This is a genomic window from Agromyces sp. NPDC055520 (genome assembly GCF_053619715.1).
In genome coordinates, this window is record NZ_JBSHJY010000012.1 from 1 (window position 1) to 55,059 (window position 55,059).

At 70.1% G+C, this 55,059-nt stretch carries 57 protein-coding genes (1 of these 57 only partly in view); 19 read left to right on the top strand and 38 right to left on the bottom strand.

The features are described from left to right. Positions 1-73: 73 nt before the first annotated feature. From ACWGST_RS07335 to ACWGST_RS07345, 3 genes are all read right to left on the bottom strand, one after another. Entirely contained in the window at positions 74-973 is a 900-nt protein-coding gene (locus ACWGST_RS07335; RefSeq protein WP_452046008.1) for a glycine betaine ABC transporter substrate-binding protein, read from the bottom strand. A gap of 80 nt (positions 974-1,053) precedes the next feature. Next, positions 1,054-1,986, bottom strand: coding sequence for an ABC transporter permease (locus ACWGST_RS07340; protein WP_452046009.1), 933 nt, complete (start codon positions 1,984-1,986; stop codon positions 1,054-1,056). Then, positions 1,983-3,356 (bottom strand): quaternary amine ABC transporter ATP-binding protein, encoded by a 1,374-nt coding sequence (locus ACWGST_RS07345; RefSeq protein WP_452046010.1) that lies wholly within the window; start codon positions 3,354-3,356, stop codon positions 1,983-1,985. Before ACWGST_RS07345 ends, ACWGST_RS07340 begins: the two co-directional genes overlap by 4 nt. Positions 3,357-3,899: 543 nt before the next feature. Here ACWGST_RS07345 and ACWGST_RS07350 point away from each other — a divergent pair. The 10 genes from ACWGST_RS07350 to ACWGST_RS07395 all read left to right on the top strand — a co-directional run bounded on the left by ACWGST_RS07350 (position 3,900) and on the right by ACWGST_RS07395 (position 14,219). Further along, a complete protein-coding gene (locus ACWGST_RS07350; RefSeq protein ID WP_452046011.1) occupies positions 3,900-5,054 on the top strand; it encodes a polyprenyl synthetase family protein in 1,155 nt (384 codons plus the stop codon). Then, complete coding sequence (locus ACWGST_RS07355) at positions 5,051-6,346, top strand: inositol-3-phosphate synthase (RefSeq protein WP_452046012.1); 1,296 nt, start codon at positions 5,051-5,053, stop codon at positions 6,344-6,346. Before ACWGST_RS07350 ends, ACWGST_RS07355 begins: the two co-directional genes overlap by 4 nt. Further along, the gene (locus ACWGST_RS07360) at positions 6,343-7,272 is read left to right on the top strand and encodes an SCO3242 family prenyltransferase (protein WP_452046013.1); all 930 of its coding nucleotides are present in this window, start codon (positions 6,343-6,345) and stop codon (positions 7,270-7,272) included. The genes ACWGST_RS07355 and ACWGST_RS07360 overlap by 4 nt, the downstream gene beginning before the upstream one ends. Continuing rightward, positions 7,269-8,165 carry a sugar phosphate isomerase/epimerase family protein gene (locus tag ACWGST_RS07365; RefSeq protein WP_452046014.1) on the top strand — a complete coding sequence of 299 codons (897 nt, stop codon included), beginning with the start codon at positions 7,269-7,271 and terminating at the stop codon, positions 8,163-8,165. The genes ACWGST_RS07360 and ACWGST_RS07365 overlap by 4 nt, the downstream gene beginning before the upstream one ends. After that, positions 8,162-8,827 (top strand): EboA domain-containing protein, encoded by a 666-nt coding sequence (locus ACWGST_RS07370; RefSeq protein WP_452046015.1) that lies wholly within the window; start codon positions 8,162-8,164, stop codon positions 8,825-8,827. The genes ACWGST_RS07365 and ACWGST_RS07370 overlap by 4 nt, the downstream gene beginning before the upstream one ends. Before the next feature lie 2 nt (positions 8,828-8,829). Next, on the top strand, positions 8,830-9,708 hold the full coding sequence (locus ACWGST_RS07375; protein WP_452046016.1) for a TatD family hydrolase: 879 nt from the start codon (positions 8,830-8,832) through the stop codon (positions 9,706-9,708). Continuing rightward, positions 9,708-10,952 (top strand): metabolite traffic protein EboE, encoded by a 1,245-nt coding sequence (gene eboE / locus ACWGST_RS07380; RefSeq protein ID WP_452046017.1) that lies wholly within the window; start codon positions 9,708-9,710, stop codon positions 10,950-10,952. The genes ACWGST_RS07375 and eboE overlap by 1 nt, the downstream gene beginning before the upstream one ends. Beyond that, on the top strand, positions 10,949-12,367 hold the full coding sequence (locus ACWGST_RS07385) for an alkaline phosphatase family protein (RefSeq protein ID WP_452046018.1): 1,419 nt from the start codon (positions 10,949-10,951) through the stop codon (positions 12,365-12,367). Before eboE ends, ACWGST_RS07385 begins: the two co-directional genes overlap by 4 nt. 5 nt (positions 12,368-12,372) lie before the next feature. Continuing rightward, positions 12,373-12,909, top strand: coding sequence for an isopentenyl-diphosphate Delta-isomerase (idi, locus tag ACWGST_RS07390; RefSeq protein ID WP_452046075.1), 537 nt, complete (start codon positions 12,373-12,375; stop codon positions 12,907-12,909). Positions 12,910-12,989: 80 nt separating this feature from the next. Beyond that, the gene (locus ACWGST_RS07395) at positions 12,990-14,219 is read left to right on the top strand and encodes an ROK family protein (protein ID WP_452046019.1); all 1,230 of its coding nucleotides are present in this window, start codon (positions 12,990-12,992) and stop codon (positions 14,217-14,219) included. 228 nt (positions 14,220-14,447) lie between these two features. Here the strand turns inward: ACWGST_RS07395 and ACWGST_RS07400 are convergent, their stop codons facing one another. The 7 genes from ACWGST_RS07400 to ACWGST_RS07430 all read right to left on the bottom strand — a co-directional run bounded on the left by ACWGST_RS07400 (position 14,448) and on the right by ACWGST_RS07430 (position 22,816). Next, complete coding sequence (locus tag ACWGST_RS07400) at positions 14,448-17,216, bottom strand: PQQ-dependent sugar dehydrogenase (protein ID WP_452046020.1); 2,769 nt, start codon at positions 17,214-17,216, stop codon at positions 14,448-14,450. An 85-nt stretch (positions 17,217-17,301) separates the two neighbouring features. Beyond that, positions 17,302-18,459: a sugar phosphate isomerase/epimerase family protein gene (locus ACWGST_RS07405; RefSeq protein ID WP_452046021.1), complete on the bottom strand. Its 1,158-nt coding sequence runs from the start codon at positions 18,457-18,459 to the stop codon at positions 17,302-17,304. A gap of 174 nt (positions 18,460-18,633) precedes the next feature. Then, positions 18,634-19,044 carry a Fur family transcriptional regulator gene (locus ACWGST_RS07410; protein WP_452046022.1) on the bottom strand — a complete coding sequence of 137 codons (411 nt, stop codon included), beginning with the start codon at positions 19,042-19,044 and terminating at the stop codon, positions 18,634-18,636. Beyond that, the gene (locus tag ACWGST_RS07415; RefSeq protein WP_452046023.1) at positions 19,041-19,883 is read right to left on the bottom strand and encodes a metal ABC transporter permease; all 843 of its coding nucleotides are present in this window, start codon (positions 19,881-19,883) and stop codon (positions 19,041-19,043) included. Before ACWGST_RS07415 ends, ACWGST_RS07410 begins: the two co-directional genes overlap by 4 nt. Beyond that, a complete protein-coding gene (locus tag ACWGST_RS07420; RefSeq protein WP_452046024.1) occupies positions 19,883-20,827 on the bottom strand; it encodes a metal ABC transporter permease in 945 nt (314 codons plus the stop codon). The genes ACWGST_RS07415 and ACWGST_RS07420 overlap by 1 nt, the downstream gene beginning before the upstream one ends. 50 nt (positions 20,828-20,877) lie before the next feature. Then, complete coding sequence (locus tag ACWGST_RS07425) at positions 20,878-21,675, bottom strand: metal ABC transporter ATP-binding protein (protein WP_452046025.1); 798 nt, start codon at positions 21,673-21,675, stop codon at positions 20,878-20,880. 4 nt (positions 21,676-21,679) lie between these two features. Further along, positions 21,680-22,816, bottom strand: a complete 1,137-nt coding sequence (locus ACWGST_RS07430; protein ID WP_452046026.1) for a metal ABC transporter substrate-binding protein — start codon at positions 22,814-22,816, stop codon at positions 21,680-21,682. Between the two features lie 112 nt (positions 22,817-22,928). Between ACWGST_RS07430 and ACWGST_RS07435 the strand changes: the two genes are divergently transcribed. Beyond that, positions 22,929-23,414 (top strand): GNAT family N-acetyltransferase, encoded by a 486-nt coding sequence (locus tag ACWGST_RS07435; protein ID WP_452046027.1) that lies wholly within the window; start codon positions 22,929-22,931, stop codon positions 23,412-23,414. A 37-nt stretch (positions 23,415-23,451) separates the two neighbouring features. Here ACWGST_RS07435 and ACWGST_RS07440 read toward each other — a convergent pair whose 3' ends face one another. The 4 genes from ACWGST_RS07440 to ACWGST_RS07455 all read right to left on the bottom strand — a co-directional run bounded on the left by ACWGST_RS07440 (position 23,452) and on the right by ACWGST_RS07455 (position 28,411). Continuing rightward, positions 23,452-24,906, bottom strand: coding sequence for a dihydrolipoamide acetyltransferase family protein (locus tag ACWGST_RS07440; RefSeq protein WP_452046028.1), 1,455 nt, complete (start codon positions 24,904-24,906; stop codon positions 23,452-23,454). 142 nt (positions 24,907-25,048) lie between these two features. Continuing rightward, on the bottom strand, positions 25,049-26,080 hold the full coding sequence (locus tag ACWGST_RS07445) for an alpha-ketoacid dehydrogenase subunit beta (RefSeq protein ID WP_452046076.1): 1,032 nt from the start codon (positions 26,078-26,080) through the stop codon (positions 25,049-25,051). Between the two features lie 44 nt (positions 26,081-26,124). Then, a complete protein-coding gene (locus tag ACWGST_RS07450) occupies positions 26,125-27,267 on the bottom strand; it encodes a thiamine pyrophosphate-dependent dehydrogenase E1 component subunit alpha (protein ID WP_452046029.1) in 1,143 nt (380 codons plus the stop codon). A gap of 16 nt (positions 27,268-27,283) precedes the next feature. Then, entirely contained in the window at positions 27,284-28,411 is a 1,128-nt protein-coding gene (locus ACWGST_RS07455; RefSeq protein WP_452046030.1) for a histidinol-phosphate transaminase, read from the bottom strand. 55 nt (positions 28,412-28,466) lie between these two features. Here ACWGST_RS07455 and ACWGST_RS07460 point away from each other — a divergent pair, with 55 nt between their 5' ends. Next, entirely contained in the window at positions 28,467-28,853 is a 387-nt protein-coding gene (locus ACWGST_RS07460; protein WP_452046031.1) for a phage holin family protein, read from the top strand. Here ACWGST_RS07460 and ACWGST_RS07465 read toward each other — a convergent pair. Continuing rightward, positions 28,816-30,300: a hypothetical protein gene (locus tag ACWGST_RS07465; RefSeq protein ID WP_452046032.1), complete on the bottom strand. Its 1,485-nt coding sequence runs from the start codon at positions 30,298-30,300 to the stop codon at positions 28,816-28,818. The genes ACWGST_RS07460 and ACWGST_RS07465 overlap by 38 nt on opposite strands. Continuing rightward, entirely contained in the window at positions 30,285-30,659 is a 375-nt protein-coding gene (locus ACWGST_RS07470) for a hypothetical protein (RefSeq protein ID WP_452046033.1), read from the bottom strand. Before ACWGST_RS07470 ends, ACWGST_RS07465 begins: the two co-directional genes overlap by 16 nt. Before the next feature lie 187 nt (positions 30,660-30,846). Here ACWGST_RS07470 and ACWGST_RS07475 point away from each other — a divergent pair, with 187 nt between their 5' ends. Beyond that, entirely contained in the window at positions 30,847-31,371 is a 525-nt protein-coding gene (locus ACWGST_RS07475; protein WP_452046034.1) for a low molecular weight protein-tyrosine-phosphatase, read from the top strand. Further along, the gene (gene purB / locus ACWGST_RS07480; protein WP_452046035.1) at positions 31,368-32,750 is read left to right on the top strand and encodes an adenylosuccinate lyase; all 1,383 of its coding nucleotides are present in this window, start codon (positions 31,368-31,370) and stop codon (positions 32,748-32,750) included. The genes ACWGST_RS07475 and purB overlap by 4 nt, the downstream gene beginning before the upstream one ends. 167 nt (positions 32,751-32,917) lie before the next feature. On the opposite strand, the gene ACWGST_RS07485 is transcribed toward purB, so the two are convergent. From ACWGST_RS07485 to ACWGST_RS07500, 4 genes are read right to left on the bottom strand one after another with little or no spacing between them, the layout of a single operon-like run. Next, on the bottom strand, positions 32,918-33,208 hold the full coding sequence (locus ACWGST_RS07485) for a hypothetical protein (RefSeq protein WP_452046036.1): 291 nt from the start codon (positions 33,206-33,208) through the stop codon (positions 32,918-32,920). Beyond that, positions 33,205-33,792: a DUF308 domain-containing protein gene (locus tag ACWGST_RS07490; protein ID WP_452046037.1), complete on the bottom strand. Its 588-nt coding sequence runs from the start codon at positions 33,790-33,792 to the stop codon at positions 33,205-33,207. Before ACWGST_RS07490 ends, ACWGST_RS07485 begins: the two co-directional genes overlap by 4 nt. A gap of 57 nt (positions 33,793-33,849) precedes the next feature. Beyond that, positions 33,850-35,271 carry a Re/Si-specific NAD(P)(+) transhydrogenase subunit beta gene (pntB, locus tag ACWGST_RS07495; RefSeq protein WP_452046038.1) on the bottom strand — a complete coding sequence of 474 codons (1,422 nt, stop codon included), beginning with the start codon at positions 35,269-35,271 and terminating at the stop codon, positions 33,850-33,852. Then, the gene (locus ACWGST_RS07500; protein ID WP_452046039.1) at positions 35,264-36,868 is read right to left on the bottom strand and encodes a Re/Si-specific NAD(P)(+) transhydrogenase subunit alpha; all 1,605 of its coding nucleotides are present in this window, start codon (positions 36,866-36,868) and stop codon (positions 35,264-35,266) included. Before ACWGST_RS07500 ends, pntB begins: the two co-directional genes overlap by 8 nt. Positions 36,869-37,126: 258 nt before the next feature. Between ACWGST_RS07500 and ACWGST_RS07505 the strand changes: the two genes are divergently transcribed. Next, positions 37,127-37,843, top strand: coding sequence for an IclR family transcriptional regulator (locus ACWGST_RS07505; RefSeq protein WP_452046040.1), 717 nt, complete (start codon positions 37,127-37,129; stop codon positions 37,841-37,843). Positions 37,844-37,947: 104 nt separating this feature from the next. Here ACWGST_RS07505 and ACWGST_RS07510 read toward each other — a convergent pair whose 3' ends face one another. Then, positions 37,948-39,933 carry an FAD-binding monooxygenase gene (locus tag ACWGST_RS07510; protein ID WP_452046041.1) on the bottom strand — a complete coding sequence of 662 codons (1,986 nt, stop codon included), beginning with the start codon at positions 39,931-39,933 and terminating at the stop codon, positions 37,948-37,950. Positions 39,934-40,179: 246 nt separating this feature from the next. Here ACWGST_RS07510 and ACWGST_RS07515 point away from each other — a divergent pair, with 246 nt between their 5' ends. Then, a complete protein-coding gene (locus ACWGST_RS07515; protein ID WP_452046042.1) occupies positions 40,180-40,656 on the top strand; it encodes a hypothetical protein in 477 nt (158 codons plus the stop codon). A gap of 37 nt (positions 40,657-40,693) precedes the next feature. Here the strand turns inward: ACWGST_RS07515 and ACWGST_RS07520 are convergent, their stop codons facing one another. Continuing rightward, positions 40,694-41,617 carry a methyltransferase family protein gene (locus ACWGST_RS07520; RefSeq protein ID WP_452046043.1) on the bottom strand — a complete coding sequence of 308 codons (924 nt, stop codon included), beginning with the start codon at positions 41,615-41,617 and terminating at the stop codon, positions 40,694-40,696. A gap of 70 nt (positions 41,618-41,687) precedes the next feature. Here ACWGST_RS07520 and ACWGST_RS07525 point away from each other — a divergent pair, with 70 nt between their 5' ends. Then, positions 41,688-42,149, top strand: a complete 462-nt coding sequence (locus ACWGST_RS07525) for a hypothetical protein (protein WP_452046044.1) — start codon at positions 41,688-41,690, stop codon at positions 42,147-42,149. Here the strand turns inward: ACWGST_RS07525 and ACWGST_RS07530 are convergent. Together ACWGST_RS07530 and ACWGST_RS07535 are read right to left on the bottom strand one after the other, a co-directional pair. Next, positions 42,086-42,784, bottom strand: coding sequence for a DedA family protein (locus tag ACWGST_RS07530; RefSeq protein WP_452046045.1), 699 nt, complete (start codon positions 42,782-42,784; stop codon positions 42,086-42,088). The genes ACWGST_RS07525 and ACWGST_RS07530 overlap by 64 nt on opposite strands. 143 nt (positions 42,785-42,927) lie before the next feature. Continuing rightward, on the bottom strand, positions 42,928-43,542 hold the full coding sequence (locus ACWGST_RS07535; RefSeq protein ID WP_452046046.1) for a VOC family protein: 615 nt from the start codon (positions 43,540-43,542) through the stop codon (positions 42,928-42,930). 97 nt (positions 43,543-43,639) lie between these two features. Between ACWGST_RS07535 and ACWGST_RS07540 the strand changes: the two genes are divergently transcribed. Continuing rightward, positions 43,640-43,873, top strand: coding sequence for a hypothetical protein (locus ACWGST_RS07540; protein WP_452046047.1), 234 nt, complete (start codon positions 43,640-43,642; stop codon positions 43,871-43,873). A gap of 48 nt (positions 43,874-43,921) precedes the next feature. On the opposite strand, the gene ACWGST_RS07545 is transcribed toward ACWGST_RS07540, so the two are convergent. From ACWGST_RS07545 to ACWGST_RS07595, 11 genes are all read right to left on the bottom strand, one after another. After that, on the bottom strand, positions 43,922-44,359 hold the full coding sequence (locus ACWGST_RS07545; protein ID WP_452046048.1) for an SAM-dependent methyltransferase: 438 nt from the start codon (positions 44,357-44,359) through the stop codon (positions 43,922-43,924). Then, positions 44,356-45,714 carry a DJ-1/PfpI family protein gene (locus tag ACWGST_RS07550; RefSeq protein ID WP_452046049.1) on the bottom strand — a complete coding sequence of 453 codons (1,359 nt, stop codon included), beginning with the start codon at positions 45,712-45,714 and terminating at the stop codon, positions 44,356-44,358. Before ACWGST_RS07550 ends, ACWGST_RS07545 begins: the two co-directional genes overlap by 4 nt. Before the next feature lie 5 nt (positions 45,715-45,719). Then, positions 45,720-46,115 (bottom strand): hypothetical protein, encoded by a 396-nt coding sequence (locus ACWGST_RS07555; protein WP_452046050.1) that lies wholly within the window; start codon positions 46,113-46,115, stop codon positions 45,720-45,722. A gap of 126 nt (positions 46,116-46,241) precedes the next feature. Further along, the gene (locus ACWGST_RS07560) at positions 46,242-46,880 is read right to left on the bottom strand and encodes a response regulator (RefSeq protein ID WP_452046051.1); all 639 of its coding nucleotides are present in this window, start codon (positions 46,878-46,880) and stop codon (positions 46,242-46,244) included. Next, entirely contained in the window at positions 46,877-47,971 is a 1,095-nt protein-coding gene (locus ACWGST_RS07565) for a sensor histidine kinase (RefSeq protein WP_452046052.1), read from the bottom strand. The genes ACWGST_RS07560 and ACWGST_RS07565 overlap by 4 nt, the downstream gene beginning before the upstream one ends. 58 nt (positions 47,972-48,029) lie before the next feature. Beyond that, positions 48,030-48,197 carry a hypothetical protein gene (locus ACWGST_RS07570; protein WP_452046053.1) on the bottom strand — a complete coding sequence of 56 codons (168 nt, stop codon included), beginning with the start codon at positions 48,195-48,197 and terminating at the stop codon, positions 48,030-48,032. 98 nt (positions 48,198-48,295) lie between these two features. Beyond that, positions 48,296-49,060, bottom strand: coding sequence for an ABC transporter permease (locus ACWGST_RS07575; protein WP_452046054.1), 765 nt, complete (start codon positions 49,058-49,060; stop codon positions 48,296-48,298). Continuing rightward, positions 49,057-49,947 carry an ABC transporter ATP-binding protein gene (locus ACWGST_RS07580; protein WP_452046055.1) on the bottom strand — a complete coding sequence of 297 codons (891 nt, stop codon included), beginning with the start codon at positions 49,945-49,947 and terminating at the stop codon, positions 49,057-49,059. The genes ACWGST_RS07575 and ACWGST_RS07580 overlap by 4 nt, the downstream gene beginning before the upstream one ends. Beyond that, on the bottom strand, positions 49,944-50,321 hold the full coding sequence (locus ACWGST_RS07585; RefSeq protein WP_452046077.1) for a DUF1048 domain-containing protein: 378 nt from the start codon (positions 50,319-50,321) through the stop codon (positions 49,944-49,946). Before ACWGST_RS07585 ends, ACWGST_RS07580 begins: the two co-directional genes overlap by 4 nt. 2 nt (positions 50,322-50,323) lie before the next feature. Then, a complete protein-coding gene (locus tag ACWGST_RS07590; RefSeq protein ID WP_452046056.1) occupies positions 50,324-50,719 on the bottom strand; it encodes a PadR family transcriptional regulator in 396 nt (131 codons plus the stop codon). Between the two features lie 309 nt (positions 50,720-51,028). Then, entirely contained in the window at positions 51,029-51,400 is a 372-nt protein-coding gene (locus ACWGST_RS07595) for a hypothetical protein (RefSeq protein ID WP_452046057.1), read from the bottom strand. A gap of 158 nt (positions 51,401-51,558) precedes the next feature. Here ACWGST_RS07595 and ACWGST_RS07600 point away from each other — a divergent pair, with 158 nt between their 5' ends. Beyond that, entirely contained in the window at positions 51,559-51,918 is a 360-nt protein-coding gene (locus ACWGST_RS07600) for an MmcQ/YjbR family DNA-binding protein (RefSeq protein WP_452046058.1), read from the top strand. A gap of 475 nt (positions 51,919-52,393) precedes the next feature. On the opposite strand, the gene ACWGST_RS07605 is transcribed toward ACWGST_RS07600, so the two are convergent. The 3 genes in view from ACWGST_RS07605 to ACWGST_RS07615 are tightly spaced (each overlapping or abutting the next) and all read right to left on the bottom strand, a layout consistent with a single transcriptional unit that may run on beyond the window. After that, a complete protein-coding gene (locus tag ACWGST_RS07605; protein ID WP_452046059.1) occupies positions 52,394-53,443 on the bottom strand; it encodes a LacI family DNA-binding transcriptional regulator in 1,050 nt (349 codons plus the stop codon). Then, the gene (locus tag ACWGST_RS07610; protein WP_452046060.1) at positions 53,440-54,831 is read right to left on the bottom strand and encodes a glycoside hydrolase family 13 protein; all 1,392 of its coding nucleotides are present in this window, start codon (positions 54,829-54,831) and stop codon (positions 53,440-53,442) included. The genes ACWGST_RS07605 and ACWGST_RS07610 overlap by 4 nt, the downstream gene beginning before the upstream one ends. After that, positions 54,831-55,059 carry the end of a carbohydrate ABC transporter permease gene (locus ACWGST_RS07615; RefSeq protein ID WP_452046061.1) on the bottom strand. Its footprint extends 593 nt past the window's final position, so the window shows 229 of its 822 coding nt (coding positions 594-822); its start codon lies off the right edge, out of view; it ends in the stop codon at positions 54,831-54,833. Before ACWGST_RS07615 ends, ACWGST_RS07610 begins: the two co-directional genes overlap by 1 nt.

Here is a 55,059-nt window from a genome sequence, read left to right on the forward strand (position 1 = left end):
CGACGCGCCGAGCCGGCGAAGGGCGGGCGACGGATGCCGCGGCATCCGTCACCCGCCCGTTCGCGGTGCCGTGCTACTTCGTGAGCGAGTCCACGTACGCCTGGTTGTCGGCGATCCACTGCTCGACGATCGGCGCGTAGTCGTCGGAGCCGCCCGCGTTGAACATCGCGTTCTCGAGCGAGAAGAGCAGCTCGGAGTCCATCGTGAAGTCCTCCAGCCAGCCCGCGAGGGTCGGGTGGGTCTCGGCGAAGCTCTTGCCGCCGAAGGAGTGGATGCCCTCGGCGGCGCCGAGCGCGCCCTCGGGGTCTTCGAGGTCCTTGATGGGGAACGCGTCGTAGGCCCAGTGCGGGCGCCAGAGCGTGACGGCGACGTTCTCGCCGTTGTCGGTCGCGGCGGTCAGCTCGGCGAGCATCGCGGGCGTCGAACTCGTCAGGTACTCCATCTTCTCGAGGCCGTACGCGGGGATGACCTCGTCGGTCGTGACCCGGTTCAGGCCTGAGCCCGGCTCGATGCCCACGAGACGGTTGCCGAACAGCTCGGCGTTCGCGGCGAGCTCGTCGAGCGAGTCGATCGGCGCATCCTCGTTCACGGCGATCGTGAGCTTGGCGTCGTCGTTCCACGAGCCGAGGTCGACGAGGTCGTCGCCGTACTGGTCGATGTAGTCGGCGTGCGTGATCGGCAGCCACGTGTCGAGGGTCACGTCGTAGTCGTCGGTCGTGAGACCCGAGTAGACCGGAGCCGGGTCGGCGTACTCGAGCTCGACGTCGTAGCCCTGCTCGGTGAGCACGGCCTTCCAGAGCTCGCTCGCGGCGATGCCCTCGTCCCAGCCGTTGAACACGGCGATCGTGACCTGCTTCTGGTCGCCGTTCTCGAGGGTCTCGGCCCCTGCCTCGGCGCCGGCGGCGCAGCCGCTGAGCGCCAGGGCGGCGACCGCTCCGATGGCGAGTGCTCCCGTGAGCGTGTGCTTCTTCATGTGTTCCTTTCCTCCCGTGTGCTGTGTCACGGGTGTTGGGGAGCGCCGCGCGAGACCGCGCGGCGAACATTCGCCGCGGTTCAGGCGGTGGTGGATGCCGCGGGCAGGCGTTCGGCCTCGGGGCCGACCGGCCCCGGGGCATCCGTCGACTGCGGCTGTGCGCGCCGGCTGCCGCGCTGTCGCGGCGTGCGCGCCGTGCCGAATGCGCCGGTGACCCGGTCGAGGATGATCGCGAGGATCACGACCGACAGGCCCGCCTCGAAGCCGAGCCCCACGTCGATGCGGGTCAGCGACTGCACGACCTGGCCGCCGAGCCCGCCGGCGCCGACCATGCCGGCGATGACGACCATCGAGAGCGAGAGCATGATGACCTGGTTGACGCCGGCCATGATGCTCGGCATCGCGAGCGGCAGTTGGATCTGGCGGAGGATGCGCCACGGCGAGGAGCCGAAGGCGTGGCCGGCCTCGACGACCTCCTTGTCGACGCCGCGGATGCCGAGCTCGGTGAGCCGCACGCCGGGGGCCATCGCGAAGATGATCGTCGCGACGATGCCGGGCACGACGCCGACGCGGAAGAGGATGAGCGCGGGGATCAGGTAGACCATCGCCGGCATCGTCTGCATGAAGTCGAGGATCGGCCGGATGACCTTCGACGCCACGTCGGAGCGGGCGGCGAGCACGCCGAGCGGAATGGCCACGACGACCGCGATCGCACTCGCGACGAGCACGAGGGCGAGCGTCGACATGGCGTTGCCCCACTGGTCGACGCCGACGATCACGAGCAGGCCGAGCGCGGTGCCGACCGCGAGCTTCCAGCCCTTCGCGAGCCACGCGATCGCGGCGAGCACCACGACGACGACCCAGAACGGCGGCGTCTGCAGGGCGAAGTCGACGAGGTCGTAGAAGCCGGCGAAGAGCGTGCGCACGACGGTGAAGAATCCGCCGAAGACGTCGGTGATGAAGCGGATGACGGCGTCGGCCCAGTCGCCGAGCGGAAGACGGACGTCGTTCATGCGGGGCTCCTCTCCCCCGCGGCATCCGCCCGCATCGCATCCGCCCGCATCGCGTCCGCCGCGTCGGCGGTCGCCGTGTCGGCCCGCGCGGTGCGATGCAGGGTCGCGGTGATGACGTCGATCGGCACGGTCGCCGGCGTCTCGATGACGGCGTGCTCGCCCGTGTTCGACGAGACGTTGCCGAGGGCGGCGAGCAGGGTCACGCGCGGCACGGCGCCGAGGAGGCGCCCCTGCTCGTCGACGACGGCGAGCGGGAGCTGGCTCTCGACGGCGCTCTCGAAGAGCTCCGAGAGGTGCTCGTCGACGCCGACGACGGGGTGGTCGTCGCTGATCGCCGCCTCGAGCGAGCGTTCGCCGCGCTGCACGAGACGCAGCACATCGCGGTCGTGCACGACGCCGAGCAGGCGCCGGCCGCCGCCGACCACGAAGACCATCGAGGTCTGCAGGTCGCGCATCGAGCGCAGCGCGGCGCGCGGGCCCGCCGAAGCGGTGACGACGGCGCGCGGCGCCTCCATGACGTTGCCCGCGGTGAGCACGCGCGAACGGTCGACGTCCTGCACGAACTGGGCGACGTAGTCGTCGGCGGGGTCGGTGAGGATCTCCTCCGCGGTGCCGATCTGCACGATGCGGCCGTCGCGCATGACCGCGATGCGATCGCCGAGGAACATCGCCTCGTTGAGGTCGTGGGTGATGAAGACGATCGTCTTGCCGAGCTCGTGCTGCAGTTCGACGAGCTGCTCCTGCATCTCCTTGCGGATGAGCGGGTCGAGGGCCGAGAACGCCTCGTCCATGAGCAGGATGTCGGTGTCGGACGCGAGCGCCCGGGCGAGACCGACGCGCTGCTGCATGCCGCCCGAGAGCTCGTCGGGCATCTTGTCGCCCCAACCGCCGAGGCCCACGCGCTCGAGGATGCGTTCGGCGCGCTCACGCCGTTCGGCGGCCGGAACCCCCTGGATCTCGAGCCCGTAGGCCGCGTTCTCGAGCACACTGCGATGCGGCAGCAGCGCGAAGTGCTGGAAGACCATCGAGATGTGGCGACGACGCACCTCGCGGAGCCGCTTCGGCGACATGCCCGTGATCGTCTCCCCCATCACCGTGACGGTGCCGTCGGTCGGTTCGAGCAGGCCGTTGAGCGTGCGGATGAGCGTCGACTTGCCCGAGCCCGACAACCCCATGACGACGAAGATCTCGCCGCTGCGCACCTCGAAGTCGACGTCGATCACGGCGGCGGTGCCGAGCGGGGCGAGTTCGGCGCGGTCGGCGCCGTTGCGCAGTCGTTCGAGCGCTTCGCGCGGCTTCCGCCCGAAGAACTTGGTGAGGCTGCGAACCGCGAGCGCCGGTTCGGTCGCTCGTGCTGGAGTTTCGGTCATGGGCGGGCTCCCGGAGCGCACGCCGAACACCGCGCACGTACGACGGGCGCGGTCGGGAATCGGGCAGTGCTGACTCGTGGGTCACGGCCGGGTTGACGGCGATTCGGATGCCTCGACTCAAGCCCCGGTCTGGTGCTGCGACCTCGGGCGAAACAGGCTTCCGTGCATCCGGCCATCGGGGCCGGGTGCCACGCCGCCGAACCATACGATTTCGCATGCCGATTTCAGCATGTGAAAGCGCGGACTGGGCGATTCGGTCTTGCAGGACCTCGTCCACCGTATCGAGGTGTTGGATACATCCCAAATCGCCCTGCGTGAAATACCCGCTGATCAGGCATCGAAGGTTGCCGCGGTACCGCGCCGCTCGCCGGTGCGCGCGCGTTCGCAGCGCGGGCGCTCACCAGTTATATCGAAATCGAATCATAAGACTGAAGTGTTGCGGACTACTTACGTCGAGGATAACGTGGCTTTTATCGCACGACGCGACAGAAGATACCGCTGTTTGCGTCGTCGCCACCAAGTCATCGTCGACGAAGGAGCACCATGAAGCCTGCAGCGGCGGCATCGTTGCTCACGGATGCGCAACTGCCGACAGAAGCACCGCTCGTCGACGACGCCGATTCGGCCGACTCCCAGGGGTCGCTGCAGTCGATGGTCGAGGCCTTCGCCGTGCACTCGCCCGCAGCCGCCTCGGCGCTCTGGCAGCGCGTTCGAGCCAGGTGCGCCGACATCGGGCCCGCGGTGACACGACTCATCGACGACGCCGAGGCCTCCGACGGCGGCAAGCACATGCGACCCCGTCTCGTCGCCGCGGCGTACCTCGGCATGGGCGGCGTCGATCGCGAGTTGCTCGCCGAGGTGGCCGGCGCGCAGCAGTTGCTGCACCTCGGCCTGTGCATGCACGACGACATCATCGACGGCGATCGCATGCGTCACGGCACGCCGAACCTGATCGGCCGATCCCACGAGGCCGCACTCGCGGCCGGGGCCGAGGGTGCCGCCGCAGAACGACAGGCCATGGCCGCGGGGCTGCTCGCCGGCGACCTCGCCCTGAACGCGGCGTTGCGCGCGCTGCTCGACGCACCGGCGCCGCTCGCGGTACGGCACCGCCTCGCCGTCGAGGCGACCACCGAGCTCGAGCGCACGATCGCAGGCGAACTGCTCGACGTGCAGTCCGAGACGATCGCACCCGACCGCGCCCTGCCGCTGCACGTGGCCGAACTGAAGACGGCCGCGTACAGCGTGGTGCTGCCGCTGCGTCTCGGCGCGATCGCCGCCGGGTGCGCGCACGAGCAGGTGCTGGGCGGCCTCACCCGGGTCGGCGTCGCACTCGGCATCGCCTACCAGCTCGCCGACGACGACCTGGGCCTGTTCGGCACCGAGGCCGCCACCGGCAAACCCGGGCTCTCGGACGTGCGGCAGGGCAAGCGCACCGAGCACATCCGAGTCGCATACTCCCGCGCGGGGTACGCCGACCGCGCGACGCTCAAGGCCGTGCTCGGGCTGGCCGGCGCGACCGACGACGACGTCGAGCTCGTGCGCGAGATCGTCACGCGCACGGGCGCACGAGAGACGGTCACGCGCACGATCGACGAACACATGAGCCGCGGCATCCGTCTCGCAGACACCACGCTGCCCGAGCCGCTGGCGACCTACCTGACCGACCTCGCACGATCGATGCGGGGGCGACAGCGATGAACGACACCGAAAGCAACAGGAGGAACGACGTGACCATGCTCGAGACACCACGAACCGAGGCGCCGACCACCGAGCGCCCGAACGACGAGCGACTGGGCCTCTGGCTCATCGGCGCCCGCGGCTCGATCGGCACGACCGTCGCCGTCGGCCGGCACGTCATCGCGAACGGGCTCGCGTCGACGACGGGCTGCACGACCACGGGCGAGGAGTTCGCCGGCGTGCCGCTGGCGGGCTTCTCCGACATCGTGCTCGGGGGGCACGACATCAGCATCACCCCGCTCACCGAGCGCGCACAACAGCTCGCCGAGTCGGGCATGATCTCACCGCGCCTCGTGGCGGCGGCGCAGGCGGGTCTCGAGCAGGCCGATGCCGAGATCAGGTTCGGCTACGACGCCTCGACGCATCACGGCCCGATGTCGGCTGCGGTGCAGCGCCTCGCCTCGGACATCACCGACTTCCGCGACCGCAACGGCCTGCGCACCGTCGTGGTCATCGACATCGCGTCGACCGAAGCGCTGCCCGCAGACCGTCCGGAGTTCCACGACCCCGCACTGCTCACCGCGATGCTCGCCGACCCCGATGCGGCGCCGCTTCCCGCGAGCGTCGTCGCCGCCCTCGCAGCGGTCGAGGCCGGCAGCCCGTACGCGTGCTTCACACCGTCGGCCGGGCTCGCGCTGCCCGCGGTCACGGCGCTCGCCGACGAGCGCGGCATCGTCTTCGCCGGGCAAGACGGCAAGACCGGTGAGACGCTGCTTCGCACCGCGATCGCACCGATGTTCGTCGCGCGCGGCATGCACGTGCACTCGTGGGCCGGGGCGAACCTGCTCGGCGGCGGCGACGGCGCCACGCTCGCCGACCCCGAGGCGGTGCGCAGCAAGATCGTCTCGAAGACGCGGGGCCTCCACAGCCTCGTCGGCGAGCACGTCGTCGCGCCGCTGCACATCGACAACGTGCCCGACCTCGGCGACATCAAGACCGCATGGGATCACATCTCGGCCGAGGGGTTCCTGGGGTCGCGCATCACCGTGCAGACGATCTGGAGCGCCTACGACTCGATGCTCGCCGCGCCGCTCATCCTCGACATCGCGCGCCTGCTCGGCCTCGCCGAACAAGCGGGCCTCCGGGGTGTCCTGCCCGAACTCGGCTTCTTCTTCAAAGACCCGTGGGGCAGCGACGAGCACGACTTCTCGCACCAGGCGGCAGCCCTGTACGCCTGGGCGCACGCCACCGGCGACCGCGTGGGCGTCGCCGCCCGTGCCGCTGCCGCGGTGTCGGAGGCGGTCGGGCGTTGACCACCGCCGGCGACGTCTTCGAGCTCGTGCGCGCGCCCGCCGCGCTCACGGTGCTCGGCGACACCATCGCCGGCGGTCACGCCGGCGGCGCGCGCTTCACCGCGCGGCAGTGGATGCTGCCGCTCGCGTCGGTGCTGCTCTACAGCGGCGGCATGGCCCTGAACGACTACGCCGATCGCGAGCTCGACGCCGTCGAGCGACCCGAACGGCCGATCCCGTCGGGGCGGGTCTCGCCGCGGCGGGCGCTCGGCATCGCAGGCACCTGCCTGGCGCTCGGCGTCGGGCTCGCGGCGGCCGGCGGCGGCCGGCGCGGTCTCGGCGTCGCGACACCGCTCGTGGGCGCCATCGTGCTCTACAACACCGTCGCGAAAGACACCGCGGCCGGCCCGGTGTCGATGGCGGCGTGCCGCGGGCTCGACGTGCTGCTGGGCGCCCGCGACGTGCGCGCGGCGCTGCCCGCCGCCGCGACGATGGCGCTGCACACGGCGGGCGTCACGGCGCAGTCGCGGGGCGAGGTGAACGGCGGCACGAAGGCCACCGCACGGGCCGCGATCGTCGTGACGGGTGCGACCGCGGCAGCGGCGCTGGTCGGCGGGCCGGCGCGCGCCGCGCAATCAGTGCGGGCGACGCAGGCCAGGCAGCCGGCGCAGGCGACGCGAGCGATGCGCGTGCTCGCGGGTGCGGGCGCCGTCGCGGCCACCGTCGCCTACCTCGCCACAGCGCTGCCCGCGCAGCTGAAGGGCCTCGACGACCCCTCTGCGACGAACGCGCGCACGGCGACCCGCGACGGCATCGGCGCCATGGTGCCGCTGCAGGCCGCGCTCACGGCCCGCGCTGGAGCCGTCGGCCCCGCCGCCCTGCTCGGCGGCGTCGACGCCGCCCGCCGCGCGCTCTCGGCACGGCGAGCACGGGGTGACATGACATGATCGCCGCCGACCCCGCGACCGCTCGCCGCACGGCGACGACGCACGCCCTGCCCGGTGCGGGCTTCACGCTCGGCTACGGCACCAACGGCTTCGCCGACCACTCGCTCGACCGAACGCTCGAGGTGCTCGAGGCCGAGGGCTACGGGGCGATCGCGCTCACGCTGGGGTACCCGCATCTCGACCCCTTCGCCGACGACGCGATCGAACAGGCCGCTCGCCTGCGCGAGCGCCTCGACGACCTCGGTTGGCGGGTCGTCGTCGAGACCGGCACCCGCTACCTGCTCGACCCCTTCGTCAAGCACCGCCCGACCCTCGTCGACGCCGAGGCCGAACCGCGACTGCGATTCCTGCGGCGAGCCGTCGATCTCGCCGTCGTGCTGCGCGCCGAGTGCGTCTCGCTGTGGTCGGGTGTCGTACCTGACCGGATGCCCCGGGGCGAGGCCTGGTCGCTGCTGGTCGCGCGCATGCGCGACCTCGTCGCCGTCGCCGACGAGAAGAGCGTCGTGCTCGGCTTCGAACCCGAGCCGGGCATGCTCGTCGAGACGGTCGACGACGCGCTGCGCCTGCGCGACGAGCTCGGCGGCCCCGAGGCGCTCGGTATCACGGTCGACCTCGGCCACTGCGTCGCCGTCGAACCCGACGGGGTCGTGGGCGCGTTGCGCGCCGCCGGCGAACTGCTCGTCAACGTGCAGGTCGACGACATGATGCCCGGGGTGCACGAGCACCTCGAGCTCGGCCACGGACGACTCGACCTGCCGGCAGCGCTGCGCACCCTGCACGAGATCGGATACCGCGGAGTGGCCGCGGTCGAACTGCCCCGCCACTCGCACGACGCGCCGGGCGCCGCCGCACGCAGCATGCGTGCGCTGCGCGCGGCTTGGGAGGAACGATGACGCACCCCTGGACCGAGACCGCCGTGAGCGAGATCACCGCCGATCCGCCGCGCATCGCGGTGCTGTTCCCCTCGGCCGGGCGTGCCGTGGGGCGCGAGCCGGTCGATCCCGACGGTGACCCGCTCGGGTTGCGGCACGGCACGGCCGACGACCTGGCCCGCGAGCGGATGGTGACGGCGCTGCTCGCTGCGGTGCCCGCCGCGATGCCGGCCGATGCCGCGGCCGCCATCATCGGCGAGCTCTACCGGTACGGCGACGACGCCGAGCGACGCGGCGTGCTGCGCGGGCTGAACGCAGTCGTCGACGATCGGGCGGGCGCGGGGCACGAGGCATCCGTCGTCGACACCGGCCTCGAGCTGGTGGCCGACGCGCTGCGCACCAACGACACGCGAGTCGTCGCCGCCGCGCTCGGCGCATTCGCCGGCGCGCACCTCGACGACCACGCGTGGCGGCACGGGGTGCTGAAGGCCCTCTTCATGGGCATCCCCGTCGACGTCGTCGCGCGGCTCGACGAGCGCTCCGACGACGAGCTCGCCCGCATGGCCGCCGGGCTCATCGCCGAACGCCGGGCCGCGGGCCGCGACATCGGCGACGACATGCGACGGGTCGCGGCCGGCCCGGCCGCCACCACGACCACCTCCACCTCGACGCCGAAAGCCTGACCATGCGAATCTTCGACCCCCACATCCACATGAGCGCACGCACCACCGACGACTACCGCGCGATGTACGAATCCGGCGTGCGCGCGGTGGTCGAGCCCTCGTTCTGGCTCGGCCAGCCCCGCACCAACGTGGGCAGCTTCGTCGACTACTTCGACGGGCTGATCGGCTGGGAGCGGTTCAGGGCCGCCCAGTACGGCATCCGTCATCACTGCACGATCGGCCTGAACCCGAAGGAGGCCAACGACGCCCGCTGCCGCGAGGTACTGGACGTGCTGCCGCGCTACCTCGCCAAAGACGGCGTCGTCGCGGTCGGCGAACTCGGCTACGACTCGATGACCCCCGAGGAGGACGAGGTGTTCGCCGCGCAGCTCGCCCTCGCCGTCTCGTTCGAGCTGCCCGCGATGGTGCACACGCCGCACCGCGACAAGGCCTCGGGCACGATGCGCACGCTCGACGTCGTGCGCGAGTCGGGCATCGCGCCCGAGCACGTCGTGGTCGACCACCTCAACGAGACCACGGTCGCCGCGGTCGCCGACAGCGGCTGCTGGATGGGGTTCTCGATCTACCCCGACACCAAGATGGACGAGCAGCGCATGGTCGCGATCCTGCAGCAGTTCGGCACCGAGCGCGTGCTCGTGAACTCGGCTGCCGACTGGGGCAACTCCGACCCGTTGAAGACGAGCAAGACCGCCCGGGCGATGCTCGACGCCGGGTTCTCCGACGATGACGTCGACGTCGTGCTCTGGCGCAACCCCGTGGCGTTCTACGGACAGAGCGGCCGGCTGCACCTCGACCCCGTGCCGGGCTTCGCCGAGCACGAGCCGCCCGCCGCGGGCGTCACGTTCGAGGGCAACTCGGTGCTGCGCGGGGCACGGGTCTGATGCAGCTCTCGTACTGCACCAACGTGCACCCGGCCGAAGACCTCGAGGGCGTGCTCGAACAGCTCGACGCGTTCGCCGGCCCGGTGCGTCGGGCGGCCGGGCTCGACGAGCTCGGCGTGGGGCTCTGGCTGCCCGCCGACCTCGCGGCACAGCTCGCGGCGAGCGCCGACGATCGCGCACGGTTGCGCGAGCGCCTCGACGCGAACGGGCTCGTGCTGCGCACGATCAACGCGTTCCCGTACCGCGCGTTCCACGCCGACGTCGTGAAGCACGACGTCTACCTGCCCGACTGGGCCGACCCGCGTCGAGCGCGCTACACCCTCGACTGCGCCGCCGTGCTCGCCGATCTGCTGCCCGAGGGCGCGGCCGGCAGCATCTCGACCCTGCCGCTCGCGTGGCGCGAACCGTGGACGGCCGACGACGACCGCCGGGCGACCGAGGCGTTGGCGGATGTCTCGTGGTCGCTGCGCGCCCTGCGCGAGGCCACCGGTCGCACGGTGCGAGTGGCGATCGAGCCCGAGCCCGGCTGCGTGCTCGACACGGTCGCCGACGTCGTCGACTGGCTCGCGCCGCGCATCGGGGCGTCGGGTATCGCGGCGTCGGGCGAGGCAGCGTCGGACGCGGCAGCGTCGGGCGATCTCGGCGACGCGCGCGCGATCGACCCCGAGTTCGTGGGCGTCTGCCTCGACACCTGCCACCTCGCCGTCTCGTTCGCCGACCCGGTCGCTGCCGTGCGGCAGATCGGCGCCGCGGGCCTTCGGGTCGTGAAGGTGCAGGCGTCGGCGGCGCTGCACGTCGACGACCCGGCAGACCCCGCGAGCCGCGCGGCGGTGGCGGCGTTCGTCGAGGCGCGCTACCTGCACCAGACCAGGGTGCTTCGGCCCGACGGCTCGGTGGCTGCGGCCGACGACCTGCCCGAGGCGCTCGCCTCGCTGCCGACCGACGGCCCGTGGCGAGTGCACTTCCACGTGCCGCTGCACCTCGCGCCGCGCGCACCGATCACCGCGACGACCAACGTGCTCACTGCGGCCCTCGACGCCGTGCGCGAGCTGCCGCACGGCGACGAGGCACACCTCGACGTCGAGACCTACACGTGGTCGGTGCTGCCCGACCCCGTCGACGACCTCGTGGCCGGCATCGCGGGCGAAGTCCGGTGGGCGGCCGAGCACCTGCTCGGCGGCGTGCACGCCGGCCACGCGGCATCCACTCGCAGCGAATCTCTCGACGCGAAGGCGGCACGATGACCTCCACTCTCCTGCTCGACGTCGTGGGGCTGACCCCGCGCACCCTCGCGCACATGCCGCGCCTGCAGTCGCTCGCCGCGTCGGGCGCCAGGGCTCGGCTCGGCACGGTGCTGCCGGCCGTCACCTGCAGCGTGCAGTCGACCATGCTCACGGGCCTGCCTCCCGCCCGGCACGGCATCGTCGGCAACGGGTGGTACTTCCGCGACCAGGGCGAGGTGCACCTCTGGCGTCAGCACAACGCGCTCGTGCAGGGCGAGAAGGTGTGGGAGACCGCGCGCCGTGCGCAGCCCGGCTTCACGGCGGCGAACATCGGCTGGTGGTACGCGATGGGCGCGAGCACCGACATCACCGTGACCCCTCGCCCGATCTACCACGCCGACGGCCGCAAGTCGCCCGACGCCTACATGCGCCCGCCCGCGCTGCACGACGAGCTCGTCGGTGCGCTCGGCGAGTTCCCGCTCTTCCAGTACTGGGGGCCGACCGCCTCGATCACCTCGAGCCGCTGGATCGTCGAGGCGACGCGCAAGGTCATGCGCGAGCACCGCTCGGACCTCGTGATGGCCTACCTGCCGCACCTCGACTACGACCTGCAGCGGTTCGGGCCCGACTCCCCCGCCGCCGATCGGGCCGCCGCCGAGCTCGACGCCGCGATCGCCCCCCTGCTCGACGATGCCGCGGCCGCCGGGGTCACCGTGATCGCCGTCTCGGAATACGGCATCGAGGCCGCGAATCGGCCGGTCGACGTCAACCGCGCACTGCGCCGCGAAGGGCTGCTCGAGGTGTACACGCAGGCCGGGCGCGAACAGCTCGACCCGTGGACCTCGCGCGCGTTCGCCGTCGCCGACCACCAGATCGCGCACGTCTACGTGGCCGACCCCGCAGACCTGCGGCGCACCCGCGAGCTGCTCGAAGCGCTGCCCGGCGTCGACGAGGTGCTCGACCGCGAGCAGCAGGCCCGCTACGGCATCGACCACGAGCGCTCGGGCGAGCTCGTCGTCATCGCCGAACCCGGCGCCTGGTTCACCTATTACTACTGGCTCGACGACGATCGCGCCCCAGAGTTCGCACGCGGCGTCGAGATCCACAGGAAGCCGGGGTACGACCCGGCCGAGCTCTTCCTCGACCCCGCCGATCGCTTCGCGAAGGCGCGGGCGGGCTTCGGGCTGCTGAAGAAGAAGGTGGGGCTGCGCTACGCGATGAACGTCGTGCCGCTCGACCCGAAATGGGTTCGCGGCACGCACGGGCGCCTGCCCGACTCGGTCGACGACTCCCCGCTGCTGCTGTGCTCCGACCCCGAGCTCGCGTTCTGGCAGGCCGCCGGCGACACCGTGCCGGCGGCGCACGTGCGCGACCTCGTGCTGCAGGCCGCCGGCGTCTCGGCGCCCCCGGTCGACGAGGCGGTGCACGCACCGTGAGCGCGCTGGTCGCCGACGAGCGGGTCGTGCTGCTCGACCCCGACGGGAGCCCCATCGGCTCGATGCCGAAAGAAGAGGTGCATTCCGAGCGCACCCCGCTGCACCTCGCGTTCTCGTGCTACGTGTTCGATGCAGACGGGCGGATGCTGCTGACCCGCCGCTCACTCGGCAAGCGCACCTGGCCCGGGGTGTGGACGAACGCGTGCTGCGGCCACCCCTCCCCCGGTGAATCGCTCGAGGATGCCGTGCGACGGCGCCTGCGGCGCGAGCTCGGCGTCGCGGTCGAGTCGCTGCGGCTCGTGTTGCCCGAGTTCCGCTATCGCGCCGTGGCGCCCGACGGCATCGTCGAGAACGAGGTGTGCCCCGTGTACTTCGCCGAGCTGCGCGGCGACCCGCTGCCCGCCCCCGACGAGGTCATGGACTGGCGATGGGCCCGGGTCGAGGAGTTCCTCGATGCGGCCCAGGCTGTGCCGTTCATGCTGAGCCCCTGGAGTGTTCTGCAGGCCGGTGAGCTGCGCGACGCCGGGCTGCTGCACCGGTAGCCGTTTTGACAACCGATTGGGGGGTGTCCAGACGACCGAAGAGCCACCCCTTTCACCGAACACCGTGGAACAATAGGTTGATGACCGACATAAGTCACGCACGGGTCGACGGCCACGTCACCGCACTCGGCTCCTCCGTGGCGAGCGATCTCTTCCAGATCCTGCGCGACGGCCGCCCCCGCACCCGCACGGAGCTGTCGGCGATCACCGGTCTCGCCCGCTCGACGGTTGCGCAGCGCATCGACGCCCTCATGAAACTCGGTCTCGTCGGCCACGTCGGCGATGCGGTCTCGACGGGCGGCCGGCCGTCGTCGCAGTTCGCGATCGCCTCGAGCGGCCGGGTCGTGCTCGGCGTCGACGTCGGCGCATCGCATGTGCGCCTCGCCGTGAGCGATCTCACGGGTCGGCTGCAGGCGGAGTGCAACGAGCTCATCCCCGTCGCCGACGGCCCCGAGGCCGTGCTGGGCCGGGCGTCGACGGCGGGGCGCGAACTGCTCGCGCAGCTCGGCCGAACCCCCGGCGACGTGCTCGCCATCGGCATCGGCCTGCCCGGCCCCGTCGAGTACAGCACCGGCCGGCCGATCAACCCCCCGATCATGCCCGGCTGGGATCACTTCGACGTGCCCGGCTGGTTCCGCGCCGACGGGTGGGAGGTGCCGGTGCTCGTCGACAACGACGTCAACATCATGGCCCTCGGCGAGCGCGAGCTGTCGTGGCCCGACGTCGACCACCTCATGTTCGTCAAAGTGGCGACCGGCATCGGTTCCGGCGTCATCTCCGGCGGCATCCTGCAGCGCGGCGCACAGGGCACCGCCGGCGACATCGGCCACGTCTACGTGGCACGCGGTGCCGACGTGCCGTGCAAGTGCGGCAATCGCGGCTGCCTCGAGGCCCTCGCCTCCGGCCCGGCCGTCGCTCGCGCGCTTCGGGCGGCGGGCATCGACGCCGAAACCGGTCAGGACGTGGTCGAACTCGTCAAGCGCGGCAACATCGACGCGATCCAGGCCGTGCGGCAGGCCGGTCGCGACATCGGCGAGGTGCTCAACATCTGCGTGAGCCTCATGAACCCCTCGGTCATCGTCATCGGCGGCTCGGCCGCACAGGTGGGCGAGCATCTCATCGCCGGCGTTCGCGAGGTCGTGTACACCCGGTCGATGCCCCTGGCCACCGAGCACCTGCAGATCACGCAGTCGAAGGCCGGGGCCGACGCCGCGGTGCTCGGCGCATGCATGCTCGCGATCCACCACTCGCTCTCGCCCGCCAACATCGAAGAGATGGTCGTCGGGGCGCCGAGCCTCGCCAAGGTCTGACGCGGCGTACCCGATCGCCCCCGATCGGGGGCAGCTGCACCCCATCGGTGCCGCGTAGAATTCATGGGCTGGTCCTTCTTGGAAGAGGGGTGCCGCACTGTTCTGGGTCGCGCGTTACGGCAGCGGCCCGGAACGCGGCACGCCCAGGGAGGCGGCACGCCCCGGGACGCGACACGCCCCGGACCCCCGCGAGCGATGCTCACGGAAGCCCGGGGCGGTGCGAGAGCGCTACCCGAGGTCGGCGATCACCGCCTCGATGGCCGTGACGACGAGCGCGCGGGCGTCGACGTCGCGGATGACGCTCTTCGCGAGCGCCGACGCCGACTCGAGGTCGCGCACGGCCCCGGCGACGTCATCGGCCGCGAGCTTGGCGATCGCTCGATCGAGGTTCACCTGCACCGAGGTGCGGGCGCCGTTGGTCGTATCGCCGGCCGCGACGAGGGCGTCGAGCAGTGCGCTCACGTCGCTCGCGCTCGTCGTGAAGGCGAGCTGGTCGAGGTCGACTCCACCCGTCGAGGTGACGAAGAGCCGGTCGGTGCCGCTCGGCGCGCGCAGCAACGGGGTCGCGGCGTGCTGCCACTCCGACCCGTTGCTCGCGATGTCGATCGTGGCGAACGGCTCGGCGTCGACGCTGCCCCAGCGCAGGGCGAGCGTGCCCGTGCCGATCGCGCGCGCCTCGACGCCCGTGATGCCGATCAGGTTCACGGGGTCGTAGGCGAGCCAGTCGCCTTCGTCGAACGACGTGACCTTGCGGAACCCGTGCGCCGACTCGTCGTCGACGACGGTCGTCTCGCCGCCCTTGGCGTCGGCGTGCTCGGCCTGCATCTCGCGCGGGTTGAGCAGCGTCACATCGTCGCTCGTGAGAGCGGGTGCCGTGGCACTGCCGCCGTCGGTGTAGGCGGCGCCGATCAGGGCGTAGATGTTCTCGGTCTCGCCGTGGCCGGCCTCCTCCTGCATCTCGATCTCAGCGGTGCACCCCGTTCCCGTGAACAGCGGGTGGGCGTGGGTGTTGTCGTGGCCCAGCGCATAGCTCCAGAGCACTCGCGAGCAGTCGATCACGGTGTCTTCGGGGTCGGTGACCTTCACCTCGAAGGCGATGGTGTCGCCCCAGTCGGCGAACGAGCCGTCTTCGGGCGTCACGATCTCGATGGTCGGCGCGGTGTTGCCGACCGTGATCACGACCGAGGCGAGGCTGACCCGGCCACTCGTGTCGGTGACGCGCACGCGAGCCGTGAACTGACCGTCTGCCGTGTAGGTGCGGCTCACCTCGGCCGCGCCCTCGGTGAACGTGCCGCTTCCGTCGAGATCCCACGCGTAGCTGAGCGCGAGACCGTCGGGGTGGGTGCTGCCTGCGGCCGAGAAGTCGACCTCGAGCGGGCCCTGGCCCGACGTGACCGACGCGTCGAGCTGCACGCGCGGGCCCTTGGTGCCCTCGACGTAGTCGACCCGGTAGAGGCCGGCGTCGGGGTTCGGGCGGAAGAACCCGTCACCGTAGTCGAGCACGTAGAGCGAGCCGTCGGGGCCGAACTCGAAGTCGATCACGTTGTCCCACGGGGGCATGCCCGCCGCGTTGAGCGCGGAGTTCGGCAGGAAGTCCTCGATCTTCGTGACGGGGCCGTCGGGGTCGTCCTGGCTGAACGCGAAGACGCGGTCGCGCGAGAACTCGGCCATGAACGCCTTGCCGTCCCAGTACTCGGGGAACTTGGTGGTCGCCGGGTTCTCGGCGTCGTAGCGGTAGGTCGGGCCGCCCATGGGCGCCTGGCCGCCGGAGCCGAACTCGGGCCACGGCTGGTGCGTGGGCTGGTCGCCGTACCAGATCTGCGGCGCCGTGGCGGCGGGCAGCTGCTCGAGGCCGGTGTTGTGCCGCGAGGTGTTGAGCGGGCCGGCCGCGCAGTCGAACCAGTCGCCCTGGGTCAGGGTCTCGTAGTCCCAGTCGTTGTAGTTCGCGTTGGGTCCGTGGCAGTACGGCCAGCCGCCGTTGATCGCCTTCGTCGTGCTCTGCCACTCCACGTAGCCCATCGGGCCGCGCAGATCGCTCGCGGTGCCCGCGTCGGGGCCGTAGTCGCCCCACGTGACCGCGTTCGTCACGGGGTCGAAGTCGATGCGGAACGGGTTCCGCACGCCCATGACGAAGATCTCGGGGCGCGTCTTCTCGGTGCCCGGGGCGAACAGGTTGCCTTCGGGGATCGTGTACGAACCGTCATCCTGCACGTCGATTCTCAGGATCTTGCCGCGCAAGTCGTTCGAGTTGCCGGCACCGCGCCGCGAATCGAGGCCCGGGTTGAAGCCGACCCGGTCGTTGTTCGGCGCGTAGCCGTTGGCGCCCGGCGTGCTCGCCGGCGTGTTGTCGCCCGTGGCGAGCAGCACGTTGCCGTCGTTGTCGAAGGCGACGTCGCCCGCGACGTGGCAGCACTGGCCGCGCTGCGTCTCGACTTTGATGATGACCTGTTCGCTCGCGAGATCGAGTGAGCTCGTCTCGGCGTTCCAGGTGAAGCGGCTGAGCTGGTTGTAGCCCTTCCACTGATCCCAGTACGACGCGTCGGCACCCGCGGGCAGTGTGTTCGGCGCCGAACCCGTCGGCGTCGTCGCCGGGTACGGGGCCGTCATCGTGCGCGGTGCGTAGTAGAGGTAGACCCAGCCGTTCGCTTCGAACGCCGGGTCGAGCGCGATCGTCTGCAGCCCGTCTTCGGAGTTGGCGTAGACATCGATCGTGTTCACGACGGTCGTCGTGCCCTGGCTCGGGTCGGTCAGGCGCACCTGGCCGTTGCGGGTCGTGTGCAGCACGCGTGAGTCGGGCAGCACGGCGAGGTCGATCGGTTCACCGACATCCCGCGTCAGGGTCACGCGTTCGTAGTTGGCCCAGGTGGTCGCGGCGACCTCGTCGCCGTGATCCTGCCCATCGTGGGCAGTTGCGGCACCGGCGCTCAGACTGAGCGAGGTTGCCGCGAGGAGTCCGCTGAGCACGAGTGCGCCCACGCGAAATCGCGGTGTTGACATGACTGTCTCCTTGGAAGAGGGGTGCATGAGAGAAATGGATGCCCCGGGGCCGGTGTTACGGCACCGACCCCGGGGGGTGCGGGGGCTAGCCCCGAAGTGCGGCGATGTTGCGGTACGAGACCTGTGCGAAGTCGAGCGACTGGCCGGGGTTCGCTGCGCCGCCGGGCGCCGTGTCCTGCTCCCACATCGAGTTGTGGTACCCCTTCGCGCCGATGCGCTGGAAGAAGGTCGTGTAGTCGATGTCGCCGAGTCCGAACGGCGCCATCACGTAGCCGTTGGCCTGCGAATCGTCTCGCTTGCCGTCTTTCGTGTGGAACAGCGGGAACCGGGTCGTCTGCGCCGCCACGACTGCGGCCGGGTCGAAGATGGCCTCGACCGTGCTGCCGTCGGGCGCCGTGAACGAGCGGTGCTTGTGCTGTGCGACGTGCGCCCAGTAGATGTCCATCTCGAGGTAGACGTAGTTGGGGTCGGTGTTCGCCAGGAAGTACTCGAGGCGGCGGATGCCGCTCGACCGGGTCGGTCGGCCCTGCGCATCGAGCGGCCCGCTGTCGAGCAGGAAGCTGTAGGCGATGTCGTGATTGTGCGTGTACAGCTTCAGGCCGTGGCCCGCTGCGCGCTCACCGAGGATGTTCCACCGCTCGGCGGCGGCCTCCCAATCGGCGACATAGGCGCTGCCGGTCGGGTCACCGCCCGTGCCGATGTGGCCGAACCCCAGGATGTTGGCGATCTCGCACTGGGCGTCGAAGGCGGCGAGGGTCGAGTCGGTGATCGACCCCGGGATGGAGCCGTGGTTGCCCTCGGCCTCGAGCCCGTTGTCGTCGAGCCACGTGCGCAGCAGCTGGGCGCCGGCGACGTTGTTGACGTTGCCGCCCTCGGCGTTCTGGTGCTGCCCGTAGCCCGCGAACTCGATCTGCTTGTAGCCGATGCGCGAGAGCTCTTCGAAGACCTTGCGGAAGCCGGATGCGTACGTCGTGCTGCTCGGGTCGCGCGAGATGGCGTCGCGCACGGTGTAGAGGATGATGCCCCGCTTGCCGGGCGGGACGAGCACGCCGTTGGCACCGGGTGCCATGCGCGCAGCGGTGGCGGTGGCCGCGTGGGCCGGGCCGGCCTTGCCGAAGGCTGCGGCGCCGAGCGCGGCCGCGGCCGCCATGCCGGTCGTCGCCGCCAGCAGCTGGCGCCTGGAGAGGCCGAGGCCCCGTCCCAGTTGAGGATCGTCGCTGCGATCGATGAGATCGTCGTTCATGATGCTCCTTTGCACGTGAAGAGTGGTGGCCCGTTTCGCGGACTCTCACGTGGAGGTCGCGGCACCACCTGCTCGCCTTGTCCGAACGCTACGGCACCCAGGCACAAGGGTCAAGCAAAAGCCGTCGGCGGCGCGTGTAACTTTTGTTCACCCACCGTCATAAGTGGCGGATGGCTACTCCCCCGCGACCCCCGCGGCCTGCAACCGCGTGCAGTTCTCGCACAGGCCGAACACGTCGACGACGTGCGCCGCGCCGGTGAAGCCGTGCTCGGCCGCGACCGCCCTCGCCCACGCCTCGACCTCGACGGCGGCGATCTCGACGGTCAGCCCGCAGTTGCGGCAGATGAGGTGGTGGTGGTGGCCCGTCGTGCTGCAGGCGCGGTACAGCGCCTCGCCGTCGGGAGACTGCAGCGAGTCGGCCTCGCCGCTCGTCGCGAGGTCGCCGAGCGCGCGGTACACGGTCGCCAGCCCGATGGGCGAGCCACTCGCGTGCAGTGTCGAGTGCAGCGCCTGTGCGCTGATGAACCCCTCAGTGCCGTCGAGGGCCTCGCGAACGGCCTCTCGCTGCCAAGTATTGCGCTTCATGCGACCCGTGCATCCTCCGCGGTCTCCACGGGTATGGAGACTCGATTCAACGGTAGCGTCCGCAGCTTGGAGACTCCCAATGCGAGCAGAAAGAACGCGGTGGCCGCGAGGGCGATGGCCGGGCCGGCCGCGATCTCGAGGCTGCGGGAGGCGATGACGCCCAGCACGCCCGAGGCCGCGCCGATCACGGGTGCCGCGAACAGCAGGCCGCGGAACGAGCGCACGATCAGCCTCGCCCCGGCCGCGGGCGCCGCGATGAGCGCGATCGCGAGGATCGCGCCGACGGCCGGCAGCGAACTCACGACCGAGGCGGCCGTGAGGCCGAGCACGAGCAGCTCGATCGGCCACTCGCGGTACCCCGCGGCACGGAATCCGCGCGGATCGAACGTCGAGAACGCGATCTCCTTGCCGAAGAGCGAGATGCCGACAACCGCGATCGCCGCGACACATGTCGCGAGCAGAATGTCTTCGTCGCTGACCGTGAGGATCGAGCCCATCAACAGTGACTCGGCTCGCACCGGCAGCCCGGGAATGAGCGCCTGCAGCAGCGCGCCGGCGGCGAATCCGCCGGTCAGCACGATGCCGGCCGCGACCTGCGCACCCTGGCGGCGCACCCGCGCGATGCCGGCCATGACGCCGACGAGCACGACGGACGCCACGGCCGCACCGGCCGGCACGCTCACACCGAGGGCGGCCGCCGCCACGGCGCCGGGGTAAGTGCCGTGGGTCAGCGCCTGGGCGAAGAAGGTGCGTCGCCGCACGACGACGAGGCTGCCGACGAGCCCCGCGCCGGCGCCGATGACGATCGCGGCGAGGAGCGCTCGCTCGAAGTACCCCATCAGTGCCGCTCCCCCACGTCGCTCGCCTGCGGAGCGGCGAGCGGCAGCCGAGGCGGTCTCTCCAGGCGCACTCGACGGTTCGCCCGAGTGCTCGCCCGACCCCACCTGATCGCCGAGCTCAGCAGCAGCACGACGGCGTACCCGATCACGAAGACAGCCACGACCGTGCTGCCCGCAGGCACGTCGACGCCCGCGCCGACCGACACCGCGAAGCCGAGGGCCAGCCCGAGCCACGCCGCCACCGCGCCGAATGCGGCGGCCACGGGGAACAGCCACCAGAGTCGCGCCGTCACGAGCCGCGCGACCGCGCCGGGCACGATGAGCACGGCGAGCACGAGCAGCGTGCCCACGGTGCTCGCCGCGGCCACGACCACGAGCGCGATCGCCGAGTTCAGCACGAGGTCGAGCGCGAGCGCCGAGTCGCCCGCGGCGCGGCTGCCCTTCGCGTCGAACGCGCGGTACAGCTGCTGCTTCAGGGTGAGCAGCACCATGCCGAGCGCGATCACGCTCACGACGACGAGCGGCAGCACCTCGTCGGGCGGGATCGTCAGCACCCGACCGAACAGCAGCGCCTCGAGCTCGCCCGCGTAGTCGTCACTGCGCGAGACGACGATGACGCCGATGCTGAAGGTCGCCGTCAGCACGATCGCGATCGCCGCATCGGAGGTGATGCCGGCACGGTCGAGCCAGGTCAGCGCGAGCGCCCCCGCGAGGGCGGCCACCGCCGCACCCGGCAGCAGCCCTGCGCTGCCGCCGACCGCGAGGCCGATCGCGAGACCCGGGAAGACCGCGTGGGTGAGCCCATCGCTGATGAACTCGAGCCCTCGCAGATTCACGAGCACGCCGACGACCCCCGCGACGATCGCGAGCACGAGCATCACGAGCAGCGCCCGACCCATGAAGGGGATCGCGAACGCGCCGAAGAGCGCGTCGGTCAGCGACATCCGTCACCGCCCACCCGTCGTGCAGGCTCTGTATATGTCTGCGTCGGCATTCAATGGCCCTCGTGCCCGGGCACGACGAGGGTGTGCTCGTCGATCTCGACCTCGACGCCCTCGAAGCACTCCTGCACATTGCCGAGCGTGAGCACCTCGTCGACCGGGCCGCTCGCGAGCTGGGTGCCGTTGAGGAGCACGACCGAGTCGCAGACCTGCCGGGCGAGATCGAGGTCGTGCGTCGAGACGATCACGGCGACGCCACGCGATTTGAGAGTACGGAGGGTCTCGACGAGTGCGTCGCGGTTGGCCTGGTCGAGGCCGTTGAACGGTTCATCGAGCAGCAGCAGGCGAGGATCGGCGGCGAGGGCGCGGGCGAGGAGGCCCCGCTGCCGCTGCCCGCCCGAGAGTTCGCCGAACGGTCGCTTCGCGAGCGCGTCGAGTCCCACCGTCTCGATCGCGTCGCGCACTGCCGCGCGGTCGGCACGCCCCGGCCAGCGGAAGAGGCCGAGGCCGCGATAGCGCCCCTGCATCACCACTTGCTCGAGGCTGATCGGGAAGTCGGGGTCGAGGTCGGCGGACTGCGGGAGGAATCCGATCATGCCGCCTGCGGCATGTGACGGGCGCGTACCGCCCGCGCCGCTGCTGTCGCCGCCGCCGCCGAACTCGATCGTGCCCGCCGTGCGAGGCACGAGCCCGAGCACGCCCTTGAGCAGCGTCGACTTGCCCGCGCCGTTCGGCCCGATGAGCGCGACGGCCTCGCCCGGCATGACCTCGAGGTCGAGCCCGCCGACACCTGAGCCGCCGGGGTGCGTGAACGCCGCGCCGTGGAGGCGCAGCACGGGGGAGTCGCTCATGGTGTCATCCTCGCAGCGCATCGGGCAGTTCGCTCGGCGTGACGCCCCACGATTCGAGGATCAACCGCGCGTTGTGCACCTGGCTGCCGAGGTAGGTCGCGCCGTCGCTGCCCTCGACGCCGAGCGAGTCGCCGTAGAGCGCGTCGGGGCCCGAGTACACCGTGACGCCTGCTTCGGCGGCGATGGTCTCGGCGGCCTTCGGCGAGATGGACGCCTCGGAGAACACCGCCGTCGCACCGGTGGCGCGGATGCGGTCGACGAGGTCGTCGATCTCTGCTGCACTCGGCTCGGCGTTGTCGTCGAAGCTCGGGATGACGCTGCCGACGAAGGTGATGTCGTAGGCGTCGATGAAGTAGGTGAACGCGTCGTGGTTCGTCACGAGCAGCCGTTCGGCGACGGGCACCGTCTCGACGTTCTCGGCGATCCACCGGTCGAGGGCGTCGAGCTTCGCCACGTACTCGGTCTCGTGCTGCGCGATGCGCTCGTCGTCGAGGCCCGCCACCGCACCGAGGCCGACCGCGATGTTGCGCGTCATCTCGGCGGCGAGCTCGGGGTCGGTCCAGATGTGAGGGTTGCCGTCGTGGCCGTCGGCCTCCGAGCCGCCCTCGGTGTCAGAGCCGGTCGAGTGGCCGTCGTCGCCGTGCTCGTCGTCGTTGTGCTCATCGGCGCTGTGTTCGTCGTCGCTGTGCTCGGCGTCGCCGTGCGCATCGTCGCCGTGCTCGTGGGTGCCGTGCAGTTCGATGCCCGTGCTCGCGTCGATCAGCACGCCGTCGAACCCCGACGCCTGCACGGCGTCGTCGACCCAGCTCTCGAGGCCACCCCCATTGACGACGAGCGCGTCGGCCTGCGCGAGCGCGAGCAGCTGCGCGGCAGAGGGGTCGAAGCTGTGGGCACTCTGGCCCGGCGAGAGCAGCTGCGTGACCTCGACGTCGTCGCCCACGAGTTCGCGCGTGAAGTCGCCCACCTGGGTCGTCGTCGCGACGATCTTCGGTGCGTCACTCGAGGCACTGGATGCCGGGGGCGCCGAGCACCCCGCGAGTGCGAGTGCCGCCGCGGCGAGCACGCCCGCGGCTCGCGTCACCCGCGCGGTCGCGCCGATCATCGAGGACGGGCGAGTGGCGGCACGGGTCGGAACTGGCATGGGTCAACGCTACGTCTTATTGATAATGATTGTCAACATCGTTCACCGGATGTTCGGCTGATCCTGTGGAGAGTTCTGGCGAGTGTCGTACCGACGTGCAAGAGTGAAGTACGTGGACACGACGACAGCCCCCCTCACGTTGCATCCGTTCACCGTCGCCGATGCCGAACGCGTGCTCTCGGGCGAGGTCGACCCCCATGACGAATGGGAGGGCGCCTACGCCTTCACCGACGAGCCCGAGTTGCTCGCCGAGTACGTGCGCACCGTGCAGCAGAACGGCGACCCGGCCCCCTTCGGGCCCTATCTCGTGCGGCGCGGTTCGAACGGCTCGGCCATCGGGGGAGTGAACCTCTTCGGTCCGCCCGGCGACGACGGCGCCGTCGAGTTCGCGTTCGGGCTCGTGCCCGCGGTGCGCGGCCAGGGCCTCTCGACGCACACCGTCGCGGCCGTCGTCGAACTCGCGCGCAACGCCGGCGTGGTCATCCTCCGCGCCGAGACCGAGGTGCCGAACCTGCCGGCCCGCCGGTCGCTCGAGGGTGTCGGATTCGCTCAGTCGTCGCGCACGACCGAGTCGATCACGTACGAGCTGCACCTGTAACCGGGCGAGCCGGTCACAGGTGGCGCAAGCCCAGCGCCTACTCGAGCAGCAGCGCCGGCTCCTCGATGATCGACGCGACGTCGGCGAGGAAGCGCGAGGCCACGTCGCCGTCGACCACACGGTGGTCGAACGACGCGCCGATCGTCGTGACGTACCGCGGCCGCACCTCGCCGTCGACGACCCACGGCTTCTGCTTGATCGTGCCGAGGGCGACGATCGCGACCTCGCCGGGGTTCAGGATCGGCGTGCCGGTGTCCATGCCGAAGACGCCGATGTTCGTGATCGTGATCGTGCCGCCCTGCATCTCGGCGGGCTGCGTCTTGCCCTCGCGCGCGGTCAGCGTGAGCTGCTCGAGCGCCGTCGCGAGCTCGACCATGGTCATCGCCTGCGCCTCTTTGACGTTCGGCACGATGAGTCCGCGCGGGGTCGCCGCGGCGATGCCGAGGTTCACGTAATTCTTGACGACGATCTCGGAATCGGTCCACTGGGCGTTCACCGTCGGGTTGCGTCGCACCGCCCAGATCATCGCCTTGGCCATGATGAGCAGCGGCGAGATGCGCACGCCCGCGTAGTCGGGTGAGGCCTTCAACCGTTTCAGGTACTCCATCGTGCGGGTCGCGTCGACATCGACGAACACGCTCACATGCGGCGCCTGGAATGCACTCTGCACCATGGCGCTCGCGATCGCCTTGCGCACGCCCTTGACGGGGATGCGCTCTTCGCGACCCGCCGGCAGCTCGGGCGTCTGGATGTTGCGGAAGACGCTCGCCTGGCTCGCCTCGCGGATCACGTCGTCGCGCGTGACGTCGCCGATCGGGCCGGTGGCGGCGACGCGCGACAGGTCGACGCCGAGGTCCTTCGCGAGTTTGCGAATCGGCGGCTTCGCAATGACCGGCACCTGTGCAGGCGGTCGTGACGGGGCTGCGGATGCTGCGGCGCCCGGCGTCGCGGCGGCCGCGGCGGTGTTCGTGGCCGACGGGGCCGGGGGAGCGGCGACTTGCGGGGCGAGGTGCCCATGCGCGCCGTCGCGAGCGGGGTGGCGACGACGACGGGTCGCGGCGGGACCCGAGCTGCCGTGCCCGACGAGCACGGCGCCGCTGCCCTCGGCCGCCTCTGCAGCCGCTGCGACCGGCGCGCGTCCGTAGATGGGCGCCGACTCGGCGACCGGCGCGCCGACGCCGGCGGGCCCCGCGACGTCACTCGCGGTGACCCCGGCCGGCCCGGCGGGCGCGTCGGAGTCGGGCTCCGCGACATCCGTCTGGATCACCAGGATCGGCGTGCCGACGTCGACGGTGCTGCCCTCGTCGACGAGCAGTGCCGAGACGACGCCCTCGAAGGCGCTCGGCAGCTCGACGAGCGATTTCGCCGTCTCGATCTCGACGAAGACCTGGTCGAGGCTGATGCGATCGCCGGGCGCGACGCGCCACTGCACGATCTCGGCCTCGGTCAGACCCTCGCCGACATCGGGGAGTGGGAATCGGATCTCGCTCATATCTGTGCCTTCTTCTCGTCGCCGAGTGTTAACGATCCGCGCAGCGGCTGGCGCCCTACCCACATCACTGGCCGCGCACCGTTAATAACACTCGGCGACGGAGTCGTGGCGAGGACGGGCATGGCGCGGGCGGTCGGCATGGTCAGTACGCCAGGGCACGGTCGACGGCCTCGAGCACCCGGTCGGGGCTCGGCAAGTACTCGGTCTCGACCGCGGCCGGGGGGAACGGTGTGTCGAAGCCCGAGACCCGCAGCACCGGCGCCTCGAGCGAGTAGAACGCCCGCTCGGCGACCGTCGCGGCGATCTCCGATCCGACGGAGACGTTGCCGTACGCCTCTTGCGCGACCACGAGCCGGCCCGTGCGGTGCACCGAGTCGAGCAGTGGCCCGTAGTCGATGGGGGAGAGCGAGCGCAGGTCCACGACCTCGATGCTCGTGCCCTCTTCGGCCGCGACGTCGGCGGCCTGCAGCAGCGTCGCGATCATCGCGCCGTGGCCGACGACGGTGACATCGGTGCCCTCGCGCATGACTCGGCTGGCGTGCAACGGCAAGCCCGAGTGATCGAGGTCGACGGGGCCCTTGGGCCAGTACCGGCTCTTCGGCTCGAAGAAGAGCACGGGGTCGTCCGAGCGGATCGCCTCTTGGATCATCCAGTACGCGTCATGCGGGTTCGACGGGCTCACCACTCGCAGACCCGGGGTGTGCGCGAAGTACGCCTCGGGGCTCTCTTGGTGGTGCTCGATCGAACCGATGTGCCCGCCGTAGGGCACGCGGATCACGACGGGCATCGAGAGACTGCCCGAGTGCCGCAGCGTCTGGCGTGCGAGCTGCGTCGTGATCTGGTTGAACGCCGGGAAGATGAAGCCGTCGAACTGGATCTCGATGACCGGGCGGTACCCGCGCATCGCGAGCCCGATCGCGGTGCCGACGATGCCCGACTCGGCGAGCGGAGTGTCGAGCACGCGCTTCTCGCCGAACTCGGCCGAAAGGCCCTCGGTCACGCGGAAGACGCCGCCGAGCGGCCCGATGTCTTCGCCCATGAGCAGGACCTTCTCGTCGGCGCGCAGCGCCTCGCGAAGGCCGGCGTTGATGGCCTTCGCCATCGAGAGCGTCTGCACGCCGCGCACCGGCGCGTCGCCCGTCGAGGGCGCGTCGCCCGAGGCATCCGTCGTCATCTGGGTCTCCGGTTTCTCGGCACTGTCTGCGACCGTGCGCGCGCTCATGCCGCGCCCCCTGCCGGGTTCTCGAACGAGCTCTCGAAGCCCTGGAGCCACGCGGACTGCTCGACCATGAGCGGGTGCGGTTCGCTGTAGACGTGCTCGAAGATCACCTCGCGCGTCGGCGCCGGCAGTTCGAGGGCGCGTCGCCGCAGGTCGGCGGCGATGTCGTCGGCCTCGGTGTCGACGTCGGCGAAGAACGAAGCGGATGCCCCGCGGCCCTCGAGCCACGTGCGGTACCGCGTGATCGGGTCACGCTGCCGCCAGTACGCCACCTCGTCGTCGGTGCGGTACTTCGTGGGGTCGTCGGCGGTGGTGTGGGCGCCCATGCGATAGGTGAGGGCCTCGATGAGGCTCGGGCCGACGCCGGCGCGCGCCTCTTCGAGCGACTGCCGGGTGACGGCGTAGCTCGCGAGCACGTCGTTGCCGTCGACGCGCACTCCCGGGATTCCGAAGCCACCGCCGCGCAATGCCAAGGGGCTGCGCGACTGCCGGGCGACCGGCACCGAGATCGCCCACTGGTTGTTCTGGATGAAGAAGACCTGCGGTGTCTGGTAGCTCGAGGCGAAGACGAGCGCTTCGTTCGCGTCGCCCTCTGAAGTGGAGCCGTCGCCGTAGTACACGAGCACCGCGGCATCCGTCTCTGGATCGCCCGTCGCGGTCGCGCCGTCGAACTGCAGGCCCATCGCGTACCCCGTGGCGTGCAGGGTCTGCGCGGCGAGCACGAGCGTGTAGAGGTGGAAGTTGCCGTTCTCCTCGGGGTTCCAGCCGCCGAGGGTGGCGCCGCGCAGCAGTGCGAAGACGCAGGCGAGGTCGAGGCCGCGGATCATGCCGACGACGTGCTCGCGGTACGACGGGAACAGATGGTCTTGCGGGCGGGCCGCGTGCGCCGAACCCACCTGCGCCGCCTCCTGCCCGTGACTCGGCACCCATAGTGCGAGCTGGCCCTGCCGCTGCAGGTTGGCACCGGCGATGTCGACGCGGCGCGAGACCGCCATGTCGCGGTAGAAACGCTCGAGTTCGGCGTCGCTCAATGCCTCGACGAGAGGGAGGTACGCCTCGGCTTCGGGGGAGGGGCGGAGTTCGCCCTCAGGGGTCAGGAGCTGGACCGTCGGTGCGGTGAACTCTCTTTCGCGGGCTGCCACCGTTCCACGCTACTCGCTACTCGGGGTGCCCTTCTTGTGAACGCGGCACAAGCTCACCCAAAATCGTGAGGAGGATCTCCACAGATTCTTCTTCGCCGATCGAGATGCGAATGCCCTCGGGCGCGAAGGCGCGCGTCACGAGTCCGGCCTCGAACAGGGCGTCGGCGACGGCCGTCGTCGCCGTGCCGGCGGGCAGCCAGATGAAGTTGCCCTGCGCCTGCGGAATCGGCCAGCCCTGTGCGACGAGCCCCTCGCGCACCCGGTCGCGTCGCTCGGCGATCACCGCGACGCGCTCGAGCAGTTCGGCCTCTGCGGCGGCCTCGAGCGACGCGATCGCCGCGGCCGACGACGCACCCGTGACGCTCAGCGGAATGATCGTGGCGCGCGCTGCATCGAGGATCTCGACCGGTCCGATCGCGTAGCCGACCCGCAGCCCGGCGAGGCCGTAGGCCTTCGAGAAGGTGCGCAGCACCACGAGGTTGGGGTGGCGGCCGAGCAGGGCGCGGCCGTCGACGGGGGAGCCCTCGGCACCGGATGCCTCGTGGTCGACGAATTCGATGTACGCCTCGTCGAGCAGCACGAGAAGATCCGACGGCACCTTCGCCATGAAGTCGTCGAACTCCTCGGCCGTCACGACGACCCCGGTCGGGTTGTTCGGCGAGCAGACGATGACGACGCGCGTGCGGTCGGTGATCGCGGCGGCCATGGCGTCGAGATCGTGACCGTGGTCGGCCCGGTTCGGCACCTGCACGCTCGTCGCGCCCGAGACGGTGACGAGTCCCGGGTAGGCCTCGAACGAGCGCCACGAGTAGACGACCTCGTCGCCGGGCGCGGCTGCGGCCTGGATGAGCGCCGCGAGCAGGGCGACCGAACCGCCGCCGATGAGCACCTCGTCGGCCGTCACCCCGAACCGCTCGGCGAGCCGTTCGCGCAACGCGAGCGCCGTGGCATCGGGATAGCGGTTGAGCTGGAGCGTGGTCGCGGCGACGGCCTCGACGACCGAGGGCAGCGGGTCGAAGGGGTTCTCGTTGCTCGAGAGCTTGAAGCCGTCGGCGGGCGCCGGGCGGCCCTGGCGGTACGGCGGAAGGGCGGCGATCTCGGGGCGCAGGCGTACGCGCGCCCCCGTGGGCTCCGGTGCGGTCACGAATTCCACCGTACCCCTTCGCCCGTCTGGTGCAGGAGTCTGCCAAGGTGGAGGCATGCGGTTCATCGTCAAGGTCATCGTCATCGCACTCGCCCTCTGGCTGACCACGCTCATCGTCTCGGGCGTCAACGTCGTGCCCTACGAAGACACCGAGCTCGCGACCGTGCTCACCTACCTGCTCGTCGCGCTGATCTTCGGGCTCGTGAACGCGATCATCGGCACCTTCATCAGGATCGTCGCCTTTCCGCTCTACGTGCTGACCCTCGGCCTCATCTCGTTCATCGTCAACGGCCTGCTGCTGTTGCTCGTCGACTGGATCAGCGACCTCATGGGCTTCGGCCTCGTGATCGAGAGCTTCTGGTGGGGCGTGCTCGGCGCGCTCGTGCTCGGACTCATCAGCTGGCTCATCGGCCTCGTGCTGCGCCCGTCGTCGAAGGTCTGACGTCGCGGGTCGCCACCCACTCGCTCATCTCGCCCGTGGCGCCCGTGCTGCCGCCGGTGAATTCGGCGACCGTCTCGCGGAACTCGACGAGCCGCTGCTCCTCCGAGGCGTCGATGAGCGCTGCCGTCTCCTGGTAGCGCACGAGCAGGTGGGCGGGCAGCACGTCGTCGTACTCGCCACCCGCTTCGAGCACGCTTCGAGAGACGGTGAGGCGATCGGGTGATGGATGTCCCCACCCGCCGGTCGCCGGCACCAGATCCTCCTCGTGCTCGACCGAGAGCAGCGGCACGCCCTCACGCAGCTCGGCCGAGGCGACGGGTCCGCCGAGGTTGACCGCCGCGACCACGTTGAGCTCGGGGTCGCCCGCGAGGGTCGCCGCGACGATGCCGCCGCCCGAGTGCCCGATCGGGATGAGCGGGTCCCCGGGCTGCATGCCCGCCTCGGCGAGCGCCTGGCGCACGGCGCGTTCGACCGCAGCGGAGTCGGCGCCCGCCACTCGCTGCTCGTCGATCGGCGAGTCGTCGGCGATGCCGTACAGGTTGCTCGTCATGTCGTTCGTCTGGGCGCCCGCGGTCATGGTGAAGTCGACCGTGCCGCCGATGTAGACGACCCATCTCGGGTCGGACTCGGTGCCGTAGCGCTCGACGCGCACTTGCGCGGCGTCGTCGGATTGCGGGATGCGATCGGCGAGGTCGGCGATGCCGGTCGGGGCGGCGACCTCGGTCGGGCGGTCGGCCGTGCGCTTCACGTGCACCGGGCCGTCGACGAGCACGCGGCTGCCGGTGACGGCGCCGAGCCGGCCGGTCGCACCGAGCAGCATCGACGCAAGCGCGGGCGCGTGGATGCCCGCCCCGATGGCGAGGCTGATCGCGGGGTCGCCGGGCAAGTGCAGCGCACCCAGGAGACTCTCGTCGATGGAGTCGGCCGCTGAGCGCACCGCGCGGACGAAGGCCGGATCCGACAGGAGCTGCCGGATGCCCGCGACCCAGTCTTCGAGCGGGCTGCGCCAACCCAGCGCGTGAGCGCCAGACCATGCGGCTCCGATCGTGATCGCCCCGAGGATCCACCACGGCCAGGTGGCCCCGACCACCCACGCGAGCTGCGTACCGCCGAGGCGCCAGAGCGCGTCGACGGTGCGTTCGGCGAGGCCGTACCGTTCGGCGCTCGCCATCAGCGAGTCGCGCAGTGATGTCGCGTCGCCCTCGGCGAACCTCAGGCATTGTCGCGCGAGAGCGATCCCCCAGTTGGGCGAGCTCTGATCTGCGTGCGGCGATGCCGTCGGCTCGGCGAGATCGAGCTGGTGCACGCCGACTTCGATGACGCGAAGGCGGTCGCGCCAGTCGGCCAGGGTCGCCTCGGTTCCTCCCAGCCGGGCTGCGTCGGCGAACAACTCGTCGGTCGCGACCGCCGTCGTGCCGCCGCCGCTGACGATCAGTGCGTCGCCCACGAGGCATCCGTTCGCTGCACCGACCGCACTGTCGACGTCGGCAGGCCGAGTGCCGCCTGCTGTATCGCGAACTGTTCCTCCATGCGTCGAATGCGGTCGATGAGCGCCCGCTCCGCATCGGCGAGTTGGTCACGCGTGCCGATCACGAGCGTGCGCAGCCGGTCGAGGGCCTGCGCGTAGCCGTCGGCCGCGGCCGAACGCCAGGCGCCCGTCGACGGCGGCACGAGTCGATGAGCGGACTCCTGCACGTCGGCGTTGAGTGACTGCAGCATGCGCAGGCACGCGCGAGCGTCTTCGATGCGTGCTTCGGTGACCGGGCTGCCCTTGACGGCGAGCGGGTACGGATCGGAATCGAGCATGCGACGAGTCTGGCCACTCGGGCTCGGCGCACTTCGGCGTCGGAGCCGATCGGTGTTCAACACGAACTCACCCGCACCTGTGGAGGAGAAGTGCCGTCAGTCGCCCTCACTGCGCGCTCGACCGCCAAGCGTGTCTCCCCTCGAATCGGGGCTGTGGGATCGCCCGCGGTCGGCCACAATGGAACCCATGACGCGAGCGGATTCCGCGGGGGACGCGCCGCCGTTCCGTGTGTCCTTCGTGTGCACCGGCAACATCTGCCGCTCTCCGATGGCCGAGGTCGTGTTGCGTGCACACGCAGAGCGGGCGGGGCTGAGCGACCGGCTGGCGATCGAGTCGGCCGCGACCGGCGACTGGCACGTCGGCGAGCCCGCCGACCAGCGCACGATCGACGCCCTCGACCGCGCCGGATACGACGGGCGCCACCATCGGGCTCGTCAGTTCGAGGCATCCGATTTTCCGCGACTCGACCTCGTCATCGCCTTCGACCGCGGTCAGGCCCGCATTCTGCGCAACTGGGCGCCGGCGACGATCGAAGAGGAGAAGGTGCGGATGCTGCTCGAATTCGGGCCCGACGCGGGCGAACTCTCCGACGTGCCCGACCCCTACTACTCCGACGCGGCGATGTTCGATCGAGTCCTTGAGATGATTGAACGGTCGACGTCGGCGCTCTTCCGGCAACTCGCACCAGCACTCAGACAAGGAATCCGATGACTTCGCTGCCTCCCCAGCCGCTCAGCCCCCTCGACGGTCGCTACCGCTCGGCGGTCGGAGAGCTCGGCGAGCACCTCTCAGAGGCCGGCCTCAACCGGGCGCGCGTGCACGTCGAGGTCGAGTGGCTGATCGCCCAGACCGATCGCGGATTCTTCGGCACCTCCCCGCTGACCGACCACCAGAAGGCGAGCCTGCGCCAGGTCGTGACCGACTTCGGCCAGCCCGACATCGACGAGCTCGCGGGCCTCGAGGCCACGACCCGGCACGACGTCAAGGCCGTCGAGTACTACGTGCGCCGCCGCCTCAGCGACCTGGGCCTCGACGCCATCGCCGAACTCACGCACTTCGCCTGCACGAGCGAAGACATCAACAACCTCTCCTACGCCATCACCGTGCGCGACGCGGTGCAGGGCGTCTGGCTCCCGAAGTACCGCGCCGTGATCGAGACGATCGAGACCCTCGCTCGCGAGCACCGGGATGCCTCGATGCTCTCGCGCACGCACGGCCAGCCGGCGACGCCGTCGACCATGGGCAAGGAACTCGCGGTCTTCGCGTACCGCCTGCGCCGCATCGAGCGCCAGATCGAGGCGACCGAATACCTCGGAAAGTTCTCGGGCGCGACCGGCACGTTCTCGGCGCACGTCGTGGCTGCCCCGGATGTCTCGTGGCCGTCGGTTTCGCGCGAATTCGTCGAGTCGCTCGGGCTCACGTGGAACCCGCTCACCACCCAGATCGAGTCGCACGACTGGCAGGCCGAACTCTACGCGCGGATCTCGCACGCGAACCGCGTGCTGCACAACCTCGCGACCGACATCTGGACCTACATCTCGCTCGGTGTCTTCCGCCAGATCCCCGCGCCCGGCGCGACGGGCTCGTCGACGATGCCGCACAAGGTCAACCCGATCCGCTTCGAGAACGCCGAGGCGAACCTCGAGCTCTCGAGCGCATTGCTCGACTCGCTCGCCGCGACCCTCGTGACCTCGCGCATGCAGCGCGACCTCACCGACTCGAGCGCGCAGCGCAACATCGGCGTCGGCTTCGGGCACTCGATGCTCGCCCTCGACAACATCCAGCGCGGACTCGGCGAGATCGACCTCGACCTCGCGGTGCTCGCCGCCGACCTCGACGGCAACTGGGAGGTGCTCGGCGAGGCGATCCAGACGGTGATCCGCGCGGAGGTCGTCGCCGGCCGCTCGACGATCGCCGACCCCTACGCCATGCTGAAGGAGCTCACCCGCGGCAAGCGCGTCGGCGCCGCCGAGCTCGCCGAGTTCGTGAACGGGCTCGAGATCGGGGATGCCGCGAAGCAGCGCCTGCTCGCGCTCACGCCGGGCTCGTACACGGGCATCGCCTCGGAGCTCGTCGACCGCCTCGGCTGACGCTCACTCGTCCCGCGCCCGCGCCCCGCGCCCCGCGCCGGGGTTGTGCCGAGTTGCACGATGATTTGCGCGGCACGCCGGTGCGCACCGGCGTGCCGCGGGGATCGTCGTGCAACTCGCGAATCGCGCGAGCGGCGAGCGGCGAGCGGCGAGCGGCGAATCGGCCCCTAGCGCGCGGGCCCGTCCGACGGCGGGGCATCCGTTGCCGGCGGGTCGTCGCCCGCGATCTCGGCCGACTCCTCGGCGTTGGGCTTGATCGCCATCTGCAGCAGCGCGAGCGTCACGAGCACGACGATGAACACGCCGCCCGCGCCGATGAGCGAGAGGGTCCAGTCGCGCGTCGCCATGAGCGCGATCGCACCGACGAAGATGGCGGCGATCGCCGCGCCGCCCACGTACTCGGCGGGGCGAAGCAGGTCGCGCCGGCTCGGCTTGTACTCGCCGGGGGTGTTGGTCACGAGGTCTGCTCCGTTCGGGGTGCGTCGGGCGCGACATCCGCTGAGCCGGCGGCCCACTTCAGCGAGAACCCGCCGATGAGCAGGTAGACGCCGAGGATGACGAGATAGCCGCCGAGCAGGCCGACCGCGGTGACGGCATCGAGCGGAATGGCGAGGAAGACGAGCGCGAGGATCGCGGTGAACGCGCCCGCGGCGATCCAGTCGCGTGCTGCCGCCGAGCGGCCACGGGCGCGCAGGCCGGCGAAAAGCTCGAGGATGCCGGTGATGGCCGCCCACACGCTCACGAGGTAGAGCAGGAACGGCAGGCCGCCAGGCACGGTCAGCGCGAGCAGGCCGGCGGCGACGGTCACCACGGCCGCGATCACGAAGAACGAGCGGATGCCGCGCTCCGATGTGAATCGCAGGGTCAACGCCCCCGTGACGAGGCCCGACACCACGGCCCAGAGACCGAAGACGAGCAGGCCGAACTCGGGGGAGTGGTTCGGCGAGAACGTGATCGCGGCAGCGGGCACGAGTGCCAGGATGCCGCGGACGACCGGGACGACCCAATAGCGGGCGCCTTCGGGAGCGGCTGCGATGGCCACTTGACCTCTTTCACATCGGTTGGGGTACCGATCCATCCTACGCGGCGGCCAGAGGCGTCACAGCGCCCGCAAGATGTCCTCCACCCTCGCCTTCGCGTCGCCGAAGAGCATCTGCGCGTTGTCGCGGTGGAAGAGCGGGTTCGCCACCCCGGCGTAGCCGGCCGACATCGAGCGCTTGAAGACGATGACGTTGCCCGCCTCCCACACCCTCAGTACGGGCATGCCGGCGATGGGGCTGCCTGGGTCTTCGGCGGCCGACGGGTTGACCGTGTCGTTCGCCCCGATCACGAGCACGACCGACGTCGAGGCGAAGTCGTCGTTGATCTCGTCCATCTCTTCGACGATGTCGTAGGGCACCTTCGCCTCGGCGAGCAGCACGTTCATGTGCCCGGGCAACCGGCCGGCGACGGGGTGGATGCCGAAACGCACCTCGACACCGCGCTCGCGCAACCGGCTCGTCAGTTCGGCCACGGGGTACTGCGCCTGCGCCACGGCCATGCCGTAGCCCGGGGTGATGATCACCGACGTGGCATCGCGCAGCAGCTCCGCGGCATCCTCTGCGCCGATCTCGCGAACCTCGCCCACCTCGTCGCCGTCACCCGACGATGTGGGCGCGGCGATGCCGAAGCCGCCTGCGATGACCGAGATGAACGAGCGGTTCATGGCCTTGCACATGATGTACGACAGGTAGGCACCCGAGGAGCCGACGAGCGCACCGGTCACGATGAGCAGGTCGTTGTTCAGCAGGAAGCCCGCCGCGGCCGCCGCCCAGCCCGAGTAGCTGTTCAGCATCGAGATGACGACCGGCATGTCGCCGCCGCCGATGGAGGCGACGAGGTGCCAGCCGAGCGCGAGGGCGAGCGCGGTGACGACCACGAGCAGCCACAGCTCGGGCGTGATGACGTACCAGACGGTCAGCACGACGAAGGCGACGAGGGCCCCGAGGTTCAGCACGTTCTTGCCGGGCAGCATGAGCGGCGCCGACGACATGCGCGCCGAGAGCTTCAGGAACGCGACGATCGAGCCCGTGAACGTCACGCCGCCGATGAAGACGCCGATGAAGACCTCTGCGTGGTGGATGTCGAGGAGGGCTCCGCTCATGCCGCTGACCTCGAGGGCGCCGTTCCAGCCGACGAGCACGGCGGCGAGGCCGACGAAGCTGTGCAGCAACGCGATGAGCTCGGGCATGCCCGTCATCGCGACGACACGGGCACGCCAGAGGCCGATGGCACCGCCGATCAGCACGGCGACGACGAGCAGGATGAGCGCGGTCGTCGTCTGCGGCTCGCCCCAGGCGCCCGCGAACGTCGCGTACACGGTGGCGACGAGCGCGATCGTCATGCCGGCGATGCCGTAGCCGACACCGGCTTTGGCGGTGTCGTGTCGGCTGAGCCCAGCGAGGCTCATGATGAAGAGCAGCGCCGCGACGATGTAGGCGGCTCCGGCGATCGACGCCGGGGTCAGCAGGGCCTCAGCCACGGTCGGCTCCAGTCTTGGCGTTGTCGGCGGCTCCGCGGGCGGGCGCTCCGGCGGAGAACATCGCGAGCATACGTCGGGTCACGGCGAAACCGCCGAAGATGTTGATGCTGGCCAGCAGCACGGCGACGGTCGCGATGATCTGCACGACGAGCACGTCGCTCGTGATCTGCACCAGGGCGCCGACGATGATGATGCCCGAGATCGCGTTCGTCACGCTCATGAGCGGCGTGTGCAGCGCGTGGGCCACCTTGCCGATCACGTAGAAGCCGACGACGACCGCGAGCACGAGCACTGTGAAGTGCTGCGGCAACGGCGGAGGCGCGATCGCGTTCACGCCGAAGAGCAACGCGATGCCGATCGCGATGAGCACGACCCGCTTCACGGGCGACATGGGCCGCTTCGGTTCCGGTGCGGCTGCGGCATCCTTCGCGCCGATAGCCTGCGAAGCGGATGCCGCGGCTCCCGCTGCCGCCGAAACCTGCACCGGGGGCGGCGGCCAGGTGACGGCGCCGTCTCTCGCGACGGTGACCGACCGCTGCACGACGTCGTCGAAGTCGAGCACGAGCTCGCCGTCTTTCGCGGGTGTGAGGAGCTTCACGAGGTTCACGACGTTCGTGCCGTAGAGCTGCGAGGCCTGCGTGGGCAGGCGCGAGGCGAGGTCGGTGTAGCCGAGGATCACGACGCCGTTCGGCGTGACGATGCGCTCGCCCGCGACGGAGCCCTCGACGTTGCCGCCCATGCCCGCCGCCATGTCGACGATGACGCTGCCCGACTTCATGCTCGCGACATCGGCCGCGGTGATGAGTCGGGGCGCTGCACGACCCGGGATGAGCGCCGTCGTGATGATGATGTCGACGTCGGCCGCCTGCTCGGAGTAGATCTCGGCGGCGCGCCGATCGTAGTCTTCGCTCGTCGCCTTGGCGTAGCCGTCGGTCGACTGCTCGACCTCGACCTCGACCTTCAGGTACTCGCCGCCGATCGACTTGACCTGGTCGGCGACCTCGGGCCGCGGGTCGGTGGCCCGCACGATCGCGCCGAGGCTCGACGCCGCGCCGATCGCGGCGAGGCCGGCGACCCCGGCACCCGCGACGAGCACCTTGGCGGGCGGCACCTTGCCGGCCGCGGTGACCTGGCCCGTGAAGAACCGGCCGAACTCGTGCGCCGCCTCGACGACGGCACGATACCCGGCGATGTTCGCCATCGAGCTGAGCACATCCATCGACTGGGCGCGCGAAATACGCGGCACGGCGTCCATCGCGAGCGCCGTGACGCCACGCGCGGCGAGCGCCTCGAGCAGCTCGGGCTTGAACGCGGGGGCGAGCAGCGCGATGAGCGTCGCGCCGGGGGCGAGCAGCGCGATCTCGGCCTCGGTCGGTGCGTTGACCTTCAGCACGAGATCGCTCGCGAAGGCGGCGACGCCGTCGACGACTTCGGCTCCCGCCGCGACGTACGCGTCGTCGGGGAAGGCCGACCGCGCTCCAGCGCCGGCCTCGACGACGACCACGTAGCCGAGGGCGATCAACTGCTTCGCGGTCGCCGGGGTGGCGGCGACTCTCGTCTCGGGATGCTGCTCGGTGACGACCCCGATGCGCGTCATACGGTGCTCCTCTTGCGTCTCTTCTTCGAAAGCGCTCGGCTTCTTCATCGAAGCGGCCGCCCTGTGGCGACACGTCCGCCCAGCGTAGAGCGCCCGCACGACATCGCGGAGCAATTCCGCCGGAATAAAAGGCGAAGGATCGCCCGATCTTCCGCCTGGCGAAAACTTGTCGGTGCAGTGAGCCCGTCGACCCGTGGTCGATCGGCGCCGGTCGCGCCCCCGCTCGATGATCGAGCACGGCGTTCTAGTATCGGACGCATGACACCAGACACCCGCGCGGCCCAGGCCGGCTCGCAGACCCTGAGCCGCGGCATCCGGATTCTGGAGATCCTCGCCGACGCCGACCGCAGCCTCTCGATCGACGAGGTCGCCGCCGCGCTCGGCGTGCACCGCTCGGTCGCCTACCGGCTCGTGCGCACGCTCGAGCACCACGGCCTCGTCACGCGCGACGCGGCCGGGCGGCTCATGCTCGGCACCGGGCTCGCGGCCCTCGCCTCGGGTGTCGCACGCGACTTGCAGCATCTCGCGCTGCCCGAGCTCAACGCGGTCGCCGACGAGCTCGGCATGACGTGCCTGCTCGCCGTGCTCGCCGATGCCGACGAGGCGGTGACGCTCGTGAGCGCTTCGCCGCGGCAGTCGGTCGCGGTGGTGTCGTACCGACCGGGGCACCGGCATCCGATCACGCGCGGCGGCCCGGGCAAGGCGATCCTGCTGAGCCTGCCCGAGAGCGCCTGGCCGGCCGAGGTGCCCGAGGGGCTTCGCGCCGAGATCGCCGAGAGCCGTCGCCGCGGATACGCGCTGAGCCACGACGAGGTCGTGCCGTCGCTCGGCTCGGTCGCGGTGCCGCTCGTGCTGCCGGGGCAGCCGCCGGCGTCGATCGCGGTGATCCACGTGTCGTTCGCGCGGCCCGAGGCCGAGATCGCCGAACGCCTGCAAGCCGCCGCCGAGGCGGTGACGCGGGCGTACGGCGGGTGAGCCGGTCTCGGTGGTCGAGTAGCGAGCGAAGCGAGCGTATCGAGACCGGGTGCCAGGTCTCGATACGGCGCTGGCGCGCCTACTCGACCACCGGGGAGGCGCGCCTACTCGACCACCGGGCCGCGCGGCAGCATGACGCCGGTGAAGAACGCGGCGAGCTCGGCACGGGCGCCGAGCGGCAGCACGTGCGCGACGTACTGGTCGGGCCGCACCACGACGACGACCCCGCCGCGGTCGAGCCCGCGCGCCTCGAAGACGTCGTCGCGCGGGTCGGTCGCGTAGACCTTCTCGTAGTCGGTCAGCCCGAGCGGCCCGCTCTTCGGCAGGAACACCGGTGGCACTTCGCCGAGCCCGACCTCGAGGTGCGGCTGCTGATAGACGACCTTCACATCGAACACGCTGTCGAGGTCGGCGCCCGTCGACGTGAACGCACGAATCGGTGAGTCGGATGCCTCGTGCATCCAGTTCGCCCAGTCGGCCAGCGCCGTTCCGTGCAGGGCGGGCGCCGCGGCATCCGCGAATGCATAGATGCGCCACCGGCCGTCGGCCCGGTGGTGGTGGCCGAGGTGCACCGGATTGCCGTCGCAGACCCGTTCGACCGGCGCCGACCTGAAGCGCTTGCCGATCGGATACCCGGTCGCGAGCGCCTGGTGCTCGGCCGAACCGATGATGAGCGAGGGCTCGTACTGCGTCATGAAGCCTGCGGGGAACTCGAAGGTGCGCAGGTAGAACTCCTCGAGCTCGGCCGGGTCGCCGAGGTCTTCGGGCTTGGTCGCCATGAGCGTCGACCACTCGCGGTCGAAGTCGATGAGGTTCTTCGCGACGACGTGGCGCTCGGCGTGATACGTCTCGAGCAGGGCGGAATGGGCGCGGCCGTCGAGCACGTGACCGAGCTTCCAGCCGATGTTCCAGCCGTCTTGCATCGAGACGTTCATGCCCTGGCCGGCCTTGGCGCTGTGGGTGTGGCAGGCGTCGCCCGTGATGAAGACGCGCGGCGAACGGGTGCCCTGCTCGTCGAGGGGCACGTCGTCGAAGCGGTCGGTCACGCGGTGGCCGACCTCGTAGACCGAGTGCCACGGAACGTCCCGCACGTCGAGCGTGTAGGGGTGCAGGATGTCGTTGGCCTTCGCGATGATCTGGTCGAGCGTGGTCTGGCGCACCGCGCCGTGGTCGTTTTCGGGCACCTCGCCGAGGTCGACGTACATGCGGAAGAGGTGCCCGCCCTCGCGCGGGATGAGCAGGATGTTGCCTGCCTCGGACTGGATCGAGCACTTCGTGCGGATGTCGGGGAAGTCGGTGACGGCGAGCGTGTCCATGACGCCCCAAGCGTGCTGCGACTGGCCGCCGATGTGCTGGGCCCCGATGGACTCGCGCACCTTGCTGCGTGCGCCGTCAGCGCCCACGACGTACTTGGCGCGCACCGTGCGGCGCTCGCCCGTGAGCCGGCCGCCGAGCGGCACGGCGTGCGAGGCGTCGCCCGCGCCGACCCCGACGCCCGTGACGCGCTCGAGCGTGACGGTCACGGGGTACTCGGTCTCGCCCGGGGCGCCGGGTTCGCCGGGAACGTCGGGCTGGGCCACCTCGAGCCCGACGAACTCCCACCCGTAGTCGGGCGTGATGCGCGCGGGGGAGTTGTGCGCGAACTCGGCGAAGTAGTCGAGCACGCGTGCCTGGTTCACGATGAGGTGCGGGAATTCGCTGACGTGCGCCGGGTCGTCGGGCGTGACCGAGGCGCGGTGGATGTTCCGGGGGTTGCCGGGTTCTGGCTTCCAGAACGCCATCTCGGTGATGCGATACGCCTCGGCGATGATGCGCTCCGCGAAGCCGAAGGCCTGGAAGGTCTCGACGCTGCGCGCCTGGATGCCGTCGGCCTGCCCGATCGCAAGACGCCCGGGGCGGCGCTCGACGAGGCGCGTGACGACACCGGGGAACTGCGCGAGCTGCGCGGCCGCGACCATGCCGGCCGGGCCGGAGCCCACGATGAGCACGTCGACCTCGTCGGGCAGTTCGTCGGGACGATCGAGGCCGACGCCGGCGGCGGGCTGCACGCGAGGGTCACCTGACACATAGCCGTAGTGGTGGAACTGCACAGCTTCTCCTCACTGCTCTGTGGGCACGCCCTCGTGGGGCTGAGCCCGCACCGTCGTGTTCGATAATCGAATGCACCATTCTCATATCGCGCAGTTAGTGTAAACCCGCGGTTGTGCGTCCGCCAAGTCCCGGGTGATGTCGGCCCACCCCTGTGGAGAGTCACGCTGCTCGCGCAGGCCCGCGCGTAGGGTGGTCGAACCGCTGCGGCGCCGCCACGGGCGCTGATTCGAACGACGAGGTTCCCGATGAGATCACCCAGAACCACCGCGCCGCTTCTGCTCGCGCCGCTCCTGCTCGCACTCGCGCTGTCGGCCTGCACCGCGAGCCCCGCTTCGGGGATCGCCACGACACCTCCGACGACCGCACCCCCGGCCGATGCGGCCGGAGATATGCTGCCCGACCCTGATGCGCCGCACGCCTGCGGTCAGGTGAGCGCGCTCGAGGGCATTCGGTACCGCTCCGACTGGCAGCACGATCAGGGGCTCATCGATGACATCGCGTACGCCTCGCGGGTCGCGGCGCTCGAGGACAGCTGGACGTACATGGTCGCCGGCCTCACCGACATCTCGCCGAGCATCAACGATGCCAAGAAGGCCGTCGCCGAAGGCGGCATCAGTCGAGAGAACGATGCGTTCCAACTCGCCGTCGGCGAGATCGCGCTGGCATGCGACGAGGCGGGATCACTCGTCAGCATCAGCGCGCTTCCCGGGCAGGGCGGCTGAACGGTCGCTCACGCTCCGGCTCGCTCCAGGCCGCGTCTCACCCTGCACCGACAGTGTCCGACGCAGGGACAGCAGTGACCTGCGGCCACCAGCACCGCACGGCCGTGCGATATCGCCGGAACTCGTCACCGAACCTCGCCTCCAGGTCGGCCTCTTCGTGCGGCCTCACCGCGTAGTTCCACACGAACGATCCGAGGATCGCATACGCGACGACCAGCCAGGAAGAGAGGATGAGCCCGACCGCCACGCCCTGCACGAACCCCGAGATCGCCATCGGATTGCGGACGTATCGATACGGTCCGGCGATGACGAGACGATTCGGCATCGCCGCCGGCAACGGCGTGCCGGCGCCCCTCGTCGCCATCGCCGCGGCCGACCAGATTCCCAGCGCGCTCGCGAGCAGGAGCACTGCGAGCCCTGCGATCCGGATGGATGGCTGGAACTCGACGGCGAGGTCCCAGCGCTGCTCGAGGCGGCCGATGACCAGTGGGCCGACCACGAGGAACAGCCCCCAGAACACGATGATCTGGGCCGCAGTGCTGGCGGCGTGCACCCTCGCGCCGGCCTGCGCATCGGCGGGCGCGAAGGCGAAGGGGCCGATGAGCATCCACTCGGTCGGCACCCGCCCGAGAATCAGGAGGCACGAGGCGAGGACCGAGGCGCCGGCCGCGGCGGCCATGAAGAGCACGCCCCATCCCGCCTCCGACGTGATGGCCGCGTGCCCGGCGAGGGCGACCGTGACGGCGATGGTCCATCCGGTGGCCACGACAGCGCCGAACCGAAGCCCGAACGCGGCCGCCGCGGAGGCGCCGACGAAGAGCGGCACGTCCAAGACGGCGACCATGACAGGGTCGAGCCCGCCGAGCGTCGCCTCACGCACGGTGGGCACCAGGAACACCGCGACCCACCACGCAGCGCCGGCGATCGCCTGCACGGCGAAGTACCTTCGACCCCAGCGCATGGGCATACGGTACACCGGGACCGAGCCGTGGCCGTCACGGTTCGTGATCGCCCGAAGCTAGGCTTCGAGCGTGACTCAGTCGAACGCGCGCCCCAAGATCGTCATCACGAGCGTCGAGTCCGCGCCGGCGGATCTCGCGGAACAACTGCCCGTGCACGCCGAGCTCGTGCGGATCCTTCCCGGGCCCGATCGACCCGACTACAGCCTCGCCATCGCGAAGAAGCCGATCCACTTCCGCACCACCGTGGCGGCCCTCGAGCATGCCGGCGTCGACCCGACTACAGCCGACCCGCAGATGATCCGGGTGCACGACGACGGCACAGCCGACCTCGTCGTCTTCGGACTGGTGCTGTGCGCCCGAGTCGCGGGCGAGACGATCCACCTCGCCATGAAGGACTTCCCGGTGAACATCGCCTACGTCATCGACAACACGCAGCTGAGCGACGCTTCCGTGGACTTCTCCAAGAGCTACTTCGCCGCGATCGGATCCGTCAGCATGGAGGCATCCGACTCGCCCGTCTCACCCGCGTAGCTCCGAAGCGCCGGCGAGGGACTCTCTGCGACAACGTCCGTCCTGCGCCGGCGGGCGGCGGCGACGCGGTCGATCACCAGACCGATCACGAGCGCGAAGGCCACCCCGAGCACGGCACTGAGCAACGGCTTGCCCTCCAACCATTGTCCGGCCAGGATCCCGATGCACGCGCTGTAGACGGCCCAGGTCACGCCGGCGACGGCGCTGATGGGCAGGAAGCGGCGCCAGGGATAGCGCAGCGCACCGGCCGACATGTTGACGACCACGCGGCCGACCGGGATGTAGCGGGCACCGAGGATGACCGGCGTTCCGCGGTGCACGAGCGCGCGCTGCGCTCGAACGAAGGCCCCGGAGACGCGCGGACCTCGCATCCAGCGGAATCGCGTCGTGCCGACCGCACGTCCGATCGCGTACGCGATGTTGTCGCCGATCGTCGCCCCGATCGCGGCGACGAGGCACAGCAGGAGCACGGTGGAGGAGTCCCCGGCAGACGCCGCAACGGCGGCGGCGGCCACGAGCACCATCTCGCTCGGGATGGGTGGGAAGGAGCCATCGATGACCGCCGTCGAGAACATGACGAGGAGCAACCACGGCGAGGCCGTGGCTTGCAGGATGAAATCGTTGAGAACGTCCACGTCTCGACGCTACGAACAGCACGGTCGACGGCGCATCACGCTCGGGTACGGCCCCCGTGATACCAGGGAAGGATCTCACGGACACTGCGCGTACCTCCGGGGTGCCAGTGCGCCGCTCGCTCACCGGCGACGCGAAGACCACCTCATCGGGCGGCGGACGGGCCGATCTCCGCCGGACCCGACGGGGTCCGGAACGTCGCGACGAGACCCGTGTCTCCCGGCCCGACGACGACGGGACCCATCACGTCGGCCACGAGCAGGTCGAGTTCCGCCACGTCGGGCGTGGTGAGGCTCAACGCTTCCAGACGGATCCCCCTGTCGGGCAGGAGTGTTGCGGGTGGAGGCGTGCGCCAGAGGATGTGTGACGGCGCGATGCCGCCCATCGGCATCCGACCATCCGGCGCGACTGTGAGCGCCCACCGGTTGCTCCCACGACTCAACTCCATGACGTGAGGCTCCCCGGCGAGCGATGGCACGCGCACGACCCAGTGCACCAACGCGGGACCCTCGGCAGGCCGCTCGCGCATGGCGTCGGTGTCGAGTTCGAACCATCGTGCGTGCCCGGGGTCGGAGGCCCCGGGGTCGACGGCGATGACCTCGAGGTAGCAGTCGGGGCCGAGGGAGAGGAGGCAGTTGTGCGTGCCGAAGACTTCATGCTTCCCGCCGGAGTCCATCGCCACGCCAAGGCGCTCCTCGACCCACCGGGCCCCCTCGGTGAGGTCGGCGGCCGCGACGACCAGATGATCGAGCTCGCTCACGATCGTCAGCCTAGGCCTCGCGACGAATATGATCTGGGGTCTCGTCTGGGCACGCCGGTAACATGAGGCAAGTTCATGATCTTCGGGAGGCGGCCGAATGACGTCCACCCCTCAGGCATCCACCGCCGTCGGCAAGCGCCTGCTGGACGCGGGCTACGTGCTTCCAGCCGTTCCCGAGCCACGAGCGGACTACCTCCCTGCGAAGACCGTCGGCGACTTCGTCTTCCTCTCCGGGCAGGTCCCATTCGTCGACGACGAACTCCAGGTCCGCGGCCGCGTAGGAGACGAGGTCTCCGAGGAGGATGGGGCGCCGCGCCCCGGAGGCGGCTGAATGAAGGGGTCGACGAGGATCCACTCGTCGGCGTCACCCGCGTAGCGCTCACGCGGCACCGAGCCGAATCGCGGTCAGCGGCGATCCCGTGTCGACGTACAGGCTGCCGCCCGGAACAAGCGCGGCGCGGATGCGAGCGAGGGCCGGGGCGTACAGCCGGGGGTGACGGCCGTCGAGCGCACCGACGCGGCACGCGAATGCGAGGTCGAACAGCCCGGTGCCGGGCGACAGTTCGAAGTCCTCGACCGGCGCGCACATCGTCGAGATGCGGGCGGCGTCGATCTCCTCCCTGCAGTTCGCCCGGGTGCGCGCGATGCCGGCCTCGGAACGGTCGAGCACGAGCACATGCCCGCGCGGCCCGACACGCGTGGCGACCTCGCGCGCAGCGGCCCCTGGCGCGCCGCCGATCTCGAGCACGCGCATGCCCGGTTCGAGGGGCAGGGCGTCGACCACGCGGCGCAACCGATCCGAGAGCTCGCGAGTCATCTGCTTCCCCGTTCGTGCGGTCGGGCGTTCCGTCGGATGCTCCGTCGGGCGCGCCGGCGACTGCGCACGACGGCGAACGCCGCGAGTGCGATGAACACGCCGAGGAGGGCGAGGGCGAGCGGGTGCAGCGTCTCAGTCCACGGCCACGCCTGCCCCTCGAGCGCCAGCCCGTCGACGGGGTACTCGAGCACCTTCGCCGTCCACCGCGCGGTCGCCACGTCGGTCGTTCGTGCCAGGTCTTGCAGCACGGCGTCGTACGCGAAGCCCGCCTGGCGGTGCGGGTGCTGCACCGGCTCCATCCCGGGGATGACAGTGTGCTCGGTCGTGCCGGGCACGACGAGTCGATCGAGCCCGACCCCGGTTTCGGCACGCGGCACGAAGGTGAGTCCGTGCCGCGACCGCACCGGCCCGTCGCCCAGGGCGACCGTGCCGACCGCGAGCGACTGGCCGTAGGTGTCGAAGACCGAGGCGAGCTCGATCTCGCCGACTCCGTCGGTCAGTTGCACCCCGATCCGTGGCCGGTCCCAGCCGAATGCGGTGTTGAAGACAACCACGGCATCGGATGCATCGAGCTGCGCCTGCTCCATCGGCGCGGCGCCGTCTGGGTCGTAGTAGGGCCACTTGATCGCCTGCGCCGCCTGCGCCGCGGCATCCGCACCGACGAGGCGGTCGATCACATGCAGGGTGCCGTCGATGCCCGACAGGATTCCGGCGGTGCTGATGACCTCGCCGTCGTCGACGTACCTCGTGCCGCGCACCCAGTCGACGGCCGGATACGTGCCCTCCCAATTGTCGAGGCGCAGCCAGTGAGCGGTGGCGCGGTGACCGTCGAGCAGCCCGGCCGAGGCGACGACGGCGGCCCCGTTGCAGACGCTGAACAGCAGGGCCCCGCCGTTCGACTGGGTCTCGAGCCAGTCGGTTACGGGCCTCGTCGTCGGCTTGCCGACATCGGGCATCGCCGGCACCACGACGAGATCTGCGGGGGCGCCCAGCAGCTCGTCGAGCTCTGCGAAGGTGAGGTCGGGCACGAGGTCGAGCCCGCCGGTGAGCGGCACCGGGCCGGCGCCGGATGCGACGGTGTACACGTTGAACGCCTGCGTGGTGGCGAGGATCTCGTAGGGCGCGAGCGTGTCGGACACGACGGCGCCGTTGTCGCCGACGACGACGACCGCCGTGGGTTTCGCCGGGTCGTACTCGACCGGCGCCGGCGCCTCGGCGGCGCCGTCGGAACCGTCAGCGCCGTCTGAGCGCGGCTCGTTCAGGGCGAGCGCGTCGAAGACGGCCGGCGTGCCGAACGCCGCAGGCAGTGCCACGGCGGCGAGCACGAGCACGACGACCTTGATGAAGGTGCGCATCGGGCTCACCACCCGTACTCGTGTCGGCGGCGCAGCATCGCGATCAACATGGCGGGCAGCATCAGCACATGGCCGGCCATCATGACCGCCATGCCCGAGAGGGCCCCGACCCAGTAGAACGGCAGCAGCACGAGGAACGGCAGGTACATCGCGGCGCACATCTCGGCGATGGCCGGCAGGCCGTGGCCGCGAATCCGCATCCACACCGCCATGCCGATCGACATGTTCGTGGCCATCACGAGCACGTGCGCGGTCGTGTTCTCGCTGAGCCCGGGCCACGCCCACGCCCACACGGGGCCCAGCACGATCATGCCCAGCACCATGGCGATCACCATCTCGACCCCGTGCAACGCGAACCTCACGGCCGATGGTCGGTGCGTCTTCGTCGCTTCGTGGTTCATCTCGACTCCTCTTCGGATTCCAGTGTTCGGACTCTGGAATCCTTCGCGGAGCGCGGGCGCGCGTCAGGTGCAGAAGGTCATGCTCCGGGTCATGTTCGGCGCATGACCCGGCCGGCCGAGTGCGGGTCAGAAGATGCCGATCTCCCGTGCGCGGAGGGCGGCCTGCGTGCGGTCGCGCACCTCGAGTTTCGCCAGCACGCTCGTGACGAGGTTCTTCACGGTGCCCTCGGCGAGGAACAGGGCTGCGGCGATCTCGCGGTTGCTGCGACCGTCGGCGAGCAGCCGCACCACTTCGACTTCGCGTTCGGTGAGTGGATGCTGCGGGGCCGGTGCCTCCTGCGGCATCTGCGCCACCCGGGCGACGACCTTCGCGGCGACCGACGGCTGCAGCACCGATTCGCCCCGAGCAGCCGCGCCGAGCGCTTCGACGAGCCGCGCCGAGGTCACGTCCTTGAGCAGGTAGCCGACCGCTCCGGCGCGGAGCGCTGCGAACACGTTCTCGTCGTCGTCGAAGGTCGTCAAGGCGAGCACACGCACCTCGGGTTGCTCCGCCCGGAGTCGCGCGGTGGCGGCGATGCCGTCGAGCACGGGCATCCGCAGGTCCATGAGCACGACGTCTGGGTGCAGCCGGCCGCTGCGCTGCACCGCCTCCTCGCCGTTGCCGGCCTCGCCGACGACCTCGATGCCCGGCTGCACCTCGAGCAGGGTCGTGAGCGCTTCGCGGAAGAGCGCCTGATCGTCGGCGACGAGCACCCGGATCGTCATCCCGGCACCACCACGGTGAGGACGAATCCGGTCTCGCCGGTCGAATCGAGCGAGATCCGGCCGCCGAGGCTCGCCACCCGCTCGCGCAGGCCGGTGAGGCCGAAGCCGTCGCCAGGCGTCTCGGAGAGGCCCCGCCCGTCGTCGCGGACTTCGAGCCTGACGTGATCCTCATCGGTGAAGTCGAGCACGACGGTCGTGCGGTTCGCGTGGGCGTGCTTGCGCACGTTGGTCAGGCCCTCTTGCGCGACCCTGAACAGCGCCTCGTCGACCTCGGTGCGAACGGCCCGTGGCCCGCCGACCACGTCGAACTCGGTCGGCATGCCCGCCTCGGTTGCCTCGGCGGCGAGCGCCTGCAACGCCTCCGGAAGCGACGGGCGGTGCTCGCGCAGGGCCGCCACCGATCGCCGCACCTCGGCCAGGGCCTGGCCCGACTGATCCTGTGCGGTGGCCAGCATGGAATCGAGTCGCTCGGGCTCGACGGTGCCGATGACCGCACGGGCCGCCTCGAGCTGCATCTGCACGACGGTCAGATGGTGCCCGACCCCGTCGTGGATGTCGCGCGCGAGCCGGTTGCGCTCTTGGATGACGGCCAGCTGCTCGGCCTGTGCCGCGTACCCGCGCAGCCGCTCGTTGGCGGCGGCGAGCTCGGCCCTCGCCTTCTGCTCGCGCACGAGCAGCCAGGTCACGACGAGCGCGAACGTGGTGGCGCCGAGGGTGCCGAGCCCCTCGCGCAGCCCGCCCTGCCAATCCATTCCGAGATGCACGAACGGGATGACGACGGCGACCACGGCCGCGGCGGGCAGGGGAAGCAGCAGCACGCTCTGGGAGACCAGCACGACGAGCAGCAGGATCGAGCCGACCGCCGCGCCCGAGAGCGAGAAGAGCACGAAGCCGAGCACCAGCTGCACGGCGACGTAGGCAACCGCCCACCAGATCGAACGACGCTGCACGAAGCGGAACCCGAAGATCGCGAGCACGACGAAGACGAGTCCGACGAGCAGCGTCGGCAACGGCTGCTGCTCGAAGCTCGCGGAACCGAGCGGCAGTGTCACGTATGCGACGACGGTGAGGATCGCGTAGGCCCACGGCACTGTTCCAGAGTGGAGGTCTTGGTTCGTCAGGTCAACAGCCGGGGGGGGCGACGGCCGGTCAGCTCTGCTTCTTGCCCTGCTCGTCGGCGTCGATGACCCGCGGCGGCCCTTCGGGGTCGAAGGCGCCGCCCTCGTTCACCCAGTCCGCGATCTCGTCAGCGTCTTCTTGCGTCACCGGCCGAGGGCGACGGAAGAGCGATTTCATCTTCTCCGTGAACTTCGACATGTCTCGGACTCTACGCCAAGACCGCCGAAGGGCGGGGCCGACCGAGTCGACCCCGCCCCGCGGCATCCATATCGCTGATGCAGCCGGCCCCGCACCCGTCAGCTGATCTTGCGACGGTAGATCGCGATCGCCCACACGTAGGCGACGATGAGGATGCCGACCAGCCAGGCGAGCGCGATCCAGATGTCGCTGCCCACGGGCTGCTGCGAGAACAGCGCGCGGATCGAGTTCACGATCGAGGTCACCGGCTGGTTCTCGGCGAACCAGGCGACCGGCGCCGGCATCGTGTCGGTGGGCACGAACGCCGAGCTGATGAACGGCAGGAAGATCAGCGGGTAGCTGAACGCGCTCGCGCCGTCGACGGTCTTCGCCGAGAGTCCGGCGATCACGGCCAGCCAGGTCAGTGCGAGGGTGAACAGGATCAGGATTCCGGCGACGGCGAGCCACGCGCCGACGGATGCCCCGGTGCGGAACCCCATGATCAGTGCGACGCCGATGACGATCGCGACCGAGACCAGGTTCGAGACGAGCGACGTGAGCACGTGGGCCCAGAGCACGCTCGACCGCGCGATCGGCATCGACTGGAACCGCTCGAAGATGCCGCCCTGCATGTCGAGGAACAGCCGGTACGCGGTGTACGCGATGCCCGACGCGATCGTGATGAGCAGGATGCCCGGCAGCATGTAGTCGATGTACGACTCGTCGGACCCCGTGTTGATCGCCCCGCCCAGCACATAGGTGAAGAGCAGCATGAGCGCGATCGGTGTGACCGCGGTCGTGATGATCGTGTCGGGGCTGCGCAGGATGTGGGTCAGCGAGCGGCCGGTGAGCACACCGGTGTCGCCGAGAACGTGGGTGGTCATTTGGATGCCTCCTTCTCGTGTTGCCCGTCGGCCGCGTGTTGCTCGCCGGCTGCTTCGTGCTCGCCGGCCGCTTCGTGCTCGCCGGTCTCGCCGACCAGCGCCAGGAAGACGTCTTCGAGCGAGGGCTGCTTCTCGACGTACTCGACCGTGGCGGCCGGGAGGAGCTGCTTGAGCTCGGCGAGGGTGCCGTTCTGGATGATCGTGCCCTTGTGCAGGATCGCGATGCGGTCGGCGAGATGTTCGGCCTCGTCGAGGGTCTGCGTCGTGAGCAGCACGGTCGTGCCGGCGCCTGCGAGCTTCTTGACGGTCTGCCACACCTCGATGCGCGCCTGCGGGTCGAGGCCGGTCGTCGGCTCGTCGAGGAAGATGAGCGGCGGGTCGCCGATCAGGCTCATCGCGATGTCGAGCCGGCGGCGCATGCCGCCCGAGTAGGTCGCCGCCTTGCGGCCGCCCGCATCGGTGAGCGAGAAACGCGCGAGAAGGTCGTCGGCGATCGCGCCGGGGTTCTTCAGGTGGCGCAGCTTCGCGATCAGCACGAGGTTCTCGCGACCCGTGAGCACCTCGTCGACAGCGGCGAACTGGCCGGTCAGGCTGATCGACTCGCGCACGTCGCCGGGGTTGGCGGCGACGTCGAAGCCGCCGACCGTCGCCGACCCGGCGTCGGCCTTCAAGAGCGTCGACAAGATGCGCACGAGCGTGGTCTTGCCGGCGCCGTTCGAGCCGAGCAGGGCGAAGATGCTGCCGGCCGCGACGTCGAAGTCGACGCCTCGCAGCACGTGCAGGTCTTTGAACGACTTCTCGATGCCCTGCACGCGGATGGCCGGTGCCGGCGTGGGTGCGGTGCGTGCGGTGCGTGCGGTGTTCGGTGCGGATGCTGCGGTGTTCATTGCTCGTCGTCCTGTCGTTCGAGGTCTTCGATCGTCTTCGCGAGGCGGTTGCGCTCCTTGTCGATCCAGCGCTTGCCGACGTAGGCGTCGCTGAACGCCTCGGCGAACGCGACCGGGTCGTCGCCGACGATCGCGGAGACGGGCGTCTGGTCGACGGCGGCGCGCTCCCACAGGTCGGCGAAGTCGTCGAGCATCGTGATCATCACCGCGGTGTCGCCGTCGGTGATGCCGCCGTTGTACATGAAGTACCGCTCGAACGCCTTCGCGGCCGTGCCATACGGCTCGGGCAGCGCCTCGATGCGGGCCTTGTACTGGCGGTACTGCTTCTTCTGCTCGAGCGACCCGGTGATGGTTTCGATCCACTTGGCGGCCATGGTCATGCTCCTTCTTCTTCGTTCGTGTGCTGTTCGTGTGTGGCGTGTTCGTGTGTGTCGTGTTGCTGTGCGAGCACGCTGCGATGCAGCAGCTCGATGCGCTCCGTGAGGAAGCTCCAGGTGTCCCAGAACTCCGCGAGATCCTCGCTGCCCGATGCGTTCAGCGTGTAGACCTTGCGCGGCGGCCCCTTCTCGGAGGGCACCTTCTCGACGTCGACGAGGCCGCGCTGCTCGATCCTGACCAGCAGGGCGTAGACGGTGCCCTCGGCGATGTCGGGGAACCCCTCATCGCGCAACCGTGCGGTGATCTCATACCCGTACGCCGGCTGCAGGGCCAACGTCGCGAGCACGATGCCCTCGAGCGTGCCCTTGAGCATCTCGGTCATCTGCTTGCCCATGAGGTGCCTCCTTTCCATTTACTACTCGGTACTGCTGACTACTGGTACATAGTAATCACAAGTACTGGTAGATAGCAACACTGAATAGTGAAATGGATGTCTCGTGCTCGCGTTGCGCGCGCGAGGGCCACGGCACGGCTCACCTGAGGCCGATTCTCGCCAGGTGCGATCGCTCTGGGCTCGGCGGGCGCGACGGGCGCGACGATGACGCCCTATGCGACGGGCGGCGGGATGCTCCCTCTGCAGGCAGGCGAAGCGCCCATTTGTGGCGGGCTTCGCGGCCCGCCATGGTGTGTGTTGCGGAGTGGGTCAGCGCCTCCGGGCGTACCGCGCTGCGCCGACGATGACGGCCAACGACGCACCGATCGCTGACACCAACGGAACGGCGACCACGGCGAGGGCGATCGTGTTGGGGCGGAACTTCAGCCCGTCGGGGCCGCCGATATACGCCCCGAGCGGCACGGCGCAACCGGCGCCACCGCCGCCGCCGCCCTCACCCCGTCCGGCCGGGGTCTTCTCGGATGCCGGCATGTCGCCGGAGCCCTCGCCCCCGCCGAAGCCGAACGCCACGAGCGCCACCGGCACGAGTTCGCGCCCGTCCACCGTGGTCTTCTCGCCGTACGCCACCTTCGCGCCCCACGAGGGCACTGATTCCGCCAGGTTCTCGATGAGCTTCGCCATAGCTCGACGGTACGCGCGATATCCACGCGCGGCTAGACCGATCGCGTTCCTCCTCGAGAGAGCGTTTGATCTGCTCGCGCGAGTCCTGCATGCTGGGTTCGTGAACGCGCCCGTGCACGCCCCACGCCATGACCGACGGAAGCTGAGGGAGGCCGAGCATGGCGGTGATCGATGACGTTCGAGCGTTGGGAACGGAGTTGGAGCGCTCGTACCCCGTGTACGTGCGCGGGAGGTTGAAGTTCCGCGTCGGTCAGCTCGTCTACGTGGCGTTCTCCCTCGACGAGGACACGATGGGTTTCGCCTTCCCGAAGGAGGAGCGGGCTGCGCTGGTCGGGGGCGATCCACGCAAGTTCCAGATGCCGTCGGCGTCGGACCTGCGCTTCAACTGGGTCCACGCAGATCTCGAGGCACTGGAACCCGCAGAGGCCCGCGAGTTCGTCGTCGACGCTTGGCGCATGGTCGTTCCGCAGAAGCTCTCTCGCGCCTACGACCTCGCGCATCCCTACGGCCCGGGCTGATCGAACCCGCGCGGGTCCCTGAGTTTCGTCAAGCCGGGTGTCGAACCCAGCGGCCGCAGTCGGGTTGGCGCCCGGCTGGCCGCCCAGACCGGGTTCTTCGTCGTCAGCCTGCCGCGGGAGCGGCCAATGTCGCCTCCTGGGATGCGCGGGAGGGCGCCATTCGCCGGGCCGAACCGATCCCACCACGCCGTTCATGGGCCGCCGACAAGTCCTGCACGGTGAGTTAGTCGCACCAAGGCACGTCGATGGCCCCCGCTTCGAGCCTGGTGTTACCACCCGCCCGGCGTTCGCGCGCAAGCTCGCCGGCCAGCGTGTAGGGCGCCCCAGCCGACGGGGAGCGCTCTGCGTGCGTTACCGGCGTGAGTCCCGTGTGCATCGTCTAGAGAGACTCGATCAAGCAGTCATTACAGCCTCGATCGCGAGCGGGGAGTCCTCAGCGAGGACGTCGCTCGTACTCCCGTCGGCGACCGACCTATCAGCGCCCCGGTGCGGGACCGGTTGAATCGCGCACGAGGAGCGCCGTATGCAAGCGCTGATGATGATCCCGGATGGCGCTGGCAGCAGCGATCGATTCGACGAGGTACTCCGCTGCCAGGCGGCCTTTGGTCTCTATCGGCTGCCGAATCGTGGTCAGCGAGGGTGCAGACCAGCTCGCCTCGGCGAGGTCGTCGAAGCCGGTCACCGAGACCTCTTGGGGAACGGCGACGTCCGCGTCCCGGGCTGCGTCGAGGACGCCGAGCGCGATGATGTCGCTGAAGGCGACGATCGCGGTCGGGCGTTCGGTTCGCGCCCAGAGTTGGTGGAAGGCCGCAGCCCCTCCTGCGCGCGTGCACGGCACCTCGAGCACCGTAATTCCGTCGCTGTCGGGAGTCAGCCCTCGTGACGCGAGAGCGGCCATCGCGCCTTCCATCCGGCGAAGAACCGGGCCCCGCCAGTTTCTGTATCCACCCTCGGTTCCCGTCTCGATTGCCACGATCGCGATGCGGCGGTGGCCGAGGTTGAGGAGATGCCCGAGGAGTTCCTCCATACCCTCACTGTCGTCGATCTCCACGGAGGGAACGTCGTCGTGGAGTTCGCTGTCGACGAGGACGAATGGGATGCCTCGTTGTCGGAGGGCGTTCACCTCGCCGCGATCGTGCTCGAGCCCGCTGACGATGAACCCGTCGACCGCTGCGTACGGGATCGTCTTCAGCATCGAGCCGCGCAGAGGTGGTGCGAGCAAGAGAGTGAATCCCTCGCGCTGACACGTCTGTCCGATGCCCTGAAGGAATTGCGTGTAGTAGGGGTTCTCGAGCACCTTGTCGAGCTGTTGAGGAAGGAGCAGCCCGAGACTGTCGGTGCGGCGCGTTCGAAGCATCCGTGCGGCAGGATCCCCCGAATAGCCGAGTTCGGCGGCGGCCTCGAGGATGTTCTTGACCGTGGCCTCCGCAAGCCGATTCGAGTTGTTGAATGCGAGGGAGACGGCAGTCTTCGACACGTTCGCACGGTCGGCGACGTCCTGCATGGTCACTCTGCGGTTCTTCATGGCCGTGCCTCGTTCGTGGACGCGTTCAGGTAGCCGACTCCACCGGCACCGAGCACGAGGGAACCGTCCTCGGTGAGTGTCGCATCGCCGGCAACGACTCGCCACACGCGATCGGCGGCGATTTCGGGTAACGCCGCGATCGGAATGCGGGCTCCGTCCCCGCGGTGGACGATCGCGACCGCGGTAGCGCCTTCCTCTGCTCGCCTGATCATCAAGACAGTATCGCCGTTGAATGCACGGACCTCCTGGGCTCCGCGCCGAAGAACCGGATGCTCCGCCCGCGCCCTGCTGAAGGAACGGATGCCGTCGAGGAGGTCGTGCGACCATTCCGATTCGCTCCACGGCATTGTGCCGCGGCATCCGGGATCGTTCTCTCCGGTCAACCCGATCTCGTCGCCGTAGTAGAGCATCGGAGCGCCCTCGGCGGCGAACAGCAGCGCATACGCCCGGAGCGCGGCGGGCACATTGCCATCGTGGCGAGTGAGAAGCCGCTCCGTGTCATGGCTGCCGAGCAGGTTCAGCATGCCGAAGTGGAACCCGTCGGGGATGCGGGCACGAAGGTCGTTCATTCCCCCGGCGAAGGCCGGCGCGTCAATCGTGCCATCGGCGGTGAACCCGAGGACGAGGTCGCGGAGTGTGTAGTTCATCGTGCCGTCGGCGAGGTCGCCTTGGAGCCACTCCGCCGGGTCGCGCCACTCTTCGGCGACGATGTACAACTGGTCGCCGAGGCCCTTGACGACGTCACGGAAGCCTCGCCAGAATGTGTGGTTGATGAAGTACGGGACGTCGAGGCGCCAGCCGTCGATGCCCTGTCCGATCCAATACCGTGCGACGGAATAGTGATGCGCGCGCACCTCGGGGTTGTATGCGTTCCATTTCGGCAGGTAATAGCAGCCCGAGCACGTGCGGTAGTTCGGTGTTGGATGGGGGGTGACGGGGAAGCCCTCGACCGAGAACCAGTTGACGTACTCGGATGAGGCCTCGTTCTCGACGACGTCACGGAACGCCCAATGGCCGTCGCCGCAATGGTTGAACACGGCGTCGAGCACGACCCGGATCCCGCGGTCGTGGGCGGCGTCGAGGAAGCGGCGGAAGGCGTCGAGGTCGCCGAGTCGGTGATCGATCGTGAAGTAGTCCTTCGCGTCGTACCGGTGGTTCGTGTCGGCCTCGAAGATCGGGGTGAGATAGATCGCGTTCGCGCCGACCGAGACGATGTGATCGAGATGCTCGGTGATGCCTGCGAAGTCACCGCCGAAGAAGTTCTCGCGCGTCGGTTCTGCACCCCAGGGTTCGACCCCTGGCGGGTCGAGCGTGGGGTCGCCGTTGGCGAAGCGCTCGGGGAAGATCTGGTAGAAGGTCGCGTCGGCGAGCCAGTCGGGTGTCGGCATCAGTCTTTCAATCCGGTCGAGGCGATTCCGCGCACGAGTGCGCGCTGGAAGAAGAGGAAGACGACGATGCTCGGGATCGTCGCGGTGAGGGTCCCGGCCATCAGGTAGTTCCAGCTCGTCCCGTAGCGTCCGACGAACGATGCGAGCCCGATCTGGATCGTGCGTACCTCGTCGGTGTTCGTGACGAGGAGCGGCCAGAGGAAGTCGTTCCAGGCGAAGAGGAAGCTG

Coding starts and splice junctions, on each gene's coding strand:
- ACWGST_RS07335 (WP_452046008.1), bottom strand. CDS start 973: ATGAAGAAGCACACGCTCACGGGAGCACTCGCCATCGGAGCGGTCGCC.
- ACWGST_RS07340 (WP_452046009.1), bottom strand. CDS start 1,986: ATGAACGACGTCCGTCTTCCGCTCGGCGACTGGGCCGACGCCGTCATC.
- ACWGST_RS07345 (WP_452046010.1), bottom strand. CDS start 3,356: ATGACCGAAACTCCAGCACGAGCGACCGAACCGGCGCTCGCGGTTCGC.
- ACWGST_RS07350 (WP_452046011.1), top strand. CDS start 3,900: ATGAAGCCTGCAGCGGCGGCATCGTTGCTCACGGATGCGCAACTGCCG.
- ACWGST_RS07355 (WP_452046012.1), top strand. CDS start 5,051: ATGAACGACACCGAAAGCAACAGGAGGAACGACGTGACCATGCTCGAG.
- ACWGST_RS07365 (WP_452046014.1), top strand. CDS start 7,269: ATGATCGCCGCCGACCCCGCGACCGCTCGCCGCACGGCGACGACGCAC.
- ACWGST_RS07370 (WP_452046015.1), top strand. CDS start 8,162: ATGACGCACCCCTGGACCGAGACCGCCGTGAGCGAGATCACCGCCGAT.
- ACWGST_RS07375 (WP_452046016.1), top strand. CDS start 8,830: ATGCGAATCTTCGACCCCCACATCCACATGAGCGCACGCACCACCGAC.
- eboE (WP_452046017.1), top strand. CDS start 9,708: ATGCAGCTCTCGTACTGCACCAACGTGCACCCGGCCGAAGACCTCGAG.
- ACWGST_RS07385 (WP_452046018.1), top strand. CDS start 10,949: ATGACCTCCACTCTCCTGCTCGACGTCGTGGGGCTGACCCCGCGCACC.
- ACWGST_RS07395 (WP_452046019.1), top strand. CDS start 12,990: ATGACCGACATAAGTCACGCACGGGTCGACGGCCACGTCACCGCACTC.
- ACWGST_RS07400 (WP_452046020.1), bottom strand. CDS start 17,216: ATGTCAACACCGCGATTTCGCGTGGGCGCACTCGTGCTCAGCGGACTC.
- ACWGST_RS07405 (WP_452046021.1), bottom strand. CDS start 18,459: ATGAACGACGATCTCATCGATCGCAGCGACGATCCTCAACTGGGACGG.
- ACWGST_RS07410 (WP_452046022.1), bottom strand. CDS start 19,044: ATGAAGCGCAATACTTGGCAGCGAGAGGCCGTTCGCGAGGCCCTCGAC.
- ACWGST_RS07415 (WP_452046023.1), bottom strand. CDS start 19,883: ATGGGGTACTTCGAGCGAGCGCTCCTCGCCGCGATCGTCATCGGCGCC.
- ACWGST_RS07420 (WP_452046024.1), bottom strand. CDS start 20,827: ATGTCGCTGACCGACGCGCTCTTCGGCGCGTTCGCGATCCCCTTCATG.
- ACWGST_RS07425 (WP_452046025.1), bottom strand. CDS start 21,675: ATGAGCGACTCCCCCGTGCTGCGCCTCCACGGCGCGGCGTTCACGCAC.
- ACWGST_RS07430 (WP_452046026.1), bottom strand. CDS start 22,816: ATGCCAGTTCCGACCCGTGCCGCCACTCGCCCGTCCTCGATGATCGGC.
- ACWGST_RS07440 (WP_452046028.1), bottom strand. CDS start 24,906: ATGAGCGAGATCCGATTCCCACTCCCCGATGTCGGCGAGGGTCTGACC.
- ACWGST_RS07445 (WP_452046076.1), bottom strand. CDS start 26,080: ATGACGACGGATGCCTCGGGCGACGCGCCCTCGACGGGCGACGCGCCG.
- ACWGST_RS07460 (WP_452046031.1), top strand. CDS start 28,467: ATGCGGTTCATCGTCAAGGTCATCGTCATCGCACTCGCCCTCTGGCTG.
- ACWGST_RS07470 (WP_452046033.1), bottom strand. CDS start 30,659: ATGCTCGATTCCGATCCGTACCCGCTCGCCGTCAAGGGCAGCCCGGTC.
- ACWGST_RS07475 (WP_452046034.1), top strand. CDS start 30,847: ATGACGCGAGCGGATTCCGCGGGGGACGCGCCGCCGTTCCGTGTGTCC.
- purB (WP_452046035.1), top strand. CDS start 31,368: ATGACTTCGCTGCCTCCCCAGCCGCTCAGCCCCCTCGACGGTCGCTAC.
- ACWGST_RS07500 (WP_452046039.1), bottom strand. CDS start 36,868: ATGACGCGCATCGGGGTCGTCACCGAGCAGCATCCCGAGACGAGAGTC.
- ACWGST_RS07505 (WP_452046040.1), top strand. CDS start 37,127: ATGACACCAGACACCCGCGCGGCCCAGGCCGGCTCGCAGACCCTGAGC.
- ACWGST_RS07515 (WP_452046042.1), top strand. CDS start 40,180: ATGAGATCACCCAGAACCACCGCGCCGCTTCTGCTCGCGCCGCTCCTG.
- ACWGST_RS07520 (WP_452046043.1), bottom strand. CDS start 41,617: ATGCGCTGGGGTCGAAGGTACTTCGCCGTGCAGGCGATCGCCGGCGCT.
- ACWGST_RS07540 (WP_452046047.1), top strand. CDS start 43,640: ATGACGTCCACCCCTCAGGCATCCACCGCCGTCGGCAAGCGCCTGCTG.
- ACWGST_RS07545 (WP_452046048.1), bottom strand. CDS start 44,359: ATGACTCGCGAGCTCTCGGATCGGTTGCGCCGCGTGGTCGACGCCCTG.
- ACWGST_RS07550 (WP_452046049.1), bottom strand. CDS start 45,714: ATGCGCACCTTCATCAAGGTCGTCGTGCTCGTGCTCGCCGCCGTGGCA.
- ACWGST_RS07555 (WP_452046050.1), bottom strand. CDS start 46,115: ATGAACCACGAAGCGACGAAGACGCACCGACCATCGGCCGTGAGGTTC.
- ACWGST_RS07560 (WP_452046051.1), bottom strand. CDS start 46,880: ATGACGATCCGGGTGCTCGTCGCCGACGATCAGGCGCTCTTCCGCGAA.
- ACWGST_RS07570 (WP_452046053.1), bottom strand. CDS start 48,197: ATGTCGAAGTTCACGGAGAAGATGAAATCGCTCTTCCGTCGCCCTCGG.
- ACWGST_RS07575 (WP_452046054.1), bottom strand. CDS start 49,060: ATGACCACCCACGTTCTCGGCGACACCGGTGTGCTCACCGGCCGCTCG.
- ACWGST_RS07580 (WP_452046055.1), bottom strand. CDS start 49,947: ATGAACACCGCAGCATCCGCACCGAACACCGCACGCACCGCACGCACC.
- ACWGST_RS07585 (WP_452046077.1), bottom strand. CDS start 50,321: ATGGCCGCCAAGTGGATCGAAACCATCACCGGGTCGCTCGAGCAGAAG.
- ACWGST_RS07590 (WP_452046056.1), bottom strand. CDS start 50,719: ATGGGCAAGCAGATGACCGAGATGCTCAAGGGCACGCTCGAGGGCATC.
- ACWGST_RS07595 (WP_452046057.1), bottom strand. CDS start 51,400: ATGGCGAAGCTCATCGAGAACCTGGCGGAATCAGTGCCCTCGTGGGGC.
- ACWGST_RS07600 (WP_452046058.1), top strand. CDS start 51,559: ATGGCGGTGATCGATGACGTTCGAGCGTTGGGAACGGAGTTGGAGCGC.
- ACWGST_RS07605 (WP_452046059.1), bottom strand. CDS start 53,443: ATGAAGAACCGCAGAGTGACCATGCAGGACGTCGCCGACCGTGCGAAC.
- ACWGST_RS07610 (WP_452046060.1), bottom strand. CDS start 54,831: ATGCCGACACCCGACTGGCTCGCCGACGCGACCTTCTACCAGATCTTC.